Below are 57,671 nucleotides of genomic sequence, written 5' to 3'. Positions count from 1 at the left end.
CACGTAATACAGCTGCTGTGTCCGTTGTAAAATATGGGTTTCCTGTTCCTGCACCAAAAATCACGACACGTCCTTTTTCCAAATGACGCGTTGCTTTACGTTTGATAAAAGGTTCAGCAATTTGCTCCATACGAATTGCCGTTTGTAAACGTGTAATTAATCCGGCATCTTCTAATGCTCCTTGTAAAGCCATACTGTTGATTACAGTCGCTAACATTCCCATGTAATCTCCTTGTACACGATCCATACCTGAAGCTACACCTTGAACACCTCTGAAAATATTACCACCACCAATTACGATTGCCACTTCACATCCTAAATCAACAACTTCTTTGATTTGTTCTGCATATTGTTTTAACATATTTGGGTCGATTCCGTATTGTAAATCCCCCATTAGTGCCTCTCCACTTAATTTAAGTAGTACTCTTTTGTATTTCATTGTTTCAAAGGTTTTCTTTTGCAAATATAATTTATCTGTTAATATTCTACTAACGTTCGAATATTTCTAATGCATTTTTTGTTGTAATTTCTGCAATTTCTTGCTCAGACAGTTGATACACATCAACTAACTTTTCAGCTACGTGTTTCAAATAACTCGACTCATTGCGTTTTCCTCGGAATGGAACTGGAGCTAAATAGGGAGAATCTGTTTCTAACACAATATGTTTGATCTCAAATTCATTTAAGAATTGATCAATTTTTCCGTTTTTAAAAGTGACTACTCCTCCAATTCCTAATTTTAAATTGAAATCAATGGCGCGTTGTGCATCCTCTTTTGTACCAGAAAAACAGTGAAATATTCCGAATAATTTTTCATCTTTCACCTCTTCTAAAACTTCAAACACTTCGTTAAACGCATCACGACAGTGAATCACGATGGGTAAATTCTTTTCCTTTGCCCATTCAATTTGCGTTTTAAAAGCCTCCTGTTGCTCTTTCAGATACGCTTTTTCCCAATATAAATCGATTCCGATTTCACCAATTGCTTTGAATTCTCTATTATCAATCCATTCTTTAACATGAGCCATTTCTGATGCTAAAGTATCGGGATGAACCGAACAAGGATGCAACCCCATCATCGCAAACATTTCATTTGGATATTGCGCTTCCAAATTCAACATTCGTTCAGTATAAGATTGATCAATCGCCGGAAGATAGAAACGCTCTACCCCGTTTGCTTTTGCTCGTGCAACGACTTCTGTAATGTCTTCTGCAAATTGTTCTGAATATAAATGAGTATGTGTATCGATTAACATGGTTTTAATTTTGAGAATATAAATTCTTTTTCTGCACTGAAATCTACTTGATGTCCTTTTTCTAATTCTTCCATCATCTGAAGTGTTTTCTTTAGAAATTTCTGGTGATTTTCACTTGTTTCATTAAAAGGACGATGTTGCAATGCAGCTCTTATTTTATTGATTTTTTGAATAATTGTTCGGGTTGAATCTTCGAAATACGTTTCACTGAACTTATCCCAGATGTATTCTACCGCTTGAATGGAAGGATGAATCAAATCATCTTTATAAAAACGGTAATCTCGAAGATCATCCAGCACTAATTCGTACGATGGAAAATAATCCACTTGATCATATTTCAGATTCAGTTGGTATAACGCATCAATTAATCGTGCTTTACTGACATTATTTTCAATCATGCCATCTTTGGTATGACGTACTGGGCTAACTGTCGTTATAATTTTAAGTTTTGGATTGACTTTTAACACATCAAAAACAATTAAATCCAATGCTTTAAAATTTTCTTCTGTCGATAAAAGTACTTTTTCAAATTGCTTTGCTTCCACTTTATGGCAGTTCGCCACAATATGATTGGTTTCTTTCCAACGATAAACCCATGATGTTCCTAATGTTAGCATCAAGACATCGGCTGTTAAAAGTTGATGATGAACTTGATCAATGGTTGGGTTGATTCCCTCCAAAACCTGGTGGGATGATAAGGCATTAAATGATGAATGTACATCAAAACAGAAAAATTGTTCTCCGTTTTGATGTACATCATCTATCGTATAATAGCGTTTGTGAATACTTCTTTCCATCAGTTCCTGAATCGAGTGGGCATTGAAAATAACCCCAAATGGATTAATTAAACCCATAAATTTTAAATCAATTAATCGATTTCCGATTTCGTCAGAGAAACAGGATCCAATGGTCATCAACTGATGATGATGATTAATTTTGAAGGGTGACTCGGGTATGGTAAAAGAAGTACGAAACTGCATTTTATTTTATCCTTGGCGGTCGATTAAAACTTCACTTAATTCACGTAAATATCCTTTTTTCTCTTCTGCAACATTAATCTTATCTAAATATTGATGAGCTTTATTGGTATATTCACGAATTAACGTTGATAATTTTTTATTGACATTTAGTTTACGGAAAATTTTCTCCACAGCGTACACTTTATCGACATTGTCTGTATTCATATTGTACCAGAACAATAATTCGTCACGATCTCTTTCATCTGCTGCTTCTAAAGCTGAAATGTATAAAATGGTCTTTTTATTCTCGTAAATATCGCCCGCGTGTTTTTTCCCTAAATGTTCTAAATTACCAAATACATCTAAGTAATCATCTTTTAATTGATACGCAATACCTAAATTTAATCCGTATTGATAAATTAATTCACCGTCTTCTTCACTTGCTCCGGCAATCATTGCTCCAATTTGTAAAGAAGCTCCTACCAATACTCCTGTTTTGAATGAGATCATTTTGATGTAATCTTCATACGTTACATTGGTTTGCGTTTCGAAATTAATGTCCCATTGCTGACCTTCACATAATTCTTTCGCCGTTTTTGTGAATAATTTAGTAACCTTTTTAAATAATTCAGGCTCTAAATCTTCCAGCATTTCATACGATTTAATCAATAATGCATCACCGGATAAAATGGCTGTATTGATGCCGTATTTTTCATGAACGGTCGTTTTTCCGCGGCGTAACGGTGCATCATCCATAATATCGTCGTGCATTAACGAGAAATTGTGAAAAAATTCAACGGCCAACGATGGTTTTAAAGCTTTTTCTAAATCACCATCGAATAAATCTGCACCCAAAAGAACAATGACTGGACGAATTCTTTTTCCTCCGATATTTAAAATATAATCCATTGGTTCGTATAATTCCTTTGGATTTTGGATCAATGAATTATCTTGAAGTCCTTGTGCAATTAAGTCGTGAAATTTATCAAATGAGTACATAGTTTCTTTCTAAAAAATTTAGTTAGGCAAATATAATTAAGTACGTTCAGTAAACGTAATTTATTTTTTACGAATCAGCTGATACATTTCATTCAGCCAAATCATGTTAAATACAAATTGTCCGATTAGGGTAACAATAAACGGTAAATACAGTCGCTCCAATAAAACCAATAAATCCTCGAATACAAAAAGAAAATAAAAGCCGTTGGATACTAGCAATAAAATAGTACTAATGATGAGAAAAATCCATTTGTTATTCTGTTTATAGGAAATACCATGGAGGATTAATGCCCCTACAAACATATACCCCATTTGTTCATTGAAATCTGCAAATTGATATTGAACATAGTTATGGGCATAATCGGTACCTTTATATCGTAAATAAACCGAAGGAAATAGGACAATCAAATGAGTAATGGCATACTTCATCGCTACATTCAAACCATAAGCCAACGTTAACTGATCTTTGTATTCTTCAAAAAGCATTAAAGCATAGTCAACTTTACTGAACGATTTTTTCTTTTTCATCTATCGAAACAATTCACTGACGATTTGATACGATTTGCGTTTGGCTTTTTGATCATAGATATTTGAATTGATGATGATTTCATCCACTCCACAATCTTCAACGAATTTGGTTAAGCTCTGACATAACGTGGATTTAGATCCAATAAACGATAAGGCTGTCATTCCTCTTAAAACATATTTTTGTTGTTCGTTAGCTTCTTGTAAATTGGTTTCTTCTGGGGAAACTAAAGCAGAACGTTGATCCGTAATAATATTTAAGAAACTTTGAAACATCGATAACGAAAGTAAGTGTGCTTCATCATCCGAATTCCCTGCGATTACATTCACACACACCATTGCATATGGTTTATTTAAATAAATCGAAGGTTTGAAATTTCGTTTATATATCGCTACAGCATCATAAAATTGCTGAGGTGCAAAATGCCCTGCAAATGCATAAGGCAACCCTAATTCTGCCGCTAAATACGCACTCTCTGTACTAGAACCTAAAATGTAAAGATCTATATTCGCACCTTCACCTGGGATAGCACGTACTTTATTTTTACAATTTTCAGCATTCAAATAACGTTGCAATTCTTTGATTTCCAATTCAAAATTATAGTGTGCAAAATTATCACCTCGACGCAAAATAGAAGCGGTCAATTGATCTGTTCCAGGTGCTCGACCTAAACCTAAATCAATACGCCCCGGATACAATGCATCTAAAGTTCCGAATTGTTCAGCCACACTTAAAGCGGTGTGATTCGGTAACATAATCCCACCCGAACCTACTTTAATTTTTGTCGTATTTCCAGCAACGTGTCCAATTAAAATGGCAGTCGCTGAACTTGCCACATTGGGCATATTATGATGTTCTGATAACCAGTAACGTGTATATCCTAAATCTTCAACAATTTTAGCACAGTCTACTGTATTTTGGAACGTATCGGTTAACGTATCCCCTTTACGAACCACAGCCAAGTCTAAAACTGAATATTTTATGTTTTTTAATAAACTCATTCTTCATTAAATCTTGTTCTAAATTATGAAAACTCCAAGATAATTCAGCAATTTCCCTTATAAAAACGTTAAAATCGGATGGATAGGCATCAAAAAAGCATCTATCAAAATGATAGATGCTTGGTTTTAATATTTGCTGTGATAATATTCGTGTTCTAATGTATTTTTTTGTTGCTTGTTCATGGCTTCATTTGCCCTTAACTCTATACGTCTAATTTTTCCAGAGATGGTTTTTGGTAACGCGTCCACAAATTGAATAATTCGAGGAATCTTATAACGGGCTAAATTCGCTTCACTAAATTGAAACAACTCTTCTGCTAATGCTTGACTTGGTTCAACCTCTTTATTAAGAATTACAAAAGCTTTAACGGCATTACTACGCGTAGGATGGGGACTTGCTACAACAGCAGCTTCGATAATTGCATCGTGTTCCAATAAAACACTTTCAACTTCAAAAGGACCTACACGGAAATCGGAAGCTTTGATCACATCATCATCTCGACCCACAAACCATACATACCCCTCTTCGTCTTTGTACGCCTTATCACCGGTGTAATACAAGCCGTGTTTAAACACTTTTTTCATTTTATCCAATTGGATCAAATACGTTTTAAACACTCCATTCACTGTATTTTCATCAAATCGAATGCAAATGTTCCCTTCTTCTCCAATTCCTACTTCAACTCCATGATCATCTGCAATGACAACATCATATAGAAACGTAGGCTTACCCATCGAACCATATTTAATTGGATCGTGCGGTAAATTGACAATAGAAGCAGTCGTCTCGGTTTGACCATAACCATCACGAATGGTGATTCCCGTTGCATTTTTCCAAACTTCAATAATCTCTGGATTTAACGGTTCACCTGCCGCAACACACTGACGTAAATTAAAATGAAATGCTTCTAAATCTTCTAAAATTAATGCACGTAATGCAGTAGGCGGAGCACAAAATGTAGTCACATTATAATCCACTAAGGCTTGCAATTGCTCTTTGGGTACAAATCGATCACAGTGAAAACCTAAAATGGTAGCTCCCATATTCCAAGGCGCAAAAAAAGAACTCCAAAAGAATTTTGCCCACCCTGGTTGAGAAATGTTATAATGAACATCTCCTTGTTTTAAACCAACCCAAGAGGAAGTCGTAAAAGAACCTAAGGCATAGGTATAATGCGTATGAACCACTACTTTCGGCATTCCTGTAGTTCCAGAAGTAAAGAAATAGAATAGGTTATCATCCGGTTTGGTCAAAGCAGCTTCCGCTAACTTCGATTCATCATCCATCATTGATAGATTAACCCAACCTTTGCGTTCACCTTCTGTAATTAATTTCAATTTAATTTTTTGATCAAATTGAGCTTCAGCGGCATCAATCTTATCGGCATTGGCAGGATCCGCTAATACTACTTGAGGAAATGCGGATTCAAAACGAAATTTTAGATCTCTTGCTTCTAAGGTTACTGCGGCAGGAATAACGATGATTCCACCCTTGATACAGGCTAAATAGCTGATCCAACTAGAGGGTAGCAACGGAATTTGAGACAACATAATATCATTTTGTTGAATACCATGTCGACGTAAGAAATTTAAAAATTGATTGCTTTTTTCACTTAATTGGCGATAAGTAAATTGTTGTTCCTCTTGATTGTATTTCCAAATCAATCCAACTTGCTCGCCTAACTGTTGAACGTTATACGGTTCAAAATAATCACTGACCCAATTGAATGTTTCGGGCTTAGTGATGGGGATTTGAGTTAACTCTGCATAATTTTCTGATTCGATTGCATTACGAATCGAATGAAACAATTGATTTTCTGTCATTTATTTTGTGGTTTGAATAATAAATATATAAATTTTTAATTCACAACAACCACAAATAGTGTTTTTTTAAATAAAAAAAGATGGCTTTTCGAAAAAAGCCATCTTGAATATTTTGATCTAATTTAAAATTAGTCTCTGTTGCGTCCACCACGGAAACCACCTTCACGGCGCTCTCCACCACGACGTTCACCACCGCGAGAACCTCCATCACGAGATCCACGGAATCCTCCGTCACGAGAACCTTCACGACGTTCACCGCCACGACGTTCACCATCACGAGAACCTCCACGACGATCACCTCCACGAGAACCTCCATCACGAGATCCACCACGACGATCACCTCCACGGAAACCTCCGCCTCCACGACGATCACCTCCGCGAGATCCACCACGAGATCCACCGTCACGTCCTGGTTCTGGTTTAGAAATTTGAACATCTAAATCAACACCATCACGTTGTGCATTAGCGAATGATTCCATTACTAATGATTCGAATTGTGTATCTACTTCGAAGAAAGAGAAATTACGTAAAATTTCAATTTTTCCGATTTCGATGTTACGGTTACGTGTTTGTTCGTTAATTAAACCAATTAAGTTAGGAACACGTAAGTTTTGTTTTTGACCAATGTTAATAAAGAAACGTGTGAAATCTCTTCCTCCACGACGACGATCTGAACGATCACCTCTTTCTCTATCGTTAGAATCTGTATTGATATCTTTAGAATCCTTATAGTATTCTAAGAATGAATTAAATTCTACTGTTACGAAACGCTTTAATAAATCATCACGATCTAAATCTGCTAATTTCTCTTGAACAGTTGCCATGTATGGATCAATTTGCTCATCGTTTACTTCAATATTTTGAATTTTTTCAATTAAATTGAATAAACGTTTTTCACAAATTTCTTGTCCAGTTGGAACATTTTTATGTTCAATTTTAGAAGCAATAATACGTTCTAATTCTTTAATCTTACGCCCTTCACGGTTGTTCGAAATAATGATAGAAATCCCTTTGTTACCTGCACGTCCTGTACGACCTGAACGGTGAACATAAACTTCTGGATCATCTGGTAAGTTGTAGTTGATCACGTGCGTTAATTCGTTCACGTCAATCCCACGAGCGGCAACGTCAGTCGCTACTAAAATTTGGATATTTTGGTTACGGAATTTCTCCATTACGTGGTCACGTTGAGATTGAGATAAATCTCCGTGTAATGCATCTGCATTATAACCATCTTGCATTAATTTGTCTGCAACTTCTTTCGCTTCGCGACGAGTTCTACAGAAAACAATACCGTAAATATTTGGGTAATAATCTGCTAAACGTTTTAAAGCTAAATAACGATCTGAAGCACGAACTAAGAAAACTTGGTGTTCGATATTTTTAGATGCTGTGTTAACTTTAGAAACTGCGATTTCGATCGGGTTGTGCATGTATTCAGATGCAATACGACGAACTTCGCTTGGCATTGTAGCAGAGAATAATAAAGTTTGTTTTTCTTCTGGAGTAGTCTCTAAAATTGAATCGATTTCATCACGGAATCCCATGTTTAACATTTCGTCAGCTTCATCTAAAACTGTCCATGTGATATCGTGAATTTTTAAAGCCTTACGTTTAATTAAATCCATTGTACGTCCAGGAGTACCAACTACGATTTGTGGATTATCTCTTAACCCTTTGATTTGTTTTGAGATGTCAGCACCACCATATACCGCTTGGATGCGTACACCTTTCATGTTTGCAGAAAAAGATTCTAACTCTTTTGCAATTTGTAAACATAACTCACGAGTAGGACATAATACAATCGCTTGAACAGATTGAGAAGTGCTGTCTAAATTGTTTAAAATTGGTAAACCAAAGGCAGCTGTTTTTCCTGTACCTGTTTGCGCTAATGCGATAACGTCTTGATCTGAAGTTAAGATTTGTGGAATTGCTTTTTCTTGGATTGGAGATGGGCTAACGAATCCCATCGCTTCAATTGCAGTTAAAATGTTTTCCTGAAGACCTAATTCTTTGAATGTAATCATGTTAGATAATTGACCGAGCATGAAAATTCATTTATGTTTTCCATACCTCGGTTTATTTTAATATTATATTATAACCAACAGATATGAAAGAATAAAATTAAATGGCTGAGCAGCCGAAAAATCCCTAAATGAATTCTTTTACATCCGTACTTTACCCTTATGTAAAGCTGTGCAAAGTTAAGGAATATATTTGAATTAAAAAACTATTTTAAATATTCCCTAACTTCGTCATTACTTTTATTGAAAATTAACAATCAGCAATATTAACCGCTACGGCTAACCCTCCTTCTGATGTTTCTTTGTATTTGTTATTCATATCCTTAGCCGTTTCCCACATGGTATTCACCACTTTATCTAAGGGTACTTTCGCGTTCAATGGATCGGTATCTAATGCTAACTCTGCCGCATTAATGGCTTTAATTGCACCCATAGTATTACGTTCGATGCAAGGAATTTGAACTAAACCACCGATTGGATCACATGTAAGTCCAAGATGATGTTCCATTGCAATTTCTGCCGCCATTGTCACCTGTGCAGGAGTTCCACCCATTAATTCACATAATGCAGCCGCTGCCATAGCAGAAGAAACACCAATTTCGGCTTGACAACCTCCCATTGCAGCAGATATGGTAGCCCCTTTTTTAAAGATCGAACCGATTACTCCAGCAGTGATTAAGAATTGTTTGATTTCCTTCTCACCCGCTTTATGATTTTCAATGACTAAATAATACATTAAAACAGCAGGAATTACCCCTGAACTCCCATTCGTAGGAGCTGTTACTACGCGCCCTAACGAAGCATTCACTTCATTGACTGCTAATGCAAAACAAGAAACCCATTTTAAAATTTGTCGGAAATATACTTTCGTTTTACGAATGGTTTGTAACCACTCCCATGGTGTTTCATAAGGTAAATCTCCTTTTAAATTGAGATGCATATCGTAAGCACGTCGCTTTACATTTAATCCACCAGGTAAAGTGCCTTCAGTATGACAACCAATGTACATGCATTCTAACATGGTGTTCCAAACACGCATTAATTCGTGATCAATTTCTTCTGGAGTACGAATCGATTTTTCATTTTCGTACATGATTTCGGAAATCGATTTGTTTTCTTGTTTACAGAAAGCTAATAGTTCGTCTGATGTATTGAACAAATAAGGAAACTCACATGACATTTCAGAGACCAATGAATCTTCATTTTCCTTTGTAACGAAACCTCCTCCCACGGAATAAAACGTAGATTCATAGATACGGTCATCAAGAGTTGCTGTAAATTTTAATCCATTGGCATGATAGGGTAAAAAGTTACGATTAAATACGATATCTACCTCTGGATCAAAATCTATGATTTTATCATGACCAAAATTTAATTGCTTATTTTCTTTGATGGTTTGAATAGAAGAATCGATAGCATCGACTGGAATATATTCCGGATCAGCTCCTGATAACCCAAGCATAACTGCATAATCTGTGGCATGCCCTTTACCTGTTAAAGATAAAGATCCAAACAAATCTACTTTTACATGAGATACTTGATCAAAAAGCTGAAGGTCTTTGACTTCTTTAATAAAACGCTCTGCTGCTCTCCATGGTCCAAGCGTGTGAGAACTCGACGGACCAATCCCTATTTTCAGCATATCAAAAACAGAAATACATTCCATAATTCAATTTGATTTATATTTTTTCCAAAAACAAAGATAGATGGAAATTTGACATATTCATTTTTTAATGTTTTTATTTTAAGAATACGTAAACAAATAACCGCTATCACTTTCAATGTCATAATTATACAACAAAAAAAAGGCTTCAAACAAATGAAGCCTTTTTTTGGATTATCGTATAAATTTTATTTAAACTTCTTCCAATAAGGAAATATTACCGCTAATCCATATCCAATGAATACGAATAGTGCGAATAATGTATATAATGTTCCATCGGCCATAAATTCAGGTTGAACAGCTGAAGCGATGAATAAAGTTGAACCGACTAAATAAGGACCAACTTTTTTGAACATATAGGTTAAGACAATTCCAATCAATGACAAGATGGATAATCCAATTGTAGTGATCGGATACCACGAAGGCATTTCTGGAGCGTCTTCATTTAAAAATGATCGAAATAAATAATCGTTTGTATCATATAAAACATATCCACGGTACAATAAACTTAAAATGATGAATAACATCATTATAAACATTAAATGAAACCAAAAGGATTTTCCATCACCTTCATGAAAAACGTTACGGTCTTCTTTTTTGGGATGAATTAAATTGTTACGATCAAACAAATCGTCTCTTTCGATGTCGTTATTTTGATTTGTCATCTTATTTCAAGATTAGAAAAGGAAATCATATCCTTTTAAACTTAACTTCTCGTATTTTTCTTCGTCAAAACGATACAACTTCGATACTTTACGGTGAAGTTTAGGATCAGTTGTATTTCCTGTTTCAATAATTAAATTAGAATTAAAGATTTTCTTACGGAAATTTCTTTTATCTAATTCACGATTCAATGCTTTTTCGTATAAACTCTGTAACTGCGCAATTGTAAATTCTGCAGGTAAAAGATTAAAACCAACCGGACGACGTTTTACACGTCTTTTGATACGCTCTTTTGCATATTGAATGATTTCATTATGATCAAATGCCAAATCAGGAATACGATCATATGCATACCAACATCCACCTTGTAATTTCACCTTTTCTTCAATTTCTGGTGTTAATTTTACTAAAGCGTAGTATGCTACATTAATTACACGTCCCATTGGGTTTCGGAAAACTTTTGTAAAGGCCTTTAATTGCTCGATGTATGTTTCGTGTTCATTATAGGCAATTTTTTCCGTTAACAATTCGTGAATTGCTTGATCATTACTTACTGAAGGTGCAATGTATTTACCTGGTAAAACCAATGCCCCTTCAAAAGGATCACCTTGCTTTTTATATACTAAAACTTTAAGTTCTTCACCATCAAATCCGAATAAAACCAGACTTGAACAAAGGGCAACTTGAAAGTATTTTTCTTTTTCTTCTGCTGTCATTTTGTGGAAAAGGAGTAATACGATTTCGTATAAGGTTTATGTTTTATTGAAAGATTGAATGCATCAATCGGTTTTTGTCGTTGAAAGATTCTTCTAAAGAAATCATCGATTCTGTTCTTAACACATCATCAATTTGATCAATTCGATAGATAACTTCTTTCGCGTCGCTAGTATCTTTGGCACGTATTTTACAAAAAATATTATATTTTCCTGAAACAACATGAACCACAGTCACATTAGGAATTTTGTATAATTCGTCAATTACTTTTTGAGTTTTACTTGTTTTTGTTAACAATAACCCCACGTAAGCAACAAATTGGTACCCCATTTTATCATAATCAGTTATTAAAGTCGTTCCTTTAATAATACCAGCTTCTTCTAACTTCTTTACACGCACATGAATTGTACCAGCAGATACATTCATTTTTTTCGCAATTTCAGTAAAAGGCATTCTTGTATTATCAATTAAATACATTAATATCTTCTTATCAACTTCATCAATTATGTAATTCATTTTCTCTCTTTTTGCCTATTATTATTATTTTAACAAAAAATATGATTAATTTTTAGCAAAAATATAAATAATAGTCACAATACTCAAAATATTTTTTAATGATTTATTTAATATTTTTAGTTTTGTTGAATGATGTCCTAAAATATTAAGGACGAATCACTTTTGTTTGTTTGCGCGAGTTTATTGTCTAACCAACAATAAACTCTTTTTTATTTTATACGCACCAACCCTCTTCTTTGTGGTTTATTCTCCACTGGTTTTTCTCGTGGTTTTTCATTTTTCGATACGGCGCGATGACTTAATGTATCTTGTGCATTATGTGACACTGGTTGCTCCGATGTTTTTTGACGAACTGAATCTTCCTGAAGCGGTTCGATTGATAATGAACGCGTTTTGAATTCTGCTTTGGCTTTTCTCTCTTTTTGTTTCGCTCCAATAAATTCTTTGAAATTATCAAATGAAGCATTATAAGTAATCCCTCCACCATAACTTTGGTTCATCATAGTATTACCTCCTGTGAATTGTTGTAAACCAAATGTTGTTGGTTTTGTAAAGGCATGCAACACTAAGGATCCATTATTGACTTTCGAAATATCATAAGATAAATCTAAATTTCCATCAAAATTTTCTACATACTGATTACGTAAGGCCATTCCATAGGCTCCACGAATACGAAGTCGATCATTGATTTGATAACTCAACGAATATCGAACTTTATCGTTGGTACTGGACTGTTGACTACCTCCAATATATTCTAAATCGATGTCCACACCATTAATAATCGAAGATAACATTCCTGCAATGGTTGATAATCCAATATCAGCTGCCGTACTTGTAACGCCTGAAGTAATATCTAACGCATCTCCAAATTTACCCGTCAATAAGATATAGGAGAATTGAAGCATTTGTTCTTCTTGATTTGCTCTAAATTTCGATTGTAATTGCGAATTAATATCAGATCCAGCATTTGGTAAAGTAAGCCCAAAATCAATTTGTGGACGTGCTAATGTCTCTGAAATATTGATCGAAAGTTCCGTATCATATACTTGTGAAAATCCAATACCTAAGTAATCCCCCACATTCGATACCGTACGTTCGTAAACCGCGTTAATATTAAGAGTGGCATCCATTGGATTTCCAGAAAATTGAACAGCTGATCCTTTTTTCACTTTAAAATCTTTAGGAATTAAAGGAATTTGACGGAATTCATAGGTTCCACTTTCTATATTATATACCCCTGTTAAGCTTAAACCAGCATTATTCATGACAAAACGTAAATTCTCAGCAGTTCCTCGTGCTGATGCTTTATCGTTCGTTGTTGCATCAAACACCAGATTCACTTGTGCATTTGGATAAGCATTGATATTTAAATCAATCGTCATTCCTTTTGGACGATTTTCAGATTTATCCGTTTCTACATTTTTCGTTTGATTTGGTACAAAACGCACTAAGTTACTTTCTGATTCTACCGTTGTACTACCGGTATTAATCGTCAATTCTGAATTTCCTACTACTGTAGCATCCCCATAGATTCCTAATTGTTCAACAGGTCCCATCATCAGCACATCACCTTTGGCGAAAATTTTACCAAAGAATAGCTCATTATCCTTAATATTGGTATTCATCACCAAAAGGTTATCGGCATCAAATTGCAAGTTTAATCCCCATTCACTAACGTTACGGAAAAGAATGGCACCATTCACAACACCTGTTGTTTGATATGTCGTATCTTTAAATCGCGCTTCATCTAACATGATAATCCCTTGTCGATTTCCTTCTTTCGAAACAAATAAATTATTCTCCCCTTCGAATAAATAATCTACACCAAGGAAGTTTACCTTCATACCTAAGTCTTTAGCGATTAAATCACCATTAATATTTGGCAAGTTCAATGGACCATTGATATGCACATCTCCCGACATGGTTCCGCGAATATTTGAAAATACGGTACTCAAGAACCCTTCTAAGAAATCCACATGGAATTCATCTAAGTTCGCATAGATATCCAGTTCTGGACCAGTAGGTTTATTGATAATATCACCTCTTGCAATAACCGACTCAATGTTTTCACGCAATAAACTCATATCAAAATTGAAAATATTATCTTCCACATTATAGCCACCATTTAAGGTCAAATCACCCAAAAGGAATTTATTTAAGGCCAGTCCATCTACTTTCGTTTCTAATATTGGTTCTAACTTTTCTTTTGTACGTAAAACATGCACTTTTCCATTGGCAATCCCTTCGATTTCTAATTTACCCAGAACTGCTTTCGGGATAATTTTATCCAAATTTAAATTTGTAAAATTCGCATCGAAATTATAATTCTCTTTCTCATAGAACACTCCACTAATATCCAAGTGTTGATCCTCTGATTCCAAAACTAAGTCTTGAATCATAAATGATTTCTTTTTAGGATTAAGAATCATTCGATTGGATTTTAAATTATTGGTAGGATTAATTGCCCAACGCGTCGAGTCAATTTGGATCGTCGATGGTGAGAATCCGAAAATATAATAGTCTTTATTTTGAGTTAAAGTATGATATAAATTTAAATTGAAATCGACTGGATTTTTACGACCTATTTTAAAATCTGTCGTTAACAATAGTGTATCGTTTTTAGGAACAGATTTAATATCAATTTCGCGAATTGTTACTCCACTGACCTTTAAACTATCCACTTGTGCATTAAGTTTATTGGTTTCTTCTAAAGTATTCAGATATAATTTTGAACGGAACAATTCCACGCCTGCATAGGACATTCCGGGAGTATCCACATCGACACTTAATGCATTTGCATCAGAATCAATGTATCCTTTCAAACGAGTATCCGGTTCAATTTTAATTGAAGGATCAAAATAACTTAATAAGTTTTGTTGAACGAAAATATCAAAATCAAATTTTTGACCAGAACTCACTTTCTTTGCTTTAAATGATGGTACCAATGGTACCAAAGCATTGTTTACAACATTTACAATTTCTGTTACTTTAAATTGACCATCTAAAGTCGCTTGCATATAATCTGGAACATTTAATTCCATTCGTTTATGATTACCATCAACGGTTGAATTTAAAGTCACGTGATCAAATTGAATCGTATCCCTCTTTGAACGATAGTACACATTCTTAAGATCTAAATTCCCACGTAAATCATTTAAATTTGTTAAGGAAAATTCTCCCACTACATCACCGCGAACGATTGCATTCATATTTTTAGTAATGCCTAAAAAATCCAAATTGACTTGACGAAGATTTGACGTAAAATTAAAGACATATGGTTTTCCACTAAAATTAATATTTCCAACCAATTGTCCATTAAGATTCGGATCTTGGATGTCAAATAATCCATTGAATGTATAGTCTTTAACGACACCATCTACGGTGATGTTATTATAACGTTTCCCTAATAAATCAATGTAGCGTAAATTACCATCCAAATCAATATTCATTTTGGAGATATCTGTTCCTACCCCATTAAATTTAACACGCCCACTGACATAACCCAAATCCTTCACTTCAGTAATCTGCTGTAAATTAAGATTTTTAGCATCAAGAATCCCTGAATATATCATGGATTTTGGATTTCTATAATTTCTTAAATTGGCACGAATATCCGCATCTCCTAATGCCGTTACGGCATAACCTGCTAAATCGATTTGAGAAGGAGTTAAACTTAAATCTCCACGATAATTCATTACACCAAATCGATCGATGAAGATTGGAATTCGTTTCGAAACAAATGTGGGTAAAAGATTTCGCAGTCGATCGTATGAAGTAGTTGCTTTTAGACTTTTTGAATAGATTTTTAGATCCCCATTCATCATGTCTGTCAATTTTAATTGATTTGCACCAGCATAGGTTTGACCTCCATTCAGTTCAAAATCAGTAAATGTTAAATCATTTAAAGTTCCTTTCGCTTTACCAAATACTGCTACTGAAGAATTATTATCAAATAAATCCGTAAAATATCGAATATCTTTAAAATTAATTATAGACCCACGATCAAAGAACACATCCCATCGCACTTTATTATTGAAGTCGGACATATCAGATGGTTTGTCATAACTCAACAAAAAATGTCCATTGAGTGTCGAATCATCGGTACGAAGATTTACATTATCAATACGGATTTCTTGCTTAGAATAATGAAATTGACCGGTAAAATTTTTGACAGTATATTTTTCACCATTGCGATCCGCTGAAAAACAAAAATTACTCAATTGCGCTGTGATGTCACTGTCTACAAGTTTAAAGTCTTTGACATGCAATTGCACATTTTGTGCATTTAACCACAAATTTCCAGAATTTTGGTTCAGAATAGAAACTTTCCCATTCTTAATGTAAAAATCACCATCTAATTTAAATGTACGCGTTGGATCTTTTGGTTTATCCGAACTGAAACCATTTACAAACTTAATAAAATTACTTACGGAATCGCCTTTATACGTGATCACTTGAATATGGGGTTGTACCAATTTGACTTCTTTCAAATTGATATAATCTGGATTTGCAACAATCGACCATATACTTAATGTCGTTTGAAGTTGACGACCAGTAATAAAATCAAGATCATGATCATCCTTGATCGAAATATCATTTAAATATATTTTCCCGAAGAAATCGATGTCCACTGAATCAACATACATTCTTGTGTTCAGCGATTTATTTAATTTTTCTAAAGCGAATTTAGCGATTTTGGATTGTACTGAAGGGATTTGAATAGCAATAGAAACACTCAGTAAAAGTGTTATAATCAGTACAATACATACTAAAATTACTCTTCCTATTCTTCTGACTATTTTCAATGGTTTAAAATTACGATATTTGCAATGTAAAAATAGTTATAAATTTTATTCTACAAGGATTTATGAGCGTTAAAAACTACATTTTAGCCATAGAATCTTCGTGCGATGATACGGGAGCAGCAGTGATATTAGAGAACAAAATTCTTTCTAATGTGATTGCCAGTCAGAAAGTGCACGAACAATATGGTGGCGTAGTACCCGAGTTAGCATCCAGAGCACATCAACAAAATATCGTTCCTGTCGTGGATCAAGCCTTAAAAAAGGCCAATATTACGAAAGAAGAATTAAAAGCAATTGCCTACACGCGAGGACCAGGATTAATGGGTTCTTTATTAGTTGGAGGTAGTTTTGCAAAATCCTTTTCGCAAAGTTTAGATATTCCTCTGATTGAGGTAAATCATATGCAAGGTCACATTTTAGCAAACTTTATTGAGGATGCGAATGAAGTGAAACCTACATTTCCATTTTTATGTTTAACGGTAAGTGGTGGTCATACCCAAATCGTAAAGATCAATGATTATTTGGATATGGAAATTTTAGGTGAAACGATTGATGACGCTGCTGGTGAAGCTTTTGATAAAGCTGGTAAAATTTTAAATTTACCTTATCCTGCAGGGCCAATTATCGATAAAAAATCTAAAATTGGGGATCCGACTAAATTTAAATTTTCGAAACCAAAAGTTGAAGGATTGAATTTTAGTTTTTCAGGTTTAAAAACTTCGATTTTATATTTTATTCAAAAAGAAGTAAAAAACAATCCCAACTTTATCGAAGAAAACATCGATGATTTATGTGCATCTATCCAACGTACCATTGTTGAAATATTGATGGCTAAAATTAAACAAGCTTCTGATGAAACAGGCATCAAACAAATTGCCATTGCCGGTGGGGTTTCAGCGAATTCAGAAATTAGAGCACGTTTAAAAGAAGGAGAAAACCAATACGGTTGGACCACTTACATTCCAAAATTTGAATACACGACAGATAATGCAGCTATGATTGCCATTGTGGGACAATTGAAGTATGAACGCGAATTATTTGCAGAACGTACGGCCAAATCTGTTGCTAAATATCACATTTAATATGAAATTATTTTTTGGATCATTTGAAGGGGACAGCGCCTTTTTAAATGAAGATGAAAGTCAGCATTTTGCTAAAGTTTTAAGAGGATCTGAAGGAGATATTGTCAACATTACAGATGGTGATGGTCGTTTAGCAGAATGTGAAATTATTTCTGTTTCAAAAAAAACAGTTGAAGGTAAAATTTTAAATCTTCAAGAAAATTATGAACAGAAAAAATATTATTTGCATGTCGCAATTGCACCTACAAAAAATATTGAGCGTATTGAATTTTTCTTAGAAAAATCCACTGAAATCGGGATTGATGAAATTACGTTTATACAATCTTTTCATTCAGAGCGTAAAAACATTAAAATTGAACGTTTAGAAAAAATTGTACAATCTGCGACGAAGCAATCCTTAAAAGCCTATTTACCAAAACTGAATGATTTGGTGAAATTTCATGACTTTATTCAACGCGATTTCAGCGATTATAAAACCTGCATCGCCCATTGTGAAAGTGATATTGAACGTACACCATTCACTACAATTTTAAAGGATACTCCTGAAAAAATATTGGTTATGATTGGACCAGAAGGCGATTTTTCACGCGAAGAAATTAAAGCAGCCTACGATCTTCTTTTTACAGGGATTACCTTAGGTAAACAACGTTTTCGAACAGAAACAGCAGCTTTACAGGCTGTTTTTGCCACTGATTGGAGCTTTAATCATTAATAACAAAAAGGAACTCGATTGAGTTCCTTTTTTTATATCCATAACATACTTGCTGCAATCGTCAATTGAGCACTATAATAGAAAAGGTAATTCCCTATGATCATCCATGGCTTTTCTTGTTCACCGAAATATGAATGACTCAAAATTAAATCTGAAATAAGAAATAAAGCCATTCCTCCCCCAAACATCCATAGTCCGAGATTAGAATACATACCTCCTATCCAAAATGCTAAACACATGATAAACGTTAGAATAAACGCATATATCGAAGAAATGATTCGAAATTTACCAAAATTTAATTTCATTGGAATCTCAGTCATTAAAACCATAAAAACACTCATTCCTGCAAATCCAAAAATAAAGGAATACGAAATGGTATTTAATGGATAATTTAATAAGAAATATCCGATATATACCAAATGCCCCAAAATAAAGGAAGTAAAACCAAAATAGGTATAAAAATCATTATGCTGCGGATAAATGAGCTTTAAATCTAACACAATATCTCCGATCAATCCAAAGATTAGTGCAATGATTACAACAAATCCTACTTCAAGCAAAGTGGGGTGCTGAATCACAATGGTACTAGCAAAAAAAATAATGAAAAGCGTCGTCAGCATTTTTAATACTAACGCGCGTAAACTTGGCCCTTTTAGTTTTAAACGAACATAAAATATCCAAGCTGTAAGAATTGCGATAAAAAAAAAGATTAGCATATAATTTGTGGTTATACACTAATCTATAAAATATTATTGACTTTTATCTTTTATAAATTCATTTACGATTACTTTTATGCGTTTTGAATGAACATCTTTTGCAAATCGCTTCGGTGGAGCCACGCGTTCAGCACAATTCTCCATCCCACAATTTTCACATGTCACAGCCACCTCTCGCACAGGAATCGTAGGATCTGATAAAAACTTAACTTTTCGTTGAGCACTCTTGTATAAAATCCCAATTGTTACACTTCTCAAATAATCCGGATTAAAAGGATCACGTGTACCGGAAGAAATCACATAATATTTTTGGTTGTTATTGAAGGGATAAATTGAGATTTGAGAAGAAATTATATGTTGTTCCTCTAAATCTTCAGCTTCTTCCAATTTTTTCAACACATTAAGTGAAACCCATCGACGACAATAATGTTCGTCTGTCTCATTCGCCTGAGGCGATTGTTGTTGATTTAAATGCAATTCTTTAGTCAATTTAAAGTTACCCGAACCCTTTTTAGTTGTTAATCTTAAGAAGAATAAATCGCGAATATTAAAATGTTTAGGTAATAAATTGGTCATTCGCTGATAAACCGTTTCTGGAGATTCGGTATAGTTTGCAAATAATTTTAAAAAGTTTTTGGTATCATGCTCTTCTGATGAGAATAATTCTGTTAATTTCTGAATCAATTCATCTTCAGGTAAAAGCAGTGCACCTGCAAAATAAGAAGCATAAAAATTATTCAACAATTGATCAAAATTTTCAAAAGAAACCCATGAATAGGTATTTAATCGTTCCTTAAGATTTAAATAATTATACCCCAATTCTTTTGCTAAAATAAAACGCTTTTGATCAAGATCCGAATCACTGTTGATGTACAAATGTTTTTTCTCTTCAATAAAAATTGAACGTAATTTTCCTAATTCAGGACGTTTATAGGATTTAAAATCTTCTATATAAATTTCATAATTAAATTCTTCTTTTAAAATTTCCATCATCAATTCATCTGTGATGGTTTCACCTTCCTTGTTGGTTGAATATTGATTCATGAAATTTTTAGCCGCCAATTCGATTTCAGGAAAATAATTATCATTGGCCTCCTGAAAAGATCGTAACGAGGCTAAGAAGAAAGATTCGCGAGTTAAATTATAATTATTACCAATTTCAATCAATGTAGAAATAAAGGCATTCACCTTCATAGGAGCATTGGAAATAATCTCAATTAAATCTCTTTCTTCGATACCAAAAAGTTCTAATGGAATTTCTTGCAAAAGATTAGATTGTAAAATTTCAGCAACTGGAGCCAAATTTTTATCCAATTTAAGAGAAACTAATTCATCATATGAAACATCAAATGCTTCAGCCAATAGAATAATCTTGTCGGTCTTTGGATATTTTTTCCCTTTTTCAATCTCATTTAAATAGGACTTCGATAAACCTGTCATCTTCGATAACTTAAAGAGTGATAAATCTTTAGCTGTTCTAATCTGCTTAATTTTTAGTCCAAAAATTAACTTTATATAATCTTCTTGCATTTTTTTAAAAAATTATTTGGTGAATCTAAACGAAATTTTATAATTTAGCGAACGTTCGCTGAAAGTATATTTCCGCTTACAAACAAACCAAAATTACACAAAAAAACACAAACCTATGAGAACCGCTATTAATGAATTTATTGTAGCGCCAAAAGTTCAGAATACGTATTCCGATATTTTGACGCCTGAAGCCATCGATTTTTTGCTGGCTTTACATGAGAAGTTCAATTCAAGACGCCTTGAATTATTGGCCGAGCGTGATGCTCGTCAAAAGTTTTTTGATCTGGGAAACTTTCCAAGTTTTCAACAGAATACGAAAGAAATTAGAACAAGTGAATGGGTTGCTGCGCCAATTCCAGCGGATTTACAGGATCGTCGTGTAGAAATTACCGGACCAGTGGATCGCAAAATGGTTATTAATGCGTTAAACTCTGGAGCTAAAACATTTATGGCAGACTTTGAAGACAGTAATTCTCCTACATGGGATAATAATTTACAAGGTCAACAAAATCTTAGAGATGCTATAAATCGTACCATTTCGTATACGGACGAATCAAAAAATAAAACCTATCGATTAAATAAAAATGTTGCTGTTTTGTTAGTGAGACCACGCGGTTTACACTTAAATGAAAAGCACATCACAATACATAAAGAGGAAATATCAGGCTCACTATTTGACTTTGGTTTATATTTTTTCCATAATGCACACACGTTACTTTCCAATTCAAGTGGGCCTTATTTCTATCTTCCGAAACTTGAACATCATTTAGAAGCCCGATGGTGGAATGATGTTTTTGTTTTCGCACAAGACTATTTGCAAATCCCTCAACAAACAATTAAAGCTACTGTATTAATTGAAACCATTACTGCAGCCTTCCAAATCGATGAAATCATTTTCGAGTTGAAAGATCATATGGCAGGATTAAATTGTGGTCGATGGGATTACATCTTTTCTTATATCAAAAAATTCAGAAATCATCCCCATTTTATCGTTCCTGATCGTAGTCAAGTAACTATGATATCTCCATTTATGGAAGCCTATTCATTAGCTGTGATTCAAACATGTCATAAACGAAATGTACATGCAATTGGAGGTATGGCAGCTCAAATTCCTGTGAAGGATAATGAGGCTAAAAACGAGGAAGCTTTTACTAAAGTAAAAAAGGATAAACTTCGTGAAGTAAAAAATGGTCATGATGGAACTTGGGTTGCTCATCCTGCATTGGTAGATGTAGCCATGGCTATTTTTGATGAATATATGCCTACACCAAATCAAATCCATGTGAAACGTGAAGACGTATTAACCACGGAAGAGAAATTATTAGAACTTCCGAAAGGAACCATTACTGAAAAAGGTATTCGTGAGAATATTAATGTGGGTATTCTTTACTTAGAAAGTTGGTTATCGGGAAAAGGAGCTGCTGCATTGTATCATTTAATGGAAGATGCTGCAACTGCTGAAATTTCAAGAACACAAGTCTGGCAATGGCTGAAGAATCACATCCGATTAGAAGATGGATCTGAATTTAATTGTGAAAAATACAAACAATTAAGAACTGATGAAGTTGCGAAAATTAAAGCAATGATTGGTTCTGAAAATTATACCAAAGGAAAATTTGACTTAGCCATCCAATTATTTGATGAGTTGGTGCTAAATCAAGAGTTCAAAGAATTTTTAACATTAAGCGCCTATCCGTACATCTAGAATATAAAAGACTCTCTCTACTAATAAAAGCCCCTTTGTTCACAAAAAAACAACAATAAACACAAAAAAACTATTATTATGAGTCAAAAAAATTTAGAGCGAATTATGGCCATCCAAAAGGATTGGGATCAAAATCCACGATGGAAAAATGTTAAACGAAATTACACGGCAGAAGATGTCATCAAACTGAGAGGTTCTTTAGATATAGAATATACGTTTGCTAAAAACGGGGCACAAAAGCTTTGGGATGGATTACATTCGAAAGAATACATGGCTGGTTTAGGAGCATTAAATGGTAATCAAGCCATTCAAGAAATTGAAGCAGGTTTAAATGCCATTTACCTTTCAGGATGGCAAGTCGCAGCAGATGCTAATTTATCAGCTGAGATGTATCCTGATCAATCGCTTTATCCTGCCAATTCAGTACCGATGGTTGTGAAACGAATCAACAATGCTTTACGTCGTCGCGATGAAATCCAATCCATTACGGGACAAGGCAATATCGATTATTTTGCACCTATAGTCGCCGATGCAGAAGCAGGCTTTGGAGGAAATTTAAACGCATATGAATTGATGAAACAAATGATTGAGGCAGGTGCTGCTGGCGTTCATTTTGAGGATCAATTATCATCAGCAAAAAAATGTGGTCACTTAGGTGGTAAAGTTTTAGTACCAACTCAGGAAGCCATTAACAAATTATTAGCGGCACGATTAGCTGCCGATGTTTGTGGAGTACCTACGCTATTAATCGCACGTACAGATGCTGAAGCGGCTAATTTAATTACTTCTGATATCGATCCAAGAGATCATAAGTTTATCATTGAAGGCTCTCGCACATCGGAAGGTTTTTATGCTGTAAAAAATGGACTAGAACAAGGGATTGATCGTGCGTTAAGTTATGCACCTTATGCGGATTTGGTTTGGATGGAAACATCGAATCCTGATTTGGGAATGGCTAGAGAATTTGCTCAAGCCGTTCGAGAAGTTTATCCAGATCAAATGTTGGCGTACAATTGTTCACCATCATTCAATTGGGCAAAACATCTTTCAGTCGCTGAAATGGAAACATTCCGTGAAGAATTAGCAGCTATGGGCTATAAATTCCAATTTATCACGTTAGCTGGTTTTCATGCGATGAACACATCAATGTTCGAGTTAGCAAAAGCATATAACGCCAGAGGAATGGCAGGATACTCAGAGTTACAAGAACGCGAATTTGCCTTACAACAAGAAGGCTTCGCAGCAGTGAAACACCAATCATTTGTTGGTACACAGTACTTTGATTACGTACAAAACACAGTGCAACAAGGAGAATCTTCTACTACGGCTATGGCTGAAAGTACGGAGACTGCGCAGTTCCACTAAATATAATGCATACTTTTCAATTAAAAAGACCGAGCTGCAACCTCGGTCTTTTTTTTATCTTTGAAAGCATGTTTACCGATCAAGAAAAAAAATCAATTATATTTAAACCATTCGTATTATATTCTACGTTTTTTATTTTTTCATTTGCATGGATAAATAATCTTTTGTGTATAATATTTACAGATCATATTCCTACAGTATTTTTTAATTTATTTTTTCCAATCGGTAGTTCTATTGCGTTTGCATTTCTATTCTTTTATCAATATCGTTTTAAAAATCTAAGATTTTCAAATGAAGACAATGTATATCGACTAATTTTTTTTATCGTTGGTACACTTGTACTTTTCTTAAATCATGTCCTATTTTTATATTTAAATGATCAACCTTTCCATAAAGCATTATGGTTTTATGCTATCTTTCAAATCATTTTTTATTTGCTATTCTATTTTAGAATAAAAAAGATAGAAGTTAAAGATAAACGCCATTTGTATTAATTTACTCCATTAATTATAATGGATTTTCCATTCATCTCTATCACATCCCCTATTTTCTTACCTAATAACAATTGACCTAAAGGAGTCTGCTTAGACAAAACAAATATTTTCTGATTTTCAAATTTTATTTCTCCTAAACTACAAGCAATCACAAAATTACCCAACGAAGTTTCGATATAAGAACCGTCAACGATTATTTGACTTTCCTTCACTCCTATCTTTAAAAAAGACTCTTGCTGCATTAATACTTCATTCAATTGATTTTGAATGCGTGTAATTTCTTGTTGCAACATCTCTCGAGAAGTTTCATACTTATCGCCCATACTACTTTTCGTCTCCGTATTCGATGCACGCAAGTCATCAATTAAATGTTCTAAATAATTTATTTTATCTGCAATAACTTGTTCAATTGCATTTTTAAGTTCTTGTTTCATACGAATATTCAGGCTTCATAAGCAGTACTTTTATATGCTCGCTTAATAAAAGTGTTGCTTCAATATACAAATCTACTTTATAACTTTACTTTAACCAATGAAAAAAACTTAAATTTACAAGTGTCAACACTAGTATATTGAAACTAAAAAAATACATATTATTCCTTTTATTTTTTTCACAAATTTTGTTTTGTTGGGCTAAGACCCCCTTCTATTATCGCATCAATACTGCTGACGGATTAGATCACAATACCATTTACGATTTCACCCAAGATCGTTATGGATTTTATTGGATTGCTACCGAAACAGGAATGTATAAATACGATGGTGTATTACTACGTAAAGTCAATTTACATTTCAATACAGGAGCTCACAATATTCAGATAGATCGTTTTAATCGGGTTTGGTTTCAGGATTTTGATGGACATATATATTACTACGAAAACAAAAAACTTACACAACTTTCAAATTATAAATTAAAAGGGTATTATAAATATCAAATTACAAATGATGTTCTTTATTTGCCACTACAAAATCATTTTGCAGCAATTGATTTGAAAACTTTAAAAGGCAGAAATTTACCTCATCATATTACGCGAGAACTCAAAGAAACGTTTGTTTTGAATAATGAATTAGGGTACATTATTGAAAACAAAATTGTTATTGGAAAAAAAACATATCATGTACCACCAAATTATAGTGCTGCAATAGACAGTCCCTTACTTACTGTAATTGACGATAAAGTATACATTTTTGATAAATACAACAAAGAAACATTTTTTGTGTTTACAAAAGGACAATTTTTCGAACATCACGAATTTTTTGATATTGATTTTAAACAAAATTTGGATCACTTTGGATCTACGCTATGGATCAGTTCTACTTCAGGAATTATCAGTTATAACCTATTAACCAAGCAAAAAAAGAAATATTTTTCGAATAAAAATATTTCGACCATTTATAAAGATCAAAAACACAATTATTGGATTACAACCTTAACGGAGGGAATTTTATATGTTGAAAATCTAAATTCAGAGATTACATTTACCAACTTACAACCCAACCATTTGGCAAAATTAAATGGAGAACTCATCATTTCTAATTCGAAAGATGGGCTTTATCGTTATCGAAATGGTCAGCTATCCACTCTTCTAGAATCTCCTGCAAATCATGCCTATATTTTCTTAAAAACAGATCCTTCTAACCATTCGATCATTGGAGCTTCTTCAAAATTCAGATGGTATCAAGAAGATAAATTATTCGAAGCACTATTTTCTATTAAAGACATTGTACCGATTAGTAAAAACAATTACGCTTTTGCAGCCAGTCGTTATATCGGGTTAGTGACCAATGATCCAACTATTCATGAACAAAATAAAATTAAGTTTCCACAACATATAACCCGAGAGGAAAATGGCTTGTACTATACGATTTTTTCGCAAGAATTAAATGGTGTTTCTGTGACTTATAATGCGGTAAAAGACATTATCTATTACGCGAGTAAAAATGGATTATATCAAATGAAAAATCGATCATTGTCTAAAGTCATTTATAAAAATGGACAGAATATTTATCTCAAGAAAATCGATTACCATCACAATTATATGATTGGATTAACAGATTTTGGACAATTGATTCGCATCTATTCGGATCATACCATTGAAAAATTTAAACTTCCTGAAATCATTCAAGAAAACGGAATAACGAACATTAAAAAATCGGAAAATAATTTATATATCCACACCTTAAAAGCTGTTCATCTTTATGATTTAGAAAATCATAAATTCATGAAACTTTTGAATATTAATTCTCATTTTAATGCCAATGATGTAGAACAAATTGGAGATACGCTATATTTTGCAACAAGCATTGGATTGCTCAAAAAAAAGAAAGAGGAATTAAAGTATAATCACGTTCCACAACTTAAACTAAATGATGTTTTCGTGAATGGTAAATTGGTGAATATTCATGAAAACAACGTGTTTTCATATCATCAGAACAATTTTGTAATCCGCTATTATATATTTAGTTCAACTCCTAATGATTATTATAAAATTTCATACAAAATTAATCATGAAGATTGGAATTATATTGATTCGAAATCCCGAGAACTTAATTTACAATCATTAGCACCAGGCGATTATACGGTTCGAATTCGTATTGAAGGTAATTTTAATGATCGAATAGAACAACAAATTCATTTCAGCATCCAAAAACCATTTTGGTCAAATGTGTTTTATCAATCGTTATGTATTGCATTGATCATCGCATTGGCTTACTTTTTATCCCGTAAAAAAGTCAATAGTATTCAACGTAAAAATCAGAAGATTATCCAACAATTTGAATTGCAGAACGAATTAAACATTCAGAAATTAATTTCCATCAAATCTCAAATGAATCCGCATTTCTTTTACAATGCGTTAAATACCATCCAATCCTACATTTTAACCAATGATAAACGGTTGGCACTATTTTATTTATCGAAATTTTCAAAATTAACCCGTCAAATCTTAAACCTTAGTGAAAAAGATTTTATCAGTTTAAAAGAAGAAATTGAGACTAATGAAATCTATCTTGAAATTGAAAAAGCGCGATTTAATGATGATTTCGAATACACGATTAATAATATGGGGGTTGATCTAGGCCATTGGAAATTTCCTTCGCTCCTCCTTCAACCCATCATCGAAAATGCAATTAAACATGGACTGCTTCATCTCAAAAAGCAGAAACGAATGATTATTACAATCAAACAAACTGAGGAAGAATTACAAGTTTGCATCGTAGACAACGGTATTGGACGTGTAGCCAGTGAAAAAATAAACCAACATCGTAAAAACCATACCCCTTTTGCAACAAAAGCATTAGAAAATAGGGTGAATATTTTGAATCAAACGTATAATTTAAATCTAAAAATAGAATACATCGATCTCTATCATGACAATCAATCTCCAATGGGGACAAAAGTTATTATTTCTTTAACCAAACAACCTTATGAAAGCAATAATCATTGATGACGAACAAAGAGCAAGAATTTCTTTAGAAGTTATTCTTAACGAATTTTATCCAAATGTTTCTGTTGTGGCTTCTTGCGAAAATTTACCCGAAGGAGTAAAAGCCATTCGAAAATTACAGCCAGATGTTGTATTTCTTGACATTGAAATGCCTGAATACAATGGATTGGAAATACATAATTTTATGGATGAAAGCGAAATAACCTTTGATTTGGTATTTACCACAGCATATCAAGAACACGCATTAAAAGCGTTTAAGCTCAATGCCAAAGATTATTTATTAAAACCAATTAATCCAGAAGAATTAATAGAAACTTTGGATCGAATTAAAAAACTTCGCGACATTCAGCTAAATGTGATTGGAAATTCGTCATTGGATAAAATTGCTGTACCTAGTGGGAATAATTTATTGTTCGTAGAAACTAAGGACATTATATACATCAAAGGAGAAGGCGCGTATTCTGAAATATTTCTTAAAAATCAAAAAAGTATATTAGTCAGTAAAAATTTAAAAGTTTTTGATGAAATTCTAAGTCAAAATGAAAATTTTATTCGGGTTCAAAAATCATATATCGTAAATTATGATTGCATTACTTCAATCAATAAAACCAATGGTGGAACTTTATCTCTAATTAATGATATTCAGATTCCTATTGCAACGGACAAAATCAATCTCGTATTGGATCGCATTAAAATTTTACGCAAATAAAAAACGCCTCAACTTTCGTTGAGGCGTGTATTATATCTCTTGATTTAATTCTTAATATCTACACGAATTCCTTCACTATGGGCACTCAATTCAGGTGCATACATATTTTGCATCGATGTAATTCCGTTGGAGAAATTTCCCGCATTATTCGCCTTTAAATCGTATTCAAATACATATGTTCCTTTACGCATATAATCAGCAAAGAAATTGGTTGATGCATCACGCGTACTTTCATAATATCCAAATTCTCCTTTCCATTTGTAACCTGATAATACATTAACAGGCTCAAAACCACTCGCTCGCATATCTTTAATATGAACAAACTCCATATTTCGATCAATCGAAATTTCTAAACGAACCGTTACAACATCTCCAACTTGAATAGGCGTTTGAGCATTAATTTCTTTTAAAACTGGTCCATTCATTGTATTCATTTTCACATACAACTTCTTATTGAATTTGATCCCCGTTTCTGCCGATTGAATTTTGTCTAAATTTTCAAAATATTGCCAATACATTGCACCATAAGCAACACCCGGAGAGGATTTAGAAACTTCAACTTTTCCGAATTCAGGTTTAATCTCTGAAGCATTCCACGCTGTTTTGACATAACCCGAACCTGCTTGTGAATTTTTCTCAATATCAAAAGGAACATTTCCGATCGTCACGTTAACTCCTTTTTCGGCATCCAACCAAGATTTCCCAGTATTCAGTAATGCATAAACCGCTTTGGTCGTTGCTTTTGTGGAATTCCATTGATTCGTTTGTTTGTTTTTTAGCAACCAAACTTTCATTTCCTCAACTGATTGCACATCCTTTAGAACCTCATCATACGCTTCAATCAATAAAGCTTGAGTTTCTACGGGTGCATCGTACCAGAACCATCCCGCTTGATTGTTTTTCCAATACATGCCCATTTCGTCCGAAAGTACAGCTGTTTCTCTTGTAGAAATCAACACTTGTTTCGCTGCTGACTCCATCCCGAAACGTTTTAAAACTAAAGCGGCCATAGCTTTTTGTTGTAGCGATAAATCTAATTTCTTTTCGTTTAGATTTTTTAACATCACATTTTTCATTTCCTCTAAATTCTTATCCATCGGAAATTGATCCAAGAAGAATGAACGGGCATATAAATAATGAATTCCGTCTGAATAGGTAATGTTCTTAAATGATTTTAAATCTTTTTTGAATTCATTATAGCGTTTGATGTTCTCTTGATCTATAAATTGAATTCCACGTCTAATTAATTCATTGGGTTGAATATTCATGGCATTGAAATTCACATTCATATTCTTCAAATTTCCAAAACCAGCTATGATATGCGTCGTAATGTATTCATTCGGACGACCGCCATCGAACCAAGCAAATCCACCATTTTCATGTTGCTTTGCACTTAATTTCTCAAATGCTGAATGCATTTCGTTTTGCATCTGATTCATTTGAAATAAAGTCGCAATTTGCTTCATTTGCGTGTCTTCGTTTTCTGCAGAACGTACCCAAGGCGTTTCTTCCAAAATGATATTTTTTAACTCAGCATTCAATAGTAGTTTCGATTTTACTTCCCCTTTTGCATTCCATTGATCAAATACAGCTTTAATCTTTGGATTCGAGTTAATAATTTTTTCCGAAACCATATTTCCATATAAGCGAGAGAATACTTGTTCTGCACATTCGTACGGATATTCGCGTAAATACGGTAAAGCAAAAATCGCATTCCAAATTGGATTAGCTGTCATCTCGAACGTTAATTTAAAATGATCTAGCGTTGTTGATTTATTCTGTTCTATGTTTTTAAAATTGAATGTTTTCGTTTGATTTTCCTTGATGTAAATCGGCATCGTTTCTGTGACCAACATACGGTTCGTTAAAATGGGTAAAGCCGATTCTTCTCCATCCGAAAACTCACCTGCAACAGCAACCACACGATAAACAACTGCTTGTACATTTTTAGGAACATCTAGTGTCCAAGTCACTTGATCTGAACTTCCTTGGGCTGAAGTAAAATTTTGTGTGGGTTGATTCACCTTAAATTTCGCATCCATTGGTTCGTTTGTAAACGGATCAAATAACATTAATTTTGCTGTTCCACTTAATGTTTGCTCTGATAAATTATTAATCTTCGTTGAAATTGAAACGCGATCACCTTCTCTTAAAAATCGTGGTGCGTTCGGAACAACCATTAATTCTTTTTGGGTTTTGACACGATTTTCTAAATACCCAACTTTTAAATCTTTTGTATGCGCTAATGTCATCAATTTCCATTCGGTTAACGATTCTGGCGCTGTAAATTCAATGATAACATTTCCATCCGCGTCTGTTTTAAGATTGGGAAAGAAAAATGCCGTTTCGTTTAAAACTTTACGCGCTTGGACTTGATTGATTTGTTCTTCAATTTCCTGAACTTTTGCTTCTGGTAAAACCATTGGACTTTGTGTAATAGCACTTGGAGCAGAAGGAGTTGGTATAACATTTTTTTGCATTGCAGTAGAAACTTTACCTTCTGCCCTTACATTCGCTTCTTGTAAAACCATATCTTTGGAACGCCAAAATCGATCATACATTCCTCCATTAAAGGAAAAATTAAACAATGAAAAACTCAAACTATTTGTATAATCATTTACATAATGATCTTCAAATAAATTTTGAAAATAAAATCGATACGAATCTGAAAAACCAATTCCATTATTTAAATTAGAAAATGAATTACGAATGTAATTTGTACGATTGTTATTTGGATTGAATTGAGTACTATGTGCTACGAATTTATCCAAAGAAGCATCATACATTGTTGCTAAAACTTCAGCAGAAATTTTATCTTTTTGATTACCTTCTATCTTAATTTTCCAATGTTCCTGTTGTCCTGGTTTTAATTTATCTCTGAAAACTTCGGTTGAAATTTTAAGATCTTTTGATTCCATTGGAACGTTAATCGTTTTTACATCTGATAAAACATGATTGTGCTTAACGATAAAATAACTAACTCCTATGTTTCCTAAATATTCTTTCTCAATTGGAATTGATACCGTTTTATATTTATCTAAATTAAGAACACCTTCTTTATAAATTTTATTATTTGTACCAACTTTATAAAATACGTATCCACCCTTTTCAGCAGATTTGAAAGTTATCTTTGCAACATCTCCTACTTTATAACTGTCCTTATCCGTAACAACCGATAATAAAGTCGAAGGATTGATTTTATTTGGATTTTCAATGTAAACAATTCGTTCAATTTCTACTTTCTGATTCCCATCAAATACAAAACCTTTTAGGATATAATAATTTTCTTCTAATTGATCTGGCTTCGGAAATTTAACTTCGTTTGAAATATTAGTATCAAATGTCGTCTCAAAAATTTTCTGGCCTAATTTTCTATTTTTCGGAATGATTTCATCTCCATAAGGTAAATTTGGAAATAGCTTTCTAAATTCTTCTTCAGAATAATAATTATAATTTGTATGAAAACGAGTAGTTCTTAAAACTTGCTTCGGAGATTGTAAAGAGTAAATTTCTATTTGTACTTTTCCCTCCTGTTTAACTCCATTAAGATTAGTAATTCCAACTGTAAATTTCTCTAAATCTTTTGTTGATATTCTATCATTTAAATTAACGTTTAAAACTAAACGTTGATCTCCAATTTTTACATAAGAAGTCGTTGCTTGCGTTTCTCCATTAATATCAGTTACGCTAACTTCAATTGTATAATTATATAAACGATCGACTCCTTTTCGTTCTTCTGCTGGTTTTGCAATAAAATCGAAAGAATATTTACCTTCGGCATCCGTTTTAGTTTCACCAAAAGTAATTACTTCACGATTTGATCTACCGTAAGGAATTTGACGATACCATGGCCAATATGTAAATAATTCTTGGCGATAAACACGATATTTTACATTCGCATTATCTATCATTGCACCAGAAAAAGCTTCCGTTTTACCAGAAATTTTAATTTTATCGTTTAATTGATAAACTTCTTTTAATTGATCAACTTTTGTTTCAAATTTTGGTCGTTTATATTCTTCAACTCGAATTGATTGATAACCATTCGAAATTTGTGCTCCATCTAATCCGATTATAACAAGCTGAAAATTGCCCGTTAATGCTGAGGCTGGTAACTGAAATTGTCCATTAAAGGATCCGAATGTATTAGTTGTACCATCTATTTTAGCAACTTCTTTTCCATTAACATCTTTCAAAAGAACTTGAATTTTAGAATTAGCTAAAATTTCACTTTCTTTCTTGTACGTTTTGTATAGAATTGTTTTAAAATAAACGGTTTGACTTGGACGATAAATTGCTCTATCTGTCAATATTTTTGCAACATTATTAACCGTTTCATTCGAATTTGAATAATCCTTATAAATATAATTTGAATAAACTGCAGCATCATTTTTTACACGATATGAAATCGAACGATTAGACAAATCAAGTTTTGCAATTCCATTAGAATCCGATTTAATATCCTTTGTAATAACAGACGAATTATATCTATCAAATATTTCGATTACTGCATTTTCTATTGGTTTTCCAGATTCGCGATCAGTAACGTATATATTTTTATTATCTATAGAAATTAAATATGGCGTTACCGAAATTTGATTACACACAACTTGTTCAGATTCTGATTTAAAATCAAAATCTGGATTCGTTGAAAAAAGAACGATATATCGACCAGCTTTTAATGGATTTAATTTGTAGATTGACGAATGCGATTGATAATCATCAAAAGATTTTAAATCGATACTATATTCATCAATCTTCTTTAATTTATTAATTGCGTTAAAATTTTTAGTCGTCTCTACTGAATCTTGATAATTGTAATTCTGTATTAATTTTTCATTTTTCTCATTAAATGGATAATCAAATAATCTAACATAAATTTTTGACGTATTCTTATGTGTCACATTTAACGGAATATAAGTTTGGGGTAAAATATATTCGTCCGTTTTAATTTCTATGTTTTTAGCGCGTATTTGATCCGCAATAGAAATGATATTTTTTGTTGAGACAAGAGTTGGATATGTTGCTTTTACCTTTTTTTCAATTTCAAAAATGGTTTTGTAACTTCCTTTTTTAATTTCTTCCTCATTACTTAACCTTTGTACATAGTCTTCGTAAATTCTAGTACTATATGCAGCTTCTTTAAAATAAATTCCAGCTAAATTTTCATATTCTTTCAATAATTCTGATTTATTTATCGTTGCTGCTCTATTCTGTAATTGCTGATGTTGATTGTACAAGAAAGCATTAAAATTTCCTTTATCACTATTCAATTTAGCTAACTCTTGATAATATTGATTTGCTTCCTGACTTCTTTCTGCAGATTTTGTATATAAATCTATTTCCTCATTGATTAAATAATTGATGTATTCACGCACAAGAATATCATAAAGCGTAGGTGTTAATTCTTTTGCTTTAATAAAAGAATTTTGATCATTAAAATCTTGTACAAATAAAGGTTTCCAATCATTTATATCTTCATTTATCAACTCATTTTTTGGTTGAATAGATTTTTTAAATAATTGATCAATTTTTGAATTAAATGCTTTATAGGTCCAAAAACGAACATCAGTAGAATTTTGATTTTCTACTTCGGTTCTTGATTCTATTTTGTAACTATTCTCACTATAATAAATAAAATATAATTTCGCCAAATACATTTGTACAATCGCATCTCGCACTTGAGATTTCCCATTAATTTCTTTACTGAATGTCTTAAAAACAAAGTTAACATCATCGGTATCGTCTGTTGTGGCAACTTTTATTTTTGCTTCATAGAATAAAGCTTTAATGTAATGGGCATCATCATTTAAATTTTTGGCTAACAATTTTATTTCGTCAATTTTGGGTTGCAAGGATTTAAATTGACCATTTGCAATGTCTTGATCAATCCTTTTCCATTGCTGTACGATGGATGGATTCTGAGCCATAACACACAGTGGAATAAGAAAAGTTAATATGTAAGAAAATAATCTCATAGAATAGTATTTGTAGTATAGATGCAATTTAGTGATAAAAGGTTGTTTATAGTGCATAAAAAAATCCGAATGCATGTCTAACATTCGGATTTTTAAATATATAAAATTGTATTTTTTATAAATCTTCTAAGTCTAAATCTTCGTCGATTTGTAAATCATTTAATCCTGCATCTTCTGCAAAATCAATATCATCATCACCGTCTAAATCTAAGATTTCCATATCGCGTTTTGGTGCTTTTAATGGCATTGATCCGAAACGGTAAACAGTTAATGGATAATTTAATACTGCTGGTTTATCTTCGATCGAAATTAATTCAGCAACAAAAGTCCACATTTCCATGAAATCGTAAACAAATTTTAAACGATCTCCTTGTTCATTGAAAACTTCTTTGATGTAGAAATCAGCCATTGTTTCATCAGTACCATCGTCTGACATATCTTCCAATGGAATTTCTTTTAACTCAACACCATCTTCATCAATTTCATAGAATGATGCTAATTCTTCACCTTGTAAACTGAAAGCACTGATAATCCCTTTGTATAAAGTAAATAATGTTTGCTTTTCTTTAATTTCAATATCTCTGAAAACATCCTCCTTTGCATCAAGGAATACACGAATTTTATATATCACTTTTTAACTATTTTTCAATTCTAAATTTAAACTTTTTCCCAATTCTACCACAAAATTATAAGCAGATTCGTAGCTATTTTCTACTTCCCCTTCTAAAATGGCTTCCTTAATGGCATTTTTAATAATTCCAACTTCCTTACAAGGTGCTAAACCAAACATTTCCATGATTTGTTCACCTGAAATTGGTGGTTGGAAATTACGAACTCGATCACGTTCTTCAACATCCTTAATTTTTTGCTCAACCAATTCAAAATTTTGTTTGAATCGTTTTTGCTTGCGTTCATTTTTCGTCGTAATATCCGCTTTACAAAGCGTAATTAAATCCTCGAAATCTTCACCAGCATCAAACAATAAACGACGTAATGCCGAATCTGTTGCATCATCATCCACAACCGCAATTGGACGTGAACTCATCATGACCAATTTCTGAACATATTTCATTTGTGGTCCTAGAGGTAATTTTAAACGTCGAAACAATTTAACTACCATTTTAGATCCTACAAATTCATGGGAATGGAATGTCCAACCTACTTTTTTATCAAAACGTTTCGTAACCGCTTTACCGATATCATGTAATAAGGCTGCCCAACGTAACCAAACATTATCTGTATGAACAGAAATATTATCGACAACTTCTAATGTATGATAAAAATTATCTTTATGCTTCTGTCCTTCAACCTCTTCAATCCCTTTTAAAGCGACCAATTCGGGTAAAATATATTGCAATAATCCTGCCTTTTCCAACAGATTTAACCCAAAAGAAGGTTTGTCTGTCATCATGATTTTTTGGAATTCATCCATCACACGTTCGAAAGAAACAATCTCAATTCGTTTTGCATTATCAATAATGGCTTGAAAAGATTTTTCTTCAATCACAAAATTTAATTGTGCTGCAAAACGTATAGCACGCATCATGCGTAAAGGATCGTCAGAATACGTAACATTAGGCTCTAATGGCGTACGAATAATTCCATTTTTTAAATCTTCAATTCCATTAAATGGATCGATCAATTCCCCAAATGTGGCTTTGTTCATCGATATCGCTAATGTATTAATGGTAAAATCACGTCTCTTTTGATCGTCTTCAATCGTACCATCTTCCACATGGGGTTTACGGCTATCTTCTGAATAACTTTCTTTTCGCGCTCCAACAAATTCCAATTCTATATCTTGGTAACGAAACATTGCTGTTCCGAAACGTTTAAATACTGAAACTTGTGATGTATTTCCTAATGATTTTGCAACTTCTTTTGCAAGATTAATACCGTTTCCTACCGTTACAAAATCGATATCTTTTTTTCGTCCTCGACCTAATAAATAATCGCGTACAAAACCACCCACGACATAAGTTTCCTGATTAATTTGATCAGCAACTTCACATACGTTTGAAAAAAGTGGTAATGTTACAGCTTCTTGGATTTTCATTTTGCAAAAGTAAAAGATTTGACTAAAAAAACTACTCTCTTATTACTTTTACTTCATTATCTAAACCTAATTTGATAATTGTAGACGCCGTAAACTGAGGTTCAAACGTTTCGCATTCATCTAAAACCAAATCTACGCCTTTAATTACTTCAGGATGTACTTCTTTTAACACTTTTGGAGATGGATCACCCGATAAATTGGCTGAAGTGGATACTATAGGCCCGTTTAAACGCCCAATAATTTTTTTGCACAATAAATCATCCGTTAAACGAATCGCTATCGTATTATCTTCTGCAATTAATGATTTTGGTAAACCCTTTGGATTGTCATAGATAATCGTGATTGGTTTTTCGTTATATTCCATCAAATCCCAAGCTAATTCTGGAACTTCTACAATATCTTGTAACATTTTAGGTGAATCAACTAAAATGATCAAAGATTTAGACGAAGGCCTATTCTTGATTTCATAAATTTTTTGAATTGCTCCTTCGTTCTTTGCGTCACACCCTAAACCTAATATGGTATCAGTAGGATATAACATGGTTTTACCTTCTTTTAGTTGTTCAACTATATCGTAAATGTTCGACATTACTGTATGTTATTAATCTAAGTTAAAAGATTTATTTTTTAACTTGGGTGCAAATTTCAAAATAATATCCTTATTTTATTCAAATCATCATAATAATTTTCAATACACCCCATGAAAGTTATTATCATAAACTATGGAGGAAAGGTATGAATTAAATCCATAAATTTGGTCACATAAAACTATTACTATTATCATGAAAATCTTGCATATTTCTGGTGCTAGAAGCTGGGGTGGAAATGAACAGCAATTAATTCTGAATATTAACGAATTAAATCAACTGCAGACTAAAAATTTTATCTTTGGTATCGAAAATACACCATTGCATGAACGTGCAAAAAGACACAACATTGAATTTATCGCATCTAAATCGCGCAAAATTTCAAAGTTTGGGAATGTTGCACAACTCAAAGATCTCATTCAACAATATCAATTCGACGTTATTCATCTTCATACCAGTGATGCATTAACGTTAATGTATTTCTATTCCTTATTAAATTCTATTCCTGCCAAAGTCATTTTTAGTAAAAAAGGGATTGGAGGAAGTAGTAGCTTTTTAAGCAAGTTGAAATACAATGCTTCTTTTTTGCATCGCATCATATGTGTTTCCAAAAGTGTGGAAGACAATTTTAAACCCATGTTGAATGAAAAGACAAAGCTTAAAACAACTGTTGTTTATGATTGTATTTCGGAACAAACATTTCCTAAAATAAGCGATGAGTTAATGAATCGTTTCAGCGATATCAAAGCATCTTATTTTATGGGATCCATTGCCAATCATACCAAAGCAAAAGATTTACCAACTTTAATTGAAGCTGTTTCCATCTTGAAGAATAAATATCAATTATCCAATTTCAAATTGATACAAGTAGGGGAATATTCAAAACTTACCGATGAATTTAAAATACTTATTCAACAAAAAGGTGTAGAAAATGAATTTGTTCTAACCGGTAAAATTGAAGACGCCATGCAATTGAACCATATGTTTGATGCATTTGTTGTTTCATCCTCACGCGAAGGGGGCCCAACTTCTGCTTTAGAAGCTATGTTATACCAAACTCCTGTGGTATCAACGCAAGTGGGTGTAATTCCAGAAGTAATTGTAAACGGTAAAAATGGTTTTACTTGTCCACCGAATCAACCTGAATTATTAGCAGATGCTCTTTTCGCGATGTATTCTTTAAATGAAGAGCAACGAAAAAATATGACAGATCAAAATTATCAATTTATTCTAGACAATTTCACGTCGAAAAACATTGCACAACAAATTCTTACGATTTATGAATCCTAAGGAGTTAAATATTGATTAATGCCTTTTTCAGCAAAAGATAATTTCTCTGCAATTGTTTTTTGCTGAATTTTATCGTTACGATCCAAGAAAGATTTGCTTTGTTCATGATGATAAATATGATAAACAATACCGGCAAATTTCAGGCGTTTCGCATAAATACCAGCATGATGCATTCGTAAAACTAATTCCGAATCTTCTCTACCCCATCCTGTAAATTCTTCATTATATCCATTCACTCTAATAAAGTCTGACTTCCAAAATGAAAAATTACACCCTCTCATTTTAGATGAATAATTCGCATGCTTCTTTTGTTTTTTTGCAAGGGATAAAAAATGCAAAGTGCGACTTCTTTTTTTAATTCCCTTTGAAAAGAAATTAAACGCAATGGATTTATGTTGAAATAATGAAGAGAGAGCTGATTCCTGTATATTAACACGAGAACCATACAAATACACATCTTTTTCAGCCAATTGCAAATGATCTTCCACAAAATTAGGATGCAATATCACATCACCATCGATACTTATGATGTATTCATTTTGAGCTTGAGCAATCGCTTTGTTCATAATTTTAGCCTTACGATTTCCTTCATCTTCATGCCATACATGTTTTAATACGGTTGGAAAATCTTTTTGAATGTTTTCTATAAGAAGTTTTGTATCGGAAGTTGAACCGTCATCCGCTATAATTACCTCCTGAGGAAGTACAGTTTGAGCTGCTATACTTTTAAGAACCAGTTCTAAAGCATCTGGCCAATTATAAGTCGATAAAACTAAGCTGGTATTAATCATAATGTCAACAAAAATAAACATATCTTTGTCAATCGGAAATGATATCTACATAAATCATTACTCCGAACGAAATTTGAAGATGAATGACCCAGAAAATTGTTGTAAATCCAACGTATCAAACGACTGAAAAGGAAATAAAAATGATTATCGATAATTTTGATTCGATTCAAGAGTATGTAGCCAAAGGTGATCGTAATTCGATTAAGAAAATTGCATTAGAAAATAAACAAACTGCAACAATAAAATCATTTAAGATTCCCAATGTCGTTAACAAGTTCGTATATCGCTTTTTTAGAGAATCAAAAGCTCAACGATCTTACGATTACGCTAAGAAATTGATTGATTTAGGATTCTTAACACCGTATCCAATTGCTTATGTTGAACAAACCACGCCCCTTCAATTCTTAAATAGTTATTATTTCTGTGAAATGGTTGAAGCGGATTTAACGTATCGCGAAATGGTTCACGATAAACATTGGCCCAACCGTACGGAAATTCTTAAACAATTTACTCGTTTTACCTACGAACTTCATGAGGCTGGAATTGAATTTTTAGATCATTCTCCTGGTAATACTTTAATAAAACAAGTCGAGGAGAACAAATATGAATTTTATTTGGTAGATTTAAATCGTATGAATTTCCATGATGAAATGGATTTTGATACACGAATGAAAAATTTTTCTCGTTTAACACCTCATCAAGAAATGGTTGAAATTATGGCTAAAGAATATGCGAAATTAATTGGAAAACCTGAGCAAGAAGTTATTGATGCAATGTGGAATAAAACAACCGAATTCCAAGAACAATTTCATCTAAAACAACAACGTAAGAAAAAATTAAAAAGTCTGATTGGCAAAAAATAAAAAAGCACTTCAATAGAAGTGCTTTTCTTTTATGATAAAATCATTTCTTCAAATGGTAGGATGGTATGATAACCTTTTGATTTAAAATATTCATGCATCCCTTCACGGTAAGTGACCAATACAAAATCACCGCCCCATGCTCCTAAACTTTTAATTACTCCTTGATAATCGGGAAAATAAGTTGCTTTAGGCTGTTCAATTTTCATGAATTCTTCCAAACGATTTTGATATGTGGTCAGAATTGACTCTAACGCTTCTAATGTATTGACTTGACTTGCAGCTAAAACCAAATCTGATAAATCATGAATCATCTCCCAATCTTTGGGTTTATTTTTATAATGATTGCCCACCACTGCTTGTGTATCTTGTTTTTGATTTAAAAACACAAAATATAATTGATCTGTAAAATCCCATTTCAATTCCAATTCTTCAACTTTTATAGTTGGTTGATTCGAAAATAAAATAGGTTTGTCATGATGCGCACATGCAATATCATATCCACTGGTATTAAACGTTAAATGATTTAAAACAAATGGATCGATGCCAACCCATTGACTAATCAAATCAATTAATGTAGAACTACTTCCCAATCCCCATTCTTGTGGATATTCTAATTTTGTTATACATGAATAGCCACGTGATGTTTGGAAAAAGGCAGGATTTAAACTTTTAGCTTGAATCAATATTCTTTGTAGGGATTCACTTAAAGCGTCATTAGAACAAGAAATAATCGCGAGCGTATCCAATGAAAACACAACTTCAAACCATATCGAATCGTCAAATTTTGTAGCTTTCCATTCAATGCAATTTTCTTGCGATGAATTTTCTATAAATAAGCATTGCCCATATTTCGTGGGCAATGCAAATGCTTTGGCTCCATCCATTACAATATATTCCCCAATCAGGAATAATTTACCATTGGAACGGAATTTCTTCATTTTTTTAAATTTGTGTAGCAGATGAAGTCGTTACTTCTCTACTTACTTTTTTCACTAAACCTTGTAAAGTATTACCAGGACCAACTTCTATAAATTCAGTTGCCCCATCAGCGATCATATGTTGTACGGATTGCGTCCATTTTACAGGAGCAGTTAATTGAGCAATTAAATTCTTTTTGATCTCTGAAGGATCAGTAACTGCAGTAGTGGTTACATTTTGATATACTGGACAAATTGGCGTATTAAATGGAGTTTCTTCAATTGCTTTCGCTAATTCCTCTTCAGCAGGTTTCATCAATGGCGAGTGAAAAGCTCCACCCACGGGTAAAACTAAAGCACGTTTAGCTCCCATTTCTTTTAATTTTTCACATGCTGCATTAACTGCTTCAATCTCTCCTGAGATAACCAATTGACCAGGACAATTGTAATTTGCTGCTACAACAATACCTTCAATTTCTTCACAAACTTGTTCTACCACAGCATCTTCTAATCCTAAGATAGCAGCCATTGTAGATGGTTGTGCTTCACAAGCTGCTTGCATAGCAAGTGCACGTTTGTATACTAATTTTAAACCTGACTCAAAATCCAATACGTTTGCAGCAACCAATGCTGAAATCTCACCTAAAGAGTGACCAGCCACCATTTGAGGTTCAAAATTTTCGATGGTTTTAGCTAAAATGACTGAATGTAAAAAAACAGCAGGTTGTGTAACTTTCGTTTGTTTTAAGTCTTCTGCAGTACCTTCAAACATAATTTTAGTGATATCAAATCCTAAAACTTCGTTCGCTTTTTCAAATAATTCTTTTGCTACTACAGAATTGTCATAAAGGTCTTTACCCATTCCTGTGAATTGAGCACCTTGACCTGGAAAAACATAAGCTTTCATTATTGTGATTTATACGTTTTTATTAATAAATTGTGTGTCTTTTGCTTCGTAAATTTCATTTAAGAATACATAACGTTGATATACGGATTCTGCATGTAATTTGGAAACAACAAATCCTTCTCTCCCATCCAAAAATCCTAATCGAATGATATAATGATTAAAAAATCGGTAGGCAGGTTTGATTTTAAAGTGAAAGAAATTAGGTTTCAAATTTCGAAGTTCTAATTCTTTTGCTCTAAGTTTTGAATATGAAGTTAATTTTCGGCGGTATTCATCCGAAGAATTATACGTATAGTGATCTAATTTATTTTTTAATTTCCCCACCGCTCCTTCGCAATGGATTAATTCATGCACTAAACGTCCATTTTTGTAGCGATTTTTCGATTTTTTAAATAAACGAATTGCTTTATCATTTTGCATTCCACTAAAATGAATGACCTTTTGTTTAAAGAAAAATCGTCGGCCCACATAATAAGCATCTAAAGCATTTGCATTTTGAGTTATCGCAATTAATTCTTCTCTTAGTTTTAGAGGAATATGCTCATCGGCATCAAAAAATGTAATCCATTCATATGAAGCTTGTTCAATTGCAAAATTCTTTTGATCCGTAAAATTTTTAAATTCTCTCTGAAAGACTTTAACCTTAGGAAAAGATTGAGCAATTTCAACCGTTTTATCGGTACTATATGAGTCTACTACAATGATCTCATCAGCATAAACTGAATCTTCAAGAAATCGTTTAATATTTCTTTCTTCATTATATGTAATTAGTAGAGCTGATATTTTTTGCATTCGTTTGTTTTTAGGCTAACGTCTATCAAATATAAAATTTAATAAATGATTAACTGTAATTGATAACTTAATTTAAAGGGATTTATTTTACGTGATTTTTCATAAAATCATCAAATTTGGACTTAAATAATTCAAAATCAAATAATGAATAAAAATCATCCACTACTTTTTTAATTTCACGATTATTTAAATTTTTGAATTTTTCTGGGAAATAATCCTTTAAATGTACACTGACATGATTCATCCCATCTTCAAATGTAGCCCAAACTTCCTTGTCAATCCATGGGGAGAAAATAATAAATGATTTTTTTCCTACCGCTTTGGACATGTTTATCGCTCCTCCATCATTTCCTACAATTAGATCACAGGCATTGGCAATGGCAATAAATGAACGTAAATCATCACCTAAAAGTTCAAAATAAACTTTTGATTTGGTAAGATCGGACAACTGATTGTACACATCAAGGGCTTGATTTTTTTGCTTCGGAAAATAATTGAATAAAATATTAACGTTATAATTTTCGCCAATATGATTCACCAATTGGGCCATTTTATTTAAAGGATAAGTCTTTGTTTCATCTGAACCCAATAAACTAATCATTACCGTTTTACGATGCGGATCTACCTGATGCTTTTTAAAAAGCTGCTGTGCTTTCGAAATTTCTTCTTTTGTCAAATACAATTTCGGCTCTGTCGCCATCGGAGTTGAAATTCCCAAAGGTTCCAACAACGATAAACGATGTTCTATAGATAATCCTAAAAAAGATTTTGGAAAATCATGTTTGACCACATTATGTGTATAGATAAATGTACGACCTGATTTTTTGTATGAAATTTTAAGGGGTGCTTTATTCATTAATACATTGACCCAACTTTGTAACTTCGAGTAAGCATCTATGATTATATCATAATTCTTTTCATCAACAGATTTAGAAAATCGGATTAAATTTAGTAATCCCTTATTTTTATTTTCATCAAACACAATAATATGATCAATGAATGGATTGTTTTCTAAAACAGGTAATGTATTTGAATTCACTAGATAGTCGATGGTAGCGTTTGGAAAACTTTTTTTTAAATTTTCACACAACAAAGATGTCACCAAAACATCACCAATCATTTTATGTTGGATAACAAGTATCCTTTTCTTATCCAAATTCGTCATAGTTATCTTCTATAGTGCAGAAGTCATGCAAAAATAAGGCTTTTTAGTGAAAGTCTAAAATTGAATTATCGCGCATAAAAAAAGGAGTTGAAACTCAACTCCTTTTAAAATATATTGTTCAATAAAATGATTACACGGCAACATTATGCTCACGTAATGCATCATTTAATGATGTTTTTAAATCTGTACTTGCTTTACGTTTACCAATAATTAAAGCACATGGCACTTGGTATTCTCCCGCTGGGAATTTCTTAGTATAAGAACCTGGAATCACAACAGAACGTTCTGGAACATATCCTTTAATTTCCACTGGCTCATCCCCTGTCACATCAATAATTTTTGTAGATCCTGTTAAAACAACATTCGCACCTAAAACAGCTTCTTTTCCAACACGTACTCCTTCTACAACGATACAACGAGATCCGATAAATGCATTATCTTCGATAATTACAGGCGCAGCTTGTAAAGGTTCTAAAACGCCACCGATTCCAACTCCACCAGATAAGTGAACATTTTTACCAATTTGTGCACAAGACCCAACTGTAGCCCAAGTATCAACCATCGTACCTTCGTCTACATATGCTCCAATGTTAACATAAGATGGCATCAAAATAACACCTGATGAAATATAAGCACCGTAACGCGCTACAGCATTAGGAACGACACGAATCCCTTTTTCAGCGTAATTTCGTTTTAATTCCATTTTATCGTGGTATTCGAAAATTCCAGCTTCTAATGTTTCCATCTTTTGAATTGGAAAATACATAACAACTGCTTTTTTTACCCACTCATTAACCTGCCATCCATCAGCAACAGGCTCAGCACAACGCAATTGACCATTATCAATTAGCGCAATTACCTCACGAATTGCAGCTTGTGTAGCATCTTCTTGTAATAACTCGCGGTTATCCCAAGCCTTTTCTATAATATTTCTTAAGTTTTCCATTTCGACATTAAATTGATTTACAAATATAGAAATTAATAAAATTTTAATGATTTATCCCAATTAATATTCTTTATAACTTAATAAACATATTTATAGCCAAACGTTTAAAAAAGAAGGATAACATAAAATCATCTTTTTATCGTTAAAGAATTTCAGGAATTGAAAAGATATTAAAAATTTTATTCGGTGAATTTATCTAAATTTGCAAAATGGCAAGAATCGTAGCAATTGATTTTGGAGGGAAAAGAACAGGTGTTGCAGCAACGGATGAACTACAAATTATAGCATCTCCGGTCGACACTGTTGACACCAGTAAATTAATGGATTTTTTCAAAAACTATTTATTTACAGAAAATGTTTCAGACTTAGTCGTAGGGTTACCGCTAAAATTTTCAGGCGAAACAAACGATATCGAAATTGAAATCAAAAAATTTATCGAAAAATTTTCTGCGCAGTATCCCAACATTAAAATCCATCGCGAAAATGAGATGTTCACCTCTAAAATGGCATCACGAGCAATGGTTGAAGGAGGAATGAAAAAGAAAAAAAGACAAGAAAAAGGCATGATTGATAAAGTAAGTGCTGTAATTATTTTACAATCTTTTTTATCGCATAAACTATAACAATTGTATCTTTGCCCATTATTTAATAAAAAATAAAATTAAATGGTATTACCAGTTGTAGCTTACGGAGATCCTGTACTTCGTAAAGTTTCACAAGATATAGATCAGGATTACAAGAACTTAAACGAATTAATCGAAAACATGTTTGAGACGATGTACGACTCAAATGGTGTAGGTATTGCAGCGCCACAGATTGGTCGCGACATTCGTTTATTCGTAGTAGACTGTAGTCCATTTGCTGAAGATGAGGATTACGAAGACGTTAAAGAAGAATTAGAAACTTTCAAAAAAGTTTTTATCAATCCTAAAAAAATCAGTGAATCAGAAGGTGATGAATGGAAGTTTGCAGAAGGATGTTTATCTATCCCTCATGTACACGAGGAAGTTTCTCGTCCCGAATCAATCACTTTAGAATACTACGATGAAAATTGGGTTAAACATACCGAAACTTTTTCAGATATTCGCGCACGTGTGATTCAACACGAATATGATCATTTGGAAGGAAAACTTTTTATTGATTATATTTCGAGCTTCAAAAAGAAGTTAATTAGTAATAAATTAAAAAACATAACAAAAGGGAACGTGAAAACATCTTATAAGATGAAATTCCCTATCTAGTCCCTTAAACATAAAGTAAAATATGGATTTATCAAGAGTTATTGCAATTTCAGGAAAACCAGGTTTATACCGTTTAGTTTCTCAAACAAGAAATGGTTTCATCGTTGAAGATTTAGACAAAGGAAAAAAAGTTTCTATCGCTGCTAACTACAATGTAAGTTTATTAGATAACGTAGCAATCTACGGTGTATCACAAGAATATCCTTTAGCAGAGGTTTTCTTTAGAATTTACAAAAAAGAAAACGGTGGTGAAGCAATCGATCACAAATCTTCTGGTGCTGAATTACGTGCTTACATGGAACAAGTTTTACCAGAATACGACGATTCTAGAGTATATGATTCTGATTTAAAAAAGTTATTCCAATGGTATAACATTTTACAATCTAAAGGATTATTAAATATTGATTTAGCTGCTGTAGAAGCTGCAATGGCTGCTCAACAAGCTGAAATCGAAGCAGCACAAGCTGAAGTTGCTACTGAAGAAGTTGTTGAAGAGAAGCCTAAAAAGAAAGCTGCTCCTAAAAAAGCGAAAGCAAAAGCAGAAGAAGGTGCTGAAGAAAAACCAGCGAAAAAAACTGCTGCAAAGAAAACAACAAAGAAGAAAGACGAAGAAAAATAATCGTTATATCATCTTAAGCCTCTTTTTAAAGAGGCTTTTTTTATCTCTAATTATAACCTTCCCCATATGAACAATCGTAAAGAGCAAATACAAGCATTTGAAAGATTATTAGACATCATGGACGAACTTCGTGAGAAATGCCCATGGGACCGAAAACAAACCATGGAGTCACTTCGTACATTGACCATAGAAGAAGTTTATGAATTATCGGATGCAATTCTTGAAAAAGACTCATTAGAAATTAAAAAAGAATTGGGTGATGTTTTTATGCACCTTGTGTTTTATGCTAAGATTGCAGCTGAAAACAATTCATTTGATGTTGCTGATGTTTTAAATAGCGTGTGCGATAAACTAATTCATCGTCATCCACATATTTACGGAGAAACAACTGTCAATTCAGAAGAAGAAGTTCTTCAAAATTGGGAGCAAATCAAATTAAAGGAAGGCAATACATCCGTTCTATCTGGAGTTCCCTCTTCTCTTCCTGCTATGGTTAAAGCTTATCGTATTCAAGATAAAGTTAAAGGTGTCGGATTTGAATTTGAAAATGCCAATCAGGTTTTTGATAAAATTCAAGAAGAAATTTTAGAGTTCAAAAAAGAAGAAAACCCATCCGATCGTGAAATGGAATTTGGAGATATTTTATTTTCAATGATTAATTACGGACGATTTGTAGGAATTAATTCAGAAGATGCTTTGGAACGTTCCAACAAAAAATTCATTCATCGTTTTCAAAAACTGGAGGAAATAGCAAAAGAAAAAGGATATATTCTAGGAGAAATACCTTTAAACGAATTAGACAATTTATGGAATTTAGCGAAAATTCGCTAGTGTCTATCAAACACCATCATTCACACCACACCAAAAGCACAACCTTTATTTTCAGCACATTACAAACTTTATAAATAGTTTTTATATACACTGATGAAATAAAGTATTGAAATTAATTGCGCTGGCTAAAAAAACAGGCCTATATTTGCAATGGTTATAGCGGGCAATAGCTTGTAATAATGGAAGGAAGTTTGTTTACTAAGTAAACAGTTTTCTCATTTTTTTGTGGTTTTGATGAAAAGGTGACTTATGTCGCCTTTTTATTTTTTTTATCAAATCCATTAGCAAAAATATCACTTCATTTTTAGATTTCCGAATCTTATTTTCAATACAACATTTTAACAAAGCTTTTACGAGACCTAACCGATATCGTATCATCTTGTATTTCTAAATTTTGTAAATTTGTAGTTATGCAATTTCAACTAAATTCAGAATTTGCTCCGACTGGAGATCAACCAAAAGCAATCCGTGAACTTGCTGATGGAATTTTAGATGGAGAAAAATATCAAACGTTACTAGGTGTTACAGGTTCAGGTAAAACTTTTACTATAGCCAATGTAGTACAAGAAGTGCAACGCCCTACGCTGGTTTTAGCACATAACAAAACGTTGGCCGCACAACTTTATATGGAATTTAAAGAATTCTTTCCTCATAATGCGGTAGAATATTTCGTTTCTTATTATGACTACTATCAACCAGAAGCCTATATCCCTTCATCTGGAACATATATCGAGAAAGACTTATCCATTAACGAAGAAATTGAAAAACTTCGTTTAAGCACAACTTCTTCTCTCCTATCAGGAAGACGTGATATTTTAGTGGTTGCTTCTGTTTCCTGTCTTTATGGTATTGGTAATCCTAAAGAGTTTCATAAAAATGTAATACAAATAGAAACGGGTCAAATTATGGCTCGTACCATGTTATTGCAACAATTGGTTCAAGCGCTCTATTCACGTACAGAAGGAATCTTTCAACGCGGTAATTTTAGAATCAAAGGAGATACATTAGATATTTTCCCAGCCTATGCGGACGATGGAATTCGTGTTAGTTTTTTTGGAGATGAGATTGAAGAGATATCTATTTTTAATCCGGAAACTGGTGAAACAACATCTCGCTTAGACAAAATCAACATTTATCCTGCCAATATCTTCGTAACTTCGAAGGAGACATTGAACGGGGCCATTCAAAATATTCAAACCGATTTAGGAAAACAAGAAACCTATTTTCAAGAAATCGGAAAATTCTTAGAAGCGAAACGTTTAAAAGAACGTACTGAATTTGACTTGGAAATGATTAAAGAATTGGGATATTGTTCAGGAATCGAGAATTACTCACGCTATTTGGATGGTCGTGAGCCCGGCACACGTCCTTTCTGTCTTTTGGATTATTTTCCGGATGATTATTTAATGGTTATCGATGAATCCCACGTGACCGTTTCGCAGGTACATGCCATGTATGGTGGTGACCGTTCGCGTAAAGAAAATTTAGTCGAGTATGGTTTTCGATTACCGGCAGCTATGGATAACCGTCCATTAAAATTTGAGGAATTTGAAGCCTTACAAAATCAAGTCATTCACGTTTCTGCAACTCCTGCACAATACGAATTAGAAAAATCAGAAGGAATTGTCGTAGAACAAGTGATTCGCCCTACAGGATTATTGGATCCCATCATCGAAATCCGTCCGACGAAAAACCAAGTGGACGATTTAATGGAAGAAATCAATAAACGCGTCGAGTTAGATGAACGTACTCTGGTAACCACCTTAACGAAACGTATGGCCGAAGAATTAACAAAATATTTAACCAAATATGGGATTCGATGCCGTTATATTCACTCGGATGTGGATACTTTAGAACGTGTACAAATCATGGCTGATTTAAGAACTGGTTTATTTGATGTATTGGTTGGAGTTAACTTACTTCGTGAAGGATTAGATTTACCAGAAGTTTCATTAGTAGCTATTTTAGATGCCGACAAAGAAGGATTTTTAAGAAGTAACCGATCATTAACACAAACGGTTGGTCGTGCTGCCCGTAATGTGAATGGTTTAGCAATTATGTATGCTGATAAAATCACGGACAGTATGCAGCAAACCATCGATGAAACTGAAAGACGTCGTGAAATCCAGATCAAATACAATGAAGAACATGGTAAAGTGCCACAAGCATTAAATAAAAAGATTACAAAATTGAGTTTGGCCGCAGCAGATTTTGAAAACAATCCATATGAACAAAAATCAATTGTTACGATAGCTGCTGAAAAAGGAGAATCCTATTCTGAAGAAGACAAAGAGAAATTAATTGAAAAATTACAAAAGGATATGGAAAATGCTGCTAAAAATCTTGATTTTATAAAAGCTGCTGAAATTCGTGATCAATTAAAGCTTTTAAAAGAAAATTAAAGTAAATTAGAGCCTTTATACAACATATGGCACTAAAATGAGGTATTTATTAATAAAATTAGCATTATTTTTAAGCTTACCCCTATCAATGGGATGCAATGCTTATATTTCAGATAATGAAATTTTAGAAAATAAAAATTTAAATGAAGTAACTTTAACTTCATTGATCAGCGAAAACAAAAAGACGATTTATACGAAATATAAAACTCCAAAGGATTTTATTCGTACCAAACCGTTTAATGAATTTGCATCATTTATCAATCATTTACCTTTAAAAAGTGATAAGTTAAAGGCTCGATTATACGATGGCACTGAAAAATTGAATGAATATGTATATGTTGGCGTTTTAGATTTACCCCAACCCAAAAATAATGTTCAATATAATGGAAATGCCATTCTACGATTAAGAGCTGAATTTCTATATAAAACCAAACAATTCGATAAAATTAATTTTAAAACAAGTTCTCGACAAGAACTAAAATCTTTTCTTGAATTCGCGGGTGATGATCTTTCATCAAAAAAATTTAATGAATATCTTGAATATCTTTTATACAATGTCAATCCGAGTCATTTGCATCATCATTTAATCAGTGTTCCTTTAAAAGAAATGCAAATTGGAGATGTATTGATCCAACGTTCTCAAAGTCGTGGTCATGCCGCAATTGTGATGGATATGGCGTCGGACAATAATGGCAACAAATTATTTCTATTGGCACACGCATTTTATCCCGGCCAAGACATTTACATTGCATCAAATTTAGAGAATGATGTTATTAATCCTTGGTATCCCTTAAAAGACGGTCCCATTGTAACGCCCGAATGGCGGTTTATGCCCAATGATTTGATGCGTTTTAAATAAGTTTTTACTATTGATATTCTTTATTTGAATTAATACATTTGTACAATCAAAATTTACACATAAATATCCCTTTATTGGGTTGGAAAAAATATAATCATGCAAAAAGTATATTTAGATAATGCTGCAACAACAGCGATTCATCCTGCAGTAATTGAAGAAATGGTTACTGTTATGAAAGATTGTTATGGAAACCCTTCTTCTACACATGTTTTTGGTAGAGAAGCCAAGGCGTTATTAGAGCTTTCAAGGAAAAAAATTGCTCAGCATTTAAATGTAACTCCTGCAGAAATCTATTTCACATCTTGCGGAACTGAATCGAATAATACCATTATTAGATCTTGCGTAAACGATTTAGGTGTTACTCGTATCATTACAACTTATTTGGAACACAAATGTGTGATGGAAAGTGTAAATGATTTAGAATCTCGAAATAAAGTAGAAGTTGTTCGTTTAAATATTGCAAAAGATGGAACGATTGATTATAATCAATTTGAAGAATTGATACAAGATCAATCGAAAAAAACTTTAGTTTCTTTAATGCATGCGAACAATGAATTAGGAAATTTATTAGATGTTAAACGCATTTCTGCTTTATGCAAAGAAAACGGAGCGTTATTTCATACGGATACAGTTCAAACTGTTGGACATTATCCAATCGATTGCCAAGACTTAGGAATTGATTTTGCTTCTTGTTCTGCTCACAAAATTCATGGACCAAAAGGGGCTGGATTTTTATACGCACGTAAATCAACTCATATTAAACCCTTAATTGCTGGTGGTGGACAAGAAAGAGGTTTACGTTCAGGGACTGAAAATATCTATGGAATTGTTGGTCTAGCAAAAGCTCTTGATATTTCCTTAGCCGAATTAGATCATCACAAGAAACACATCGAAGAAATTAAAGCTTATGCCATCGAAGAATTAAAAGAAAATATTCCTGGTGTCGGATTTAATGGATTAAGTGCTGATTTTGAAAAAAGTTTATATACAGTATTAAGTATTAAATTACCATTTAATGACCCATTAATTGGATTTGAATTAGAATTATCTGGAATTGCGGTTTCTCAAGGCTCAGCTTGTAGTTCTGGAGCTGCTAAAGTTTCAAAGGTAATGGAAACGTTATATACAGATGAAGAAATTAGCCAAATGACACCTTTACGCGTTTCATTTAGTTATTTAAACACAAAAGAAGACATCGATGCTTTAGTACAGACGTTAGTCAAAATTTCAAAAAAACACGAAGTCGTATCATAATGCACAGCCTCTAGTAATAGAGGCTTTTTTTTATAATCCATATCTTCATAATTTACAATTTATTTAACAAGGAGATTGAATATATTTGCGCTTTAAAATTTAAACTCTTGGAGACAGCGTCAACATTCAATACTTTGGATATTATCATCGCCATAGCTTTAGCATTTGGATTGATCAATGGATTTTTTAAAGGCTTTATTTCACAATTAATCGGTTTATTTGGATTCTTTATCGCCATTTGGATCAGCTTTAAATTTTATCAATTTGTCGAAATATTTATTGGTGCTCAAAATGTTGTTGCGGATGGTTTAGTCTCTATTGTATCCCTTGTATTGACATTTGCCATTGCCTTTTTTGCCATTAAATTTACGTCTTCACTTTCTCAAAAATTGGTTGAAATGATGGGGCTCGGAATCATCAATCGATTAGCTGGCGCTGGATTAGGTTTAGTTATTTTACTCCTGTTGGCATCTTCAGTATTGTTTTACATCGATCCCATTTTAGAAATAGGATTCAAAGAGGTAAAAGACGAAAGTCAATTGTATCCTTATCTTATTGAATCGGCAGATTATATTAAAAATATGCTGTATGAGTCCAAAGATATTTTGCGCGAAAAAGACCAAGGAGTATCGGAAGAAATGATTTAAATTTTCTACTTTTAGAGAAAATTTACACCATGAAGATATTTACTGAAAGCCAAAGAATGTTTGATTCAACATTCAATAAAATCATTATATTATTAGTCGTAGCTTTATTAGGAAAAACACTATATACAGGTTTTACGGATGGTTTTCAAAGCATGTCTTACTTTTCTGTGGTCATCTTGTTTTTATGCATAGCCTTATTTGTATTTTTTCGCGTACATTCAGAAATTACTAGTGAAGCAATAAAAATAAGAATTACACCTTTTAATGTTTTCAACAAAACCATTTATTGGAATGAAGTTCGAAAAGTAGAAGTGGTTCAATATTCTGCCATCAAAGAATATGGTGGATGGGGATATCGTGTAAGAGGAAAAGGGAAAGCCATCAACCCGAGCGGTGATAAAGGATTGAAAATCCATTTAAAATCAGGAAATCACATTCTTCTTGGGACCCGAAAAGCTGATGAATTAGCTGCATTCTTAAAAGAAATTAAACGATAAATATCACTTTTTAGCGACATCTTTTGACGATATATTTCCTTTCTTTGTAGTAAAATTGAACGACTATGACTGGAACTATGTTTATCATTGCTGTTGTAAGCTTTATCATTGGAGCTGTAATTGCCTATTTATTTTCAAAAAGTAAATTAACTTCTGAACAAGTTGCAAACACAGTCCGTTTTCAAGAAATTGAAAAACAAAACATTCAATTAAAACAAGAATTAACGGAAGCACGCGACAATGCAAATGAATTGCAACGGGAATGGTTCAAGGAAAAGGAAAAAAACACAGAACTTTCCACTAAATATACTGAAGCAATCAAAGCTATTGAAGAGCAAAAACAATATTTAAATGCGACGAATGAACAATTAAAAGATCAATTCGAAGCATTATCTTCTAAAGTTTTACAAAACAATAATCAACAATTTTTAGATTTAGCCAAGACAACATTAGAAAAACATTTATCAGACTCCAAAAATGATCTTGATAAACGTCAACAAGCCATCGATTCAATTGTTAAACCTTTAAATGATAGCTTAAATCGTTTTGATGGAAAAATTCAAGAAATTGAAAAAGCACGCGAAGGCGCTTATTCTGAAATAAAAGTTTTTCTAGATGCAATGAAAGGCACTACCGAAAAATTACAAAAAGAAACAAATACCTTAGTCTCTGCTTTAAAAACTTCTCATACTCGTGGTAAATATGGTGAAATAGGTCTAAGACGGGTGGTAGAATTTGCGGGTATGTCTTCCTTTTGCGATTTTGAAGAACAAACTTCAGTCCATGGGGAAAATGGTTTACTTCGTCCCGATTTAATTGTTCGTCTACCGGGTAATCGTAAAGTAATTATTGATTCTAAAGTTCCGTTAAACCAATACATGCAAGCTTTTGAGACGGAAGATGAAGATTTAAGAAAGCAACATTTGATGAATCACACCAAAGCTGTACGCGAACATTTAAAAAACTTGAGTTCGAAAGCTTATTGGAATCAGTATCAAGACGCTCCTGATTATGTCGTGATGTATTTACAAATCGAAAGTTCTTTTGGTTCAGCATTAGAATTGGACCGAACTTTGATAGAAGATGCACTTAACAATCGTATTATTATAGCAACTCCTACTACTTTAATTACAATGCTTCGTACTATTGCTTTCAGTTGGCAACAAATACACGTGGCTGAGAATATATATCAAATGCGAGATGCAGGAATTGAATTGTACAATCGTGTAAATGTCTTAATTAAACATTTTACGACAGTAGGACATAATTTAAATCAAGCAACACAAAGCTATAATAATGCTATTGGTTCATTAGAAAGTCGTTTTATCCCTCAAGTGAAAAAGCTGAAAGAGATTGGAGGAACTTTAATGGAGAAAGAAATCACTGAAACTAAACCTATAGATACAATGATTCGTGCAATTAATCAGCAAGATTATCAATAATCGCCCTATATTTGCGGAATCTTAAATGACGAATGAAGAATTTTTTACTTTTTGCAACCTTATTGATTAGCGCAAGTACCTTTGCCCAAATCGATTACCAAAATAATGCTGTCCAAGTAAAACCTAATTGGGAATTAAATAAAAGCTATCACTACGACTTTACAGACGAAAATTTAACCATTTCTGTAAACGATACCGTAATGAGAGTAAAAAATATTGCCCAAAAAACACTAAATGTATTGGACAAAAATAATTTTGCATATAAGTTAGAATTAATCAATGGTAAAAATAATTCCACGGATCCAGATGAATTTTACCGTGACTTCATCAACCAGTCGGAAGGGATTAAATACCAATTCACAACGAATCTTTCTGGTGAATTTTTAGAATTGTTAAATATCGATCAAATTCGTAAAAGTTTCTTAAATGTAACTGATAAGTTAAGCAAACAAAAACGAAAATCTGATGAATACAAAGCGAATATAGACGAGCTGAAAAATATGATCAATTCAGAAAGCTATATTCCGTACGTATTTGAACAAGAAATACAAGTTTTAAATTTTTTTAATGGTTATTATTTAAAACTTGGGGAAGAATATGTTGGTAAATCTGTACAAGATAACATTTTTGGTTTCCCTATTTCTTCTACAACAACTACTTTTTTAAAAGAAATTGATTCGAAAAATGAAACTTTTACGGTCATTTCAAACCAAAATTTAAGCAAGGATGATTTTGAAAAATTATGGGAAGAAATGGCATATTATATGTTGAATGATAAAAATCTTCAACTTTCTCAAGATCAGATCAAAAAAGAAATCAAAAAATATTCTGAAACTGTAGAACTTCACGTTGATTACGTTTCTAAATATGATAAAAATGCCATCTTACTAGAGTCTGATTACCGATTTGTATTAAATATTGGATCGAAAAAAACCATCAATCATTTGAATATCAAACGTTCAAACTGAACTTTATCAGTGTCTTAATGGTTTATAGATGGGTATTTTAATTATTTCCTTATTTTTGGTTAATGATTAGATATCGATTCATGAAGCATTTATTTACTCTTATACTTTTTACACTCTCTTTCCTAGTAGGATTTGGACAAATCAATGAAAAAGACTCTTTGGTCAATGTCAAAGCTTTTTGGAATGTAGATGATACAAAAGAATATCGAATTACGACCAAAGAAATTCGAAAAACACAAGAATCTACCGCTCAAGAAGAAATTTCTTATCGTGTAAACATTAAAGTGGAAAATATATTTGAAGATGAACGAACAATTTCGTGGTTTTATTCGGATGTAAATTTCAATTCAGATAAATTCGTTAACAATCCTCTATTTTTAGTTCATAATATACCCGTGAAATTTGTGGTGGATGCGGATGGACGCTTTCTGCGTTATGAAGATTTAAACGCGACACTTCAGGCCTTTATTCTTTCTACTGAAAAAATTCAAAATAAATACATCGATGATGAAGAAACGTTTAAACGAATTAGCGATTTAGCGAAACGTTTTGCGAATAAAGAAAACATCATGAAAATATTTGAAAAAGATATTCGACAATTTCATTTGTTTTTTGGTACCGGAGAATTTATTCCAAAAATGAATGCCTTAGAATTCAACTCGTATATGGACAATCTTTTTACGAATGCCCCTACTCCAGCAAAAACAACCATTAAATTGAATGAAATTGCATTTACAGGAACCAACTATATCATGCAAAGTTATCAAGAAGCAGATAAAGAATGGTTAGCCAATTCATGGTATAATTATTTAAAAGAATTAGCCGAAAAATTAGGCTCTGAAGCCCCTGATGAATCACATTTAAATGATGAAATCATCTACCATGTAACAACAAACTCGAGAATCAAAGACAACGGCTGGATCTCTTACAGTATTGAAACGAAGAAAGTTAATTTCCAAGATACCGATTATACATTAGAACGTCGTATCGAGTTAGATTAAAATCACCTCACATAAAACCCTTATTTTATCATATATTTTAGCAATAATTTACTTCGGAAATCCGAATTAAATTTCATAATTTTACAGTCTATTTTAAAAAAATCATAACAATCATGCAATTGTCTGAACAAGAAATTATTCGTAGAGAAAAATTACAGCAATTAAGAGATTTAGGTATCGAGCCTTATCCAGCTGAAGAATTTGTAGTCACTTCTAATTCGAAAGAAATCAAGGAAAAGTACGAAGAAGGTAAGATTGTGAAGCTTGCAGGTCGTATGATGAGTGTACGTGTTATGGGTAAAGCATCTTTTGCTGAATTACAAGACACGGAAGGAAGAATCCAAATCTACGTGGCTCGTGAAGATATTTCATCTTCAGAAGAAGCAGTAGAATACAACACCGTTTTCAAAAAATTATTAGATATTGGAGATTTCATTGGGATTGAAGGTTATTTATTCAAAACGAAAGTGGGTGAAATTTCTGTACACGTGACGAAATTAACATTGTTATCAAAAACTTTACGCCCTTTACCAATCGTTAAAACTGACGATGAAGGTCACATTTTTGATGCTTTTACAGATCCAGAATTACGTTACCGTCAGCGTTATGTTGATTTAGTTGTTAATCCTCAAGTGAAAGAAATTTTCATTAAGAGAACTAAATTATTCAACGCTATGCGTAATTTCTTCAACGAACGTGGATACATGGAAGTAGAAACACCTATTTTACAATCAATTCCAGGAGGTGCTGCTGCTCGTCCATTTATTACGCATCACAATGCTTTGGACATTCCATTATATTTAAGAATCGCAAACGAACTATACTTAAAACGATTAATCGTTGGTGGTTTTGATGGTGTTTACGAATTTTCTAAAAACTTCCGTAACGAAGGTATGGACCGTACGCACAA

47 protein-coding genes (2 of these 47 running past the window's edge) are annotated in these 57,671 nt (G+C 32.9%); 21 read left to right on the top strand and 26 right to left on the bottom strand.

From position 1 onward, the window contains the following. From pyrH to AC1QSP_RS01250, 13 genes are all read right to left on the bottom strand, one after another. Positions 1–439: the 5' portion of a UMP kinase gene (pyrH, locus tag AC1QSP_RS01310; protein WP_484079429.1), read on the bottom strand. 272 nt of this gene lie to the left of the window's left edge; only the first 439 of its 711 coding nucleotides appear in the window; it begins with the start codon at positions 437–439; its stop codon lies beyond the left edge, outside the window. A gap of 49 nt (positions 440–488) precedes the next feature. After that, positions 489–1,256, bottom strand: coding sequence for a TatD family hydrolase (locus AC1QSP_RS01305; RefSeq protein ID WP_484079428.1), 768 nt, complete (start codon positions 1,254–1,256; stop codon positions 489–491). Continuing rightward, on the bottom strand, positions 1,250–2,236 hold the full coding sequence (locus tag AC1QSP_RS01300; RefSeq protein ID WP_484079427.1) for a GSCFA domain-containing protein: 987 nt from the start codon (positions 2,234–2,236) through the stop codon (positions 1,250–1,252). Before AC1QSP_RS01300 ends, AC1QSP_RS01305 begins: the two co-directional genes overlap by 7 nt. 6 nt (positions 2,237–2,242) lie before the next feature. Then, a complete protein-coding gene (locus AC1QSP_RS01295; protein ID WP_484079426.1) occupies positions 2,243–3,214 on the bottom strand; it encodes a polyprenyl synthetase family protein in 972 nt (323 codons plus the stop codon). A gap of 60 nt (positions 3,215–3,274) precedes the next feature. Next, positions 3,275–3,742 (bottom strand): hypothetical protein, encoded by a 468-nt coding sequence (locus AC1QSP_RS01290; protein ID WP_484079425.1) that lies wholly within the window; start codon positions 3,740–3,742, stop codon positions 3,275–3,277. Then, positions 3,743–4,741, bottom strand: coding sequence for an LLM class flavin-dependent oxidoreductase (locus AC1QSP_RS01285; RefSeq protein WP_484079424.1), 999 nt, complete (start codon positions 4,739–4,741; stop codon positions 3,743–3,745). 126 nt (positions 4,742–4,867) lie between these two features. Further along, positions 4,868–6,565: an AMP-binding protein gene (locus AC1QSP_RS01280; RefSeq protein ID WP_484079423.1), complete on the bottom strand. Its 1,698-nt coding sequence runs from the start codon at positions 6,563–6,565 to the stop codon at positions 4,868–4,870. Positions 6,566–6,693: 128 nt separating this feature from the next. Then, positions 6,694–8,613, bottom strand: a complete 1,920-nt coding sequence (locus AC1QSP_RS01275) for a DEAD/DEAH box helicase (RefSeq protein WP_484079422.1) — start codon at positions 8,611–8,613, stop codon at positions 6,694–6,696. Between the two features lie 226 nt (positions 8,614–8,839). Further along, positions 8,840–10,255 carry an L-serine ammonia-lyase gene (locus AC1QSP_RS01270; protein ID WP_484079421.1) on the bottom strand — a complete coding sequence of 472 codons (1,416 nt, stop codon included), beginning with the start codon at positions 10,253–10,255 and terminating at the stop codon, positions 8,840–8,842. A gap of 185 nt (positions 10,256–10,440) precedes the next feature. Continuing rightward, positions 10,441–10,917 carry a hypothetical protein gene (locus AC1QSP_RS01265; RefSeq protein ID WP_484079420.1) on the bottom strand — a complete coding sequence of 159 codons (477 nt, stop codon included), beginning with the start codon at positions 10,915–10,917 and terminating at the stop codon, positions 10,441–10,443. 12 nt (positions 10,918–10,929) lie between these two features. Next, complete coding sequence (locus AC1QSP_RS01260) at positions 10,930–11,631, bottom strand: NUDIX hydrolase (protein WP_484079419.1); 702 nt, start codon at positions 11,629–11,631, stop codon at positions 10,930–10,932. A gap of 43 nt (positions 11,632–11,674) precedes the next feature. Further along, the gene (locus AC1QSP_RS01255) at positions 11,675–12,145 is read right to left on the bottom strand and encodes an Lrp/AsnC family transcriptional regulator (protein ID WP_322970251.1); all 471 of its coding nucleotides are present in this window, start codon (positions 12,143–12,145) and stop codon (positions 11,675–11,677) included. A gap of 209 nt (positions 12,146–12,354) precedes the next feature. Next, positions 12,355–16,950, bottom strand: a complete 4,596-nt coding sequence (locus tag AC1QSP_RS01250) for a translocation/assembly module TamB domain-containing protein (protein WP_484079418.1) — start codon at positions 16,948–16,950, stop codon at positions 12,355–12,357. Positions 16,951–17,012: 62 nt separating this feature from the next. Between AC1QSP_RS01250 and tsaD the strand changes: the two genes are divergently transcribed. Further along, complete coding sequence (tsaD, locus tag AC1QSP_RS01245; protein WP_484079417.1) at positions 17,013–18,032, top strand: tRNA (adenosine(37)-N6)-threonylcarbamoyltransferase complex transferase subunit TsaD; 1,020 nt, start codon at positions 17,013–17,015, stop codon at positions 18,030–18,032. A 1-nt stretch (position 18,033) separates the two neighbouring features. Continuing rightward, positions 18,034–18,744: an RsmE family RNA methyltransferase gene (locus AC1QSP_RS01240; RefSeq protein ID WP_484079416.1), complete on the top strand. Its 711-nt coding sequence runs from the start codon at positions 18,034–18,036 to the stop codon at positions 18,742–18,744. A gap of 32 nt (positions 18,745–18,776) precedes the next feature. Here AC1QSP_RS01240 and AC1QSP_RS01235 read toward each other — a convergent pair whose 3' ends face one another. Together AC1QSP_RS01235 and AC1QSP_RS01230 are read right to left on the bottom strand one after the other, a co-directional pair. Beyond that, positions 18,777–19,460 (bottom strand): lysoplasmalogenase family protein, encoded by a 684-nt coding sequence (locus AC1QSP_RS01235; protein WP_484079415.1) that lies wholly within the window; start codon positions 19,458–19,460, stop codon positions 18,777–18,779. A 33-nt stretch (positions 19,461–19,493) separates the two neighbouring features. Next, positions 19,494–20,990, bottom strand: a complete 1,497-nt coding sequence (locus AC1QSP_RS01230; RefSeq protein WP_484079414.1) for a helix-turn-helix domain-containing protein — start codon at positions 20,988–20,990, stop codon at positions 19,494–19,496. Between the two features lie 115 nt (positions 20,991–21,105). Between AC1QSP_RS01230 and aceB the strand changes: the two genes are divergently transcribed. Together aceB and aceA are read left to right on the top strand one after the other, a co-directional pair. Then, positions 21,106–22,695 carry a malate synthase A gene (gene aceB / locus AC1QSP_RS01225; protein ID WP_484079413.1) on the top strand — a complete coding sequence of 530 codons (1,590 nt, stop codon included), beginning with the start codon at positions 21,106–21,108 and terminating at the stop codon, positions 22,693–22,695. 78 nt (positions 22,696–22,773) lie between these two features. Then, positions 22,774–24,060: an isocitrate lyase gene (gene aceA, locus AC1QSP_RS01220; RefSeq protein WP_484079412.1), complete on the top strand. Its 1,287-nt coding sequence runs from the start codon at positions 22,774–22,776 to the stop codon at positions 24,058–24,060. Positions 24,061–24,550: 490 nt separating this feature from the next. Here aceA and AC1QSP_RS01215 read toward each other — a convergent pair whose 3' ends face one another. Beyond that, positions 24,551–24,988, bottom strand: a complete 438-nt coding sequence (locus AC1QSP_RS01215; protein WP_484079411.1) for a hypothetical protein — start codon at positions 24,986–24,988, stop codon at positions 24,551–24,553. 185 nt (positions 24,989–25,173) lie between these two features. Here AC1QSP_RS01215 and AC1QSP_RS01210 point away from each other — a divergent pair, with 185 nt between their 5' ends. Together AC1QSP_RS01210 and AC1QSP_RS01205 are read left to right on the top strand one after the other, a co-directional pair. Further along, positions 25,174–27,999 (top strand): sensor histidine kinase, encoded by a 2,826-nt coding sequence (locus AC1QSP_RS01210; RefSeq protein ID WP_484079410.1) that lies wholly within the window; start codon positions 25,174–25,176, stop codon positions 27,997–27,999. Then, a complete protein-coding gene (locus AC1QSP_RS01205; protein WP_484079409.1) occupies positions 27,980–28,708 on the top strand; it encodes a LytR/AlgR family response regulator transcription factor in 729 nt (242 codons plus the stop codon). Before AC1QSP_RS01210 ends, AC1QSP_RS01205 begins: the two co-directional genes overlap by 20 nt. Positions 28,709–28,752: 44 nt before the next feature. Here AC1QSP_RS01205 and AC1QSP_RS01200 read toward each other — a convergent pair whose 3' ends face one another. The 4 genes from AC1QSP_RS01200 to AC1QSP_RS01185 all read right to left on the bottom strand — a co-directional run bounded on the left by AC1QSP_RS01200 (position 28,753) and on the right by AC1QSP_RS01185 (position 37,331). Continuing rightward, positions 28,753–34,638 (bottom strand): alpha-2-macroglobulin family protein, encoded by a 5,886-nt coding sequence (locus tag AC1QSP_RS01200; RefSeq protein ID WP_484079408.1) that lies wholly within the window; start codon positions 34,636–34,638, stop codon positions 28,753–28,755. Positions 34,639–34,801: 163 nt separating this feature from the next. Next, complete coding sequence (locus AC1QSP_RS01195) at positions 34,802–35,317, bottom strand: IS1096 element passenger TnpR family protein (RefSeq protein WP_322970264.1); 516 nt, start codon at positions 35,315–35,317, stop codon at positions 34,802–34,804. 3 nt (positions 35,318–35,320) lie between these two features. Beyond that, positions 35,321–36,742: a CCA tRNA nucleotidyltransferase gene (locus tag AC1QSP_RS01190; protein WP_484079407.1), complete on the bottom strand. Its 1,422-nt coding sequence runs from the start codon at positions 36,740–36,742 to the stop codon at positions 35,321–35,323. 31 nt (positions 36,743–36,773) lie between these two features. Beyond that, positions 36,774–37,331, bottom strand: coding sequence for an L-threonylcarbamoyladenylate synthase (locus tag AC1QSP_RS01185; RefSeq protein ID WP_484079406.1), 558 nt, complete (start codon positions 37,329–37,331; stop codon positions 36,774–36,776). A gap of 193 nt (positions 37,332–37,524) precedes the next feature. On the opposite strand from AC1QSP_RS01185, the gene AC1QSP_RS01180 reads away from it, so the two are divergent. Further along, positions 37,525–38,619 carry a glycosyltransferase family 4 protein gene (locus AC1QSP_RS01180; RefSeq protein WP_484079405.1) on the top strand — a complete coding sequence of 365 codons (1,095 nt, stop codon included), beginning with the start codon at positions 37,525–37,527 and terminating at the stop codon, positions 38,617–38,619. Here the strand turns inward: AC1QSP_RS01180 and AC1QSP_RS01175 are convergent. Then, positions 38,616–39,431: a glycosyltransferase family 2 protein gene (locus tag AC1QSP_RS01175; RefSeq protein ID WP_484079404.1), complete on the bottom strand. Its 816-nt coding sequence runs from the start codon at positions 39,429–39,431 to the stop codon at positions 38,616–38,618. The genes AC1QSP_RS01180 and AC1QSP_RS01175 overlap by 4 nt on opposite strands. Positions 39,432–39,493: 62 nt before the next feature. Between AC1QSP_RS01175 and AC1QSP_RS01170 the strand changes: the two genes are divergently transcribed. Continuing rightward, entirely contained in the window at positions 39,494–40,273 is a 780-nt protein-coding gene (locus tag AC1QSP_RS01170; protein WP_484079403.1) for a lipopolysaccharide kinase InaA family protein, read from the top strand. Positions 40,274–40,302: 29 nt separating this feature from the next. Here the strand turns inward: AC1QSP_RS01170 and AC1QSP_RS01165 are convergent, their stop codons facing one another. The 5 genes from AC1QSP_RS01165 to AC1QSP_RS01145 all read right to left on the bottom strand — a co-directional run bounded on the left by AC1QSP_RS01165 (position 40,303) and on the right by AC1QSP_RS01145 (position 45,000). Continuing rightward, positions 40,303–41,211 (bottom strand): GYDIA family GHMP kinase, encoded by a 909-nt coding sequence (locus AC1QSP_RS01165; RefSeq protein ID WP_484079402.1) that lies wholly within the window; start codon positions 41,209–41,211, stop codon positions 40,303–40,305. 4 nt (positions 41,212–41,215) lie between these two features. Continuing rightward, entirely contained in the window at positions 41,216–42,097 is an 882-nt protein-coding gene (gene fabD / locus AC1QSP_RS01160) for an ACP S-malonyltransferase (protein WP_484079401.1), read from the bottom strand. 9 nt (positions 42,098–42,106) lie between these two features. Then, positions 42,107–42,889, bottom strand: a complete 783-nt coding sequence (locus tag AC1QSP_RS01155) for a glycosyltransferase family 2 protein (protein WP_484079400.1) — start codon at positions 42,887–42,889, stop codon at positions 42,107–42,109. Between the two features lie 82 nt (positions 42,890–42,971). Continuing rightward, complete coding sequence (locus AC1QSP_RS01150; protein ID WP_484079399.1) at positions 42,972–44,054, bottom strand: glycosyltransferase family 9 protein; 1,083 nt, start codon at positions 44,052–44,054, stop codon at positions 42,972–42,974. Positions 44,055–44,184: 130 nt separating this feature from the next. Beyond that, positions 44,185–45,000 carry a 2,3,4,5-tetrahydropyridine-2,6-dicarboxylate N-succinyltransferase gene (locus tag AC1QSP_RS01145; protein ID WP_322970274.1) on the bottom strand — a complete coding sequence of 272 codons (816 nt, stop codon included), beginning with the start codon at positions 44,998–45,000 and terminating at the stop codon, positions 44,185–44,187. Between the two features lie 209 nt (positions 45,001–45,209). Here AC1QSP_RS01145 and ruvX point away from each other — a divergent pair, with 209 nt between their 5' ends. From ruvX to lysS, 13 genes are all read left to right on the top strand, one after another. Next, entirely contained in the window at positions 45,210–45,623 is a 414-nt protein-coding gene (gene ruvX, locus AC1QSP_RS01140; protein ID WP_484079398.1) for a Holliday junction resolvase RuvX, read from the top strand. Between the two features lie 42 nt (positions 45,624–45,665). Beyond that, complete coding sequence (gene def / locus AC1QSP_RS01135; RefSeq protein ID WP_484079397.1) at positions 45,666–46,241, top strand: peptide deformylase; 576 nt, start codon at positions 45,666–45,668, stop codon at positions 46,239–46,241. Positions 46,242–46,263: 22 nt separating this feature from the next. Then, the gene (locus AC1QSP_RS01130) at positions 46,264–46,860 is read left to right on the top strand and encodes a DUF5606 family protein (RefSeq protein WP_322970277.1); all 597 of its coding nucleotides are present in this window, start codon (positions 46,264–46,266) and stop codon (positions 46,858–46,860) included. 66 nt (positions 46,861–46,926) lie between these two features. Further along, positions 46,927–47,691, top strand: coding sequence for a nucleoside triphosphate pyrophosphohydrolase (gene mazG, locus AC1QSP_RS01125; RefSeq protein ID WP_484079396.1), 765 nt, complete (start codon positions 46,927–46,929; stop codon positions 47,689–47,691). Positions 47,692–48,101: 410 nt separating this feature from the next. Further along, entirely contained in the window at positions 48,102–50,093 is a 1,992-nt protein-coding gene (uvrB, locus tag AC1QSP_RS01120) for an excinuclease ABC subunit UvrB (RefSeq protein WP_484079395.1), read from the top strand. Positions 50,094–50,130: 37 nt separating this feature from the next. Further along, the gene (locus tag AC1QSP_RS01115; RefSeq protein ID WP_484079394.1) at positions 50,131–50,952 is read left to right on the top strand and encodes a DUF4846 domain-containing protein; all 822 of its coding nucleotides are present in this window, start codon (positions 50,131–50,133) and stop codon (positions 50,950–50,952) included. Between the two features lie 96 nt (positions 50,953–51,048). Next, positions 51,049–52,206 carry a cysteine desulfurase family protein gene (locus tag AC1QSP_RS01110; RefSeq protein ID WP_484079393.1) on the top strand — a complete coding sequence of 386 codons (1,158 nt, stop codon included), beginning with the start codon at positions 51,049–51,051 and terminating at the stop codon, positions 52,204–52,206. 107 nt (positions 52,207–52,313) lie between these two features. Beyond that, a complete protein-coding gene (locus tag AC1QSP_RS01105) occupies positions 52,314–52,853 on the top strand; it encodes a CvpA family protein (protein WP_322970282.1) in 540 nt (179 codons plus the stop codon). A gap of 29 nt (positions 52,854–52,882) precedes the next feature. Then, complete coding sequence (locus tag AC1QSP_RS01100) at positions 52,883–53,350, top strand: hypothetical protein (protein ID WP_322970283.1); 468 nt, start codon at positions 52,883–52,885, stop codon at positions 53,348–53,350. 65 nt (positions 53,351–53,415) lie between these two features. Continuing rightward, positions 53,416–54,792, top strand: coding sequence for a DNA recombination protein RmuC (locus AC1QSP_RS01095; protein WP_322970284.1), 1,377 nt, complete (start codon positions 53,416–53,418; stop codon positions 54,790–54,792). A gap of 32 nt (positions 54,793–54,824) precedes the next feature. After that, positions 54,825–55,760: a hypothetical protein gene (locus tag AC1QSP_RS01090; RefSeq protein ID WP_322970285.1), complete on the top strand. Its 936-nt coding sequence runs from the start codon at positions 54,825–54,827 to the stop codon at positions 55,758–55,760. An 80-nt stretch (positions 55,761–55,840) separates the two neighbouring features. Then, complete coding sequence (locus tag AC1QSP_RS01085) at positions 55,841–56,761, top strand: hypothetical protein (RefSeq protein ID WP_484079392.1); 921 nt, start codon at positions 55,841–55,843, stop codon at positions 56,759–56,761. A gap of 113 nt (positions 56,762–56,874) precedes the next feature. Next, on the top strand, positions 56,875–57,671 hold the start of the coding sequence (gene lysS / locus AC1QSP_RS01080) for a lysine--tRNA ligase (RefSeq protein WP_484079391.1). It continues 904 nt past the right edge of the window; 797 of the gene's 1,701 nt are visible here — the first part of the coding sequence; its start codon is at positions 56,875–56,877; its stop codon lies beyond the right edge, outside the window.

The sequence above is a fragment of the Faecalibacter sp. genome, assembly GCF_057177045.1.
Note: the sequence above shows the minus strand (reverse complement) of the source record. Positions and strands in the feature narration are given on the sequence as shown.

Bases quoted from the DNA above. Each gene is read 5' to 3' on its own strand.
- AC1QSP_RS01100 (WP_322970283.1), top strand. From the start codon at position 52,883: ATGAAGATATTTACTGAAAGCCAAAGAATGTTTGATTCAACATTCAAT.
- AC1QSP_RS01205 (WP_484079409.1), top strand. From the start codon at position 27,980: ATGAAAGCAATAATCATTGATGACGAACAAAGAGCAAGAATTTCTTTA.
- AC1QSP_RS01235 (WP_484079415.1), bottom strand. From the start codon at position 19,460: ATGCTAATCTTTTTTTTTATCGCAATTCTTACAGCTTGGATATTTTAT.
- fabD (WP_484079401.1), bottom strand. From the start codon at position 42,097: ATGAAAGCTTATGTTTTTCCAGGTCAAGGTGCTCAATTCACAGGAATG.
- AC1QSP_RS01190 (WP_484079407.1), bottom strand. From the start codon at position 36,742: ATGAAAATCCAAGAAGCTGTAACATTACCACTTTTTTCAAACGTATGT.
- AC1QSP_RS01215 (WP_484079411.1), bottom strand. From the start codon at position 24,988: ATGAAACAAGAACTTAAAAATGCAATTGAACAAGTTATTGCAGATAAA.
- AC1QSP_RS01110 (WP_484079393.1), top strand. From the start codon at position 51,049: ATGCAAAAAGTATATTTAGATAATGCTGCAACAACAGCGATTCATCCT.
- AC1QSP_RS01295 (WP_484079426.1), bottom strand. From the start codon at position 3,214: ATGTACTCATTTGATAAATTTCACGACTTAATTGCACAAGGACTTCAA.
- AC1QSP_RS01085 (WP_484079392.1), top strand. From the start codon at position 55,841: ATGAAGCATTTATTTACTCTTATACTTTTTACACTCTCTTTCCTAGTA.
- AC1QSP_RS01150 (WP_484079399.1), bottom strand. From the start codon at position 44,054: ATGACGAATTTGGATAAGAAAAGGATACTTGTTATCCAACATAAAATG.
- AC1QSP_RS01260 (WP_484079419.1), bottom strand. From the start codon at position 11,631: ATGACAGCAGAAGAAAAAGAAAAATACTTTCAAGTTGCCCTTTGTTCA.
- AC1QSP_RS01200 (WP_484079408.1), bottom strand. From the start codon at position 34,638: ATGGCTCAGAATCCATCCATCGTACAGCAATGGAAAAGGATTGATCAA.
- ruvX (WP_484079398.1), top strand. From the start codon at position 45,210: ATGGCAAGAATCGTAGCAATTGATTTTGGAGGGAAAAGAACAGGTGTT.
- AC1QSP_RS01265 (WP_484079420.1), bottom strand. From the start codon at position 10,917: ATGACAAATCAAAATAACGACATCGAAAGAGACGATTTGTTTGATCGT.
- AC1QSP_RS01165 (WP_484079402.1), bottom strand. From the start codon at position 41,211: ATGAAGAAATTCCGTTCCAATGGTAAATTATTCCTGATTGGGGAATAT.
- AC1QSP_RS01240 (WP_484079416.1), top strand. From the start codon at position 18,034: ATGAAATTATTTTTTGGATCATTTGAAGGGGACAGCGCCTTTTTAAAT.
- aceA (WP_484079412.1), top strand. From the start codon at position 22,774: ATGAGTCAAAAAAATTTAGAGCGAATTATGGCCATCCAAAAGGATTGG.
- AC1QSP_RS01280 (WP_484079423.1), bottom strand. From the start codon at position 6,565: ATGACAGAAAATCAATTGTTTCATTCGATTCGTAATGCAATCGAATCA.
- AC1QSP_RS01290 (WP_484079425.1), bottom strand. From the start codon at position 3,742: ATGAAAAAGAAAAAATCGTTCAGTAAAGTTGACTATGCTTTAATGCTT.
- AC1QSP_RS01095 (WP_322970284.1), top strand. From the start codon at position 53,416: ATGACTGGAACTATGTTTATCATTGCTGTTGTAAGCTTTATCATTGGA.
- AC1QSP_RS01090 (WP_322970285.1), top strand. From the start codon at position 54,825: ATGAAGAATTTTTTACTTTTTGCAACCTTATTGATTAGCGCAAGTACC.
- AC1QSP_RS01175 (WP_484079404.1), bottom strand. From the start codon at position 39,431: ATGTTTATTTTTGTTGACATTATGATTAATACCAGCTTAGTTTTATCG.
- tsaD (WP_484079417.1), top strand. From the start codon at position 17,013: ATGAGCGTTAAAAACTACATTTTAGCCATAGAATCTTCGTGCGATGAT.
- AC1QSP_RS01275 (WP_484079422.1), bottom strand. From the start codon at position 8,613: ATGCTCGGTCAATTATCTAACATGATTACATTCAAAGAATTAGGTCTT.
- def (WP_484079397.1), top strand. From the start codon at position 45,666: ATGGTATTACCAGTTGTAGCTTACGGAGATCCTGTACTTCGTAAAGTT.
- AC1QSP_RS01185 (WP_484079406.1), bottom strand. From the start codon at position 37,331: ATGTCGAACATTTACGATATAGTTGAACAACTAAAAGAAGGTAAAACC.
- AC1QSP_RS01145 (WP_322970274.1), bottom strand. From the start codon at position 45,000: ATGGAAAACTTAAGAAATATTATAGAAAAGGCTTGGGATAACCGCGAG.
- uvrB (WP_484079395.1), top strand. From the start codon at position 48,102: ATGCAATTTCAACTAAATTCAGAATTTGCTCCGACTGGAGATCAACCA.
- aceB (WP_484079413.1), top strand. From the start codon at position 21,106: ATGAGAACCGCTATTAATGAATTTATTGTAGCGCCAAAAGTTCAGAAT.
- AC1QSP_RS01230 (WP_484079414.1), bottom strand. From the start codon at position 20,990: ATGCAAGAAGATTATATAAAGTTAATTTTTGGACTAAAAATTAAGCAG.
- AC1QSP_RS01255 (WP_322970251.1), bottom strand. From the start codon at position 12,145: ATGAATTACATAATTGATGAAGTTGATAAGAAGATATTAATGTATTTA.
- AC1QSP_RS01170 (WP_484079403.1), top strand. From the start codon at position 39,494: ATGACCCAGAAAATTGTTGTAAATCCAACGTATCAAACGACTGAAAAG.
- AC1QSP_RS01270 (WP_484079421.1), bottom strand. From the start codon at position 10,255: ATGGAATGTATTTCTGTTTTTGATATGCTGAAAATAGGGATTGGTCCG.
- AC1QSP_RS01305 (WP_484079428.1), bottom strand. From the start codon at position 1,256: ATGTTAATCGATACACATACTCATTTATATTCAGAACAATTTGCAGAA.
- AC1QSP_RS01115 (WP_484079394.1), top strand. From the start codon at position 50,131: ATGAGGTATTTATTAATAAAATTAGCATTATTTTTAAGCTTACCCCTA.
- AC1QSP_RS01300 (WP_484079427.1), bottom strand. From the start codon at position 2,236: ATGCAGTTTCGTACTTCTTTTACCATACCCGAGTCACCCTTCAAAATT.
- AC1QSP_RS01285 (WP_484079424.1), bottom strand. From the start codon at position 4,741: ATGAGTTTATTAAAAAACATAAAATATTCAGTTTTAGACTTGGCTGTG.
- AC1QSP_RS01180 (WP_484079405.1), top strand. From the start codon at position 37,525: ATGAAAATCTTGCATATTTCTGGTGCTAGAAGCTGGGGTGGAAATGAA.
- mazG (WP_484079396.1), top strand. From the start codon at position 46,927: ATGAACAATCGTAAAGAGCAAATACAAGCATTTGAAAGATTATTAGAC.
- AC1QSP_RS01130 (WP_322970277.1), top strand. From the start codon at position 46,264: ATGGATTTATCAAGAGTTATTGCAATTTCAGGAAAACCAGGTTTATAC.
- AC1QSP_RS01155 (WP_484079400.1), bottom strand. From the start codon at position 42,889: ATGCAAAAAATATCAGCTCTACTAATTACATATAATGAAGAAAGAAAT.